The 55758-nt window shown below is 61.1% G+C and carries 59 protein-coding genes (2 of these 59 only partly in view); 10 read left to right on the forward strand and 49 right to left on the reverse strand.

The genetic code is table 11. The features are described from left to right. A protein-coding gene (locus HX801_RS12555) for an acetyl-CoA C-acetyltransferase (RefSeq protein ID WP_008434901.1) crosses the window boundary here: on the reverse strand, positions 1 to 282 show its start. Its footprint begins 924 nt before the window's first position; only the first 282 of its 1206 coding nucleotides appear in the window; its start codon is at positions 280 to 282; its stop codon lies beyond the left edge, outside the window. A 681-nt stretch (positions 283 to 963) separates the two neighbouring features. Between HX801_RS12555 and HX801_RS12560 the strand changes: the two genes are divergently transcribed. Next, positions 964 to 1767: a cytochrome c gene (locus tag HX801_RS12560; protein ID WP_177022184.1), complete on the forward strand. Its 804-nt coding sequence runs from the start codon at positions 964 to 966 to the stop codon at positions 1765 to 1767. A 206-nt stretch (positions 1768 to 1973) separates the two neighbouring features. Here HX801_RS12560 and HX801_RS12565 read toward each other — a convergent pair whose 3' ends face one another. The 14 genes from HX801_RS12565 to HX801_RS12630 form a co-directional block, all read right to left on the reverse strand. Next, positions 1974 to 2777, reverse strand: coding sequence for a transglutaminase family protein (locus HX801_RS12565; protein WP_004371203.1), 804 nt, complete (start codon positions 2775 to 2777; stop codon positions 1974 to 1976). Then, on the reverse strand, positions 2774 to 3724 hold the full coding sequence (locus HX801_RS12570; protein ID WP_004371204.1) for an alpha-E domain-containing protein: 951 nt from the start codon (positions 3722 to 3724) through the stop codon (positions 2774 to 2776). Before HX801_RS12570 ends, HX801_RS12565 begins: the two co-directional genes overlap by 4 nt. A 3-nt stretch (positions 3725 to 3727) precedes the next feature. Further along, positions 3728 to 5137 carry a circularly permuted type 2 ATP-grasp protein gene (locus HX801_RS12575; protein WP_004371206.1) on the reverse strand — a complete coding sequence of 470 codons (1410 nt, stop codon included), beginning with the start codon at positions 5135 to 5137 and terminating at the stop codon, positions 3728 to 3730. A gap of 425 nt (positions 5138 to 5562) precedes the next feature. Beyond that, positions 5563 to 5904, reverse strand: coding sequence for a ribonuclease E inhibitor RraB (locus tag HX801_RS12580; protein WP_003193463.1), 342 nt, complete (start codon positions 5902 to 5904; stop codon positions 5563 to 5565). A gap of 213 nt (positions 5905 to 6117) precedes the next feature. Beyond that, positions 6118 to 6378, reverse strand: coding sequence for a hypothetical protein (locus tag HX801_RS12585; RefSeq protein ID WP_004371213.1), 261 nt, complete (start codon positions 6376 to 6378; stop codon positions 6118 to 6120). Between the two features lie 79 nt (positions 6379 to 6457). Continuing rightward, complete coding sequence (locus HX801_RS12590) at positions 6458 to 7063, reverse strand: START domain-containing protein (protein ID WP_004371215.1); 606 nt, start codon at positions 7061 to 7063, stop codon at positions 6458 to 6460. A 44-nt stretch (positions 7064 to 7107) separates the two neighbouring features. Then, positions 7108 to 7362: a YkgJ family cysteine cluster protein gene (locus tag HX801_RS12595; protein ID WP_004371217.1), complete on the reverse strand. Its 255-nt coding sequence runs from the start codon at positions 7360 to 7362 to the stop codon at positions 7108 to 7110. Between the two features lie 163 nt (positions 7363 to 7525). After that, on the reverse strand, positions 7526 to 8026 hold the full coding sequence (locus HX801_RS12600; RefSeq protein WP_004371218.1) for a hypothetical protein: 501 nt from the start codon (positions 8024 to 8026) through the stop codon (positions 7526 to 7528). Between the two features lie 104 nt (positions 8027 to 8130). Further along, the gene (locus HX801_RS12605; RefSeq protein WP_008434911.1) at positions 8131 to 9570 is read right to left on the reverse strand and encodes a PLP-dependent aminotransferase family protein; all 1440 of its coding nucleotides are present in this window, start codon (positions 9568 to 9570) and stop codon (positions 8131 to 8133) included. A 312-nt stretch (positions 9571 to 9882) separates the two neighbouring features. Beyond that, positions 9883 to 10695: an OmpA family protein gene (locus HX801_RS12610; RefSeq protein WP_004371220.1), complete on the reverse strand. Its 813-nt coding sequence runs from the start codon at positions 10693 to 10695 to the stop codon at positions 9883 to 9885. Next, a complete protein-coding gene (locus HX801_RS12615) occupies positions 10692 to 11054 on the reverse strand; it encodes a DUF4398 domain-containing protein (RefSeq protein ID WP_008434912.1) in 363 nt (120 codons plus the stop codon). The genes HX801_RS12610 and HX801_RS12615 overlap by 4 nt, the downstream gene beginning before the upstream one ends. Positions 11055 to 11063: 9 nt before the next feature. Next, positions 11064 to 11879: an ABC transporter substrate-binding protein gene (locus tag HX801_RS12620; RefSeq protein ID WP_177019573.1), complete on the reverse strand. Its 816-nt coding sequence runs from the start codon at positions 11877 to 11879 to the stop codon at positions 11064 to 11066. A gap of 83 nt (positions 11880 to 11962) precedes the next feature. Beyond that, positions 11963 to 12892, reverse strand: coding sequence for an electron transfer flavoprotein subunit alpha/FixB family protein (locus HX801_RS12625; RefSeq protein WP_004371223.1), 930 nt, complete (start codon positions 12890 to 12892; stop codon positions 11963 to 11965). 2 nt (positions 12893 to 12894) lie between these two features. Next, positions 12895 to 13644 carry an electron transfer flavoprotein subunit beta/FixA family protein gene (locus HX801_RS12630; protein ID WP_004371224.1) on the reverse strand — a complete coding sequence of 250 codons (750 nt, stop codon included), beginning with the start codon at positions 13642 to 13644 and terminating at the stop codon, positions 12895 to 12897. Positions 13645 to 14197: 553 nt separating this feature from the next. Between HX801_RS12630 and HX801_RS12635 the strand changes: the two genes are divergently transcribed. Continuing rightward, positions 14198 to 15862: an electron transfer flavoprotein-ubiquinone oxidoreductase gene (locus tag HX801_RS12635; protein WP_177022185.1), complete on the forward strand. Its 1665-nt coding sequence runs from the start codon at positions 14198 to 14200 to the stop codon at positions 15860 to 15862. A gap of 193 nt (positions 15863 to 16055) precedes the next feature. Here the strand turns inward: HX801_RS12635 and HX801_RS12640 are convergent, their stop codons facing one another. Next, complete coding sequence (locus HX801_RS12640) at positions 16056 to 16946, reverse strand: AraC family transcriptional regulator (RefSeq protein ID WP_004371227.1); 891 nt, start codon at positions 16944 to 16946, stop codon at positions 16056 to 16058. 181 nt (positions 16947 to 17127) lie between these two features. Here HX801_RS12640 and HX801_RS12645 point away from each other — a divergent pair, with 181 nt between their 5' ends. Next, a complete protein-coding gene (locus HX801_RS12645; protein ID WP_004371228.1) occupies positions 17128 to 18180 on the forward strand; it encodes an NAD(P)-dependent alcohol dehydrogenase in 1053 nt (350 codons plus the stop codon). Between the two features lie 136 nt (positions 18181 to 18316). Here HX801_RS12645 and HX801_RS12650 read toward each other — a convergent pair whose 3' ends face one another. The 6 genes from HX801_RS12650 to HX801_RS12675 form a co-directional block, all read right to left on the reverse strand. Next, a complete protein-coding gene (locus tag HX801_RS12650; protein WP_004371229.1) occupies positions 18317 to 19120 on the reverse strand; it encodes an IclR family transcriptional regulator in 804 nt (267 codons plus the stop codon). Between the two features lie 185 nt (positions 19121 to 19305). Continuing rightward, positions 19306 to 20271, reverse strand: a complete 966-nt coding sequence (araH, locus tag HX801_RS12655) for an L-arabinose ABC transporter permease AraH (protein WP_004371231.1) — start codon at positions 20269 to 20271, stop codon at positions 19306 to 19308. Positions 20272 to 20287: 16 nt separating this feature from the next. Then, positions 20288 to 21796 carry an L-arabinose ABC transporter ATP-binding protein AraG gene (gene araG / locus HX801_RS12660; RefSeq protein WP_004371233.1) on the reverse strand — a complete coding sequence of 503 codons (1509 nt, stop codon included), beginning with the start codon at positions 21794 to 21796 and terminating at the stop codon, positions 20288 to 20290. Further along, entirely contained in the window at positions 21793 to 22773 is a 981-nt protein-coding gene (locus HX801_RS12665) for a substrate-binding domain-containing protein (RefSeq protein WP_177022186.1), read from the reverse strand. Before HX801_RS12665 ends, araG begins: the two co-directional genes overlap by 4 nt. Positions 22774 to 22804: 31 nt before the next feature. After that, positions 22805 to 23626, reverse strand: a complete 822-nt coding sequence (locus tag HX801_RS12670; protein WP_177022187.1) for an SDR family oxidoreductase — start codon at positions 23624 to 23626, stop codon at positions 22805 to 22807. A gap of 149 nt (positions 23627 to 23775) precedes the next feature. Continuing rightward, positions 23776 to 24255: a GNAT family N-acetyltransferase gene (locus HX801_RS12675; protein WP_004371239.1), complete on the reverse strand. Its 480-nt coding sequence runs from the start codon at positions 24253 to 24255 to the stop codon at positions 23776 to 23778. Positions 24256 to 24367: 112 nt separating this feature from the next. Between HX801_RS12675 and HX801_RS12680 the strand changes: the two genes are divergently transcribed. The 5 genes from HX801_RS12680 (at position 24368) to HX801_RS12700 (ending at position 27493) form a co-directional block, all read left to right on the forward strand. Beyond that, positions 24368 to 25027: an HD domain-containing protein gene (locus HX801_RS12680; protein WP_177022188.1), complete on the forward strand. Its 660-nt coding sequence runs from the start codon at positions 24368 to 24370 to the stop codon at positions 25025 to 25027. An 86-nt stretch (positions 25028 to 25113) separates the two neighbouring features. Then, positions 25114 to 26307 carry an MFS transporter gene (locus HX801_RS12685; RefSeq protein ID WP_177022189.1) on the forward strand — a complete coding sequence of 398 codons (1194 nt, stop codon included), beginning with the start codon at positions 25114 to 25116 and terminating at the stop codon, positions 26305 to 26307. Positions 26308 to 26392: 85 nt separating this feature from the next. After that, positions 26393 to 26740 carry a hypothetical protein gene (locus HX801_RS12690; protein WP_177008408.1) on the forward strand — a complete coding sequence of 116 codons (348 nt, stop codon included), beginning with the start codon at positions 26393 to 26395 and terminating at the stop codon, positions 26738 to 26740. A gap of 48 nt (positions 26741 to 26788) precedes the next feature. Continuing rightward, entirely contained in the window at positions 26789 to 27055 is a 267-nt protein-coding gene (locus HX801_RS12695; RefSeq protein WP_087692767.1) for a hypothetical protein, read from the forward strand. A 57-nt stretch (positions 27056 to 27112) separates the two neighbouring features. Then, complete coding sequence (locus HX801_RS12700) at positions 27113 to 27493, forward strand: Rho termination factor N-terminal domain-containing protein (protein WP_087692768.1); 381 nt, start codon at positions 27113 to 27115, stop codon at positions 27491 to 27493. Positions 27494 to 27621: 128 nt separating this feature from the next. Here HX801_RS12700 and HX801_RS12705 read toward each other — a convergent pair whose 3' ends face one another. From HX801_RS12705 to HX801_RS12805, 21 genes are all read right to left on the reverse strand, one after another. Continuing rightward, positions 27622 to 28350, reverse strand: a complete 729-nt coding sequence (locus HX801_RS12705) for a bifunctional 2-polyprenyl-6-hydroxyphenol methylase/3-demethylubiquinol 3-O-methyltransferase UbiG (protein ID WP_177022190.1) — start codon at positions 28348 to 28350, stop codon at positions 27622 to 27624. Positions 28351 to 28388: 38 nt separating this feature from the next. Further along, positions 28389 to 29309, reverse strand: a complete 921-nt coding sequence (locus HX801_RS12710; RefSeq protein ID WP_177022191.1) for a PfkB family carbohydrate kinase — start codon at positions 29307 to 29309, stop codon at positions 28389 to 28391. Beyond that, positions 29302 to 30768, reverse strand: a complete 1467-nt coding sequence (locus HX801_RS12715) for a cytosine permease (protein WP_008434943.1) — start codon at positions 30766 to 30768, stop codon at positions 29302 to 29304. The genes HX801_RS12710 and HX801_RS12715 overlap by 8 nt, the downstream gene beginning before the upstream one ends. Before the next feature lie 198 nt (positions 30769 to 30966). Next, positions 30967 to 31968 carry an ADP-ribosylglycohydrolase family protein gene (locus HX801_RS12720; protein ID WP_004371263.1) on the reverse strand — a complete coding sequence of 334 codons (1002 nt, stop codon included), beginning with the start codon at positions 31966 to 31968 and terminating at the stop codon, positions 30967 to 30969. After that, positions 31965 to 32678 (reverse strand): GntR family transcriptional regulator, encoded by a 714-nt coding sequence (locus HX801_RS12725; protein WP_080673275.1) that lies wholly within the window; start codon positions 32676 to 32678, stop codon positions 31965 to 31967. Before HX801_RS12725 ends, HX801_RS12720 begins: the two co-directional genes overlap by 4 nt. A gap of 70 nt (positions 32679 to 32748) precedes the next feature. Next, positions 32749 to 33309, reverse strand: coding sequence for a DUF1285 domain-containing protein (locus tag HX801_RS12730; RefSeq protein WP_177022192.1), 561 nt, complete (start codon positions 33307 to 33309; stop codon positions 32749 to 32751). 17 nt (positions 33310 to 33326) lie between these two features. After that, entirely contained in the window at positions 33327 to 33932 is a 606-nt protein-coding gene (locus HX801_RS12735; RefSeq protein ID WP_177022193.1) for a DUF4823 domain-containing protein, read from the reverse strand. A gap of 75 nt (positions 33933 to 34007) precedes the next feature. Next, positions 34008 to 34976 (reverse strand): GTP 3',8-cyclase MoaA, encoded by a 969-nt coding sequence (locus HX801_RS12740; protein ID WP_004371275.1) that lies wholly within the window; start codon positions 34974 to 34976, stop codon positions 34008 to 34010. Between the two features lie 139 nt (positions 34977 to 35115). After that, on the reverse strand, positions 35116 to 35769 hold the full coding sequence (locus tag HX801_RS12745) for a TetR/AcrR family transcriptional regulator (RefSeq protein WP_004371278.1): 654 nt from the start codon (positions 35767 to 35769) through the stop codon (positions 35116 to 35118). Between the two features lie 438 nt (positions 35770 to 36207). Beyond that, entirely contained in the window at positions 36208 to 36993 is a 786-nt protein-coding gene (locus HX801_RS12750; protein WP_017475806.1) for a TatD family hydrolase, read from the reverse strand. Positions 36994 to 37056: 63 nt separating this feature from the next. Next, complete coding sequence (locus tag HX801_RS12755) at positions 37057 to 38046, reverse strand: DNA polymerase III subunit delta' (protein ID WP_004371282.1); 990 nt, start codon at positions 38044 to 38046, stop codon at positions 37057 to 37059. Next, complete coding sequence (tmk, locus tag HX801_RS12760) at positions 38039 to 38671, reverse strand: dTMP kinase (protein ID WP_008434959.1); 633 nt, start codon at positions 38669 to 38671, stop codon at positions 38039 to 38041. The genes HX801_RS12755 and tmk overlap by 8 nt, the downstream gene beginning before the upstream one ends. Before the next feature lie 19 nt (positions 38672 to 38690). After that, positions 38691 to 39809 carry an endolytic transglycosylase MltG gene (gene mltG / locus HX801_RS12765; RefSeq protein WP_177022194.1) on the reverse strand — a complete coding sequence of 373 codons (1119 nt, stop codon included), beginning with the start codon at positions 39807 to 39809 and terminating at the stop codon, positions 38691 to 38693. Between the two features lies 1 nt (position 39810). Beyond that, positions 39811 to 40626 (reverse strand): aminodeoxychorismate lyase, encoded by an 816-nt coding sequence (gene pabC, locus HX801_RS12770; protein WP_177022214.1) that lies wholly within the window; start codon positions 40624 to 40626, stop codon positions 39811 to 39813. Continuing rightward, positions 40626 to 41870: a beta-ketoacyl-ACP synthase II gene (fabF, locus tag HX801_RS12775; protein WP_004371291.1), complete on the reverse strand. Its 1245-nt coding sequence runs from the start codon at positions 41868 to 41870 to the stop codon at positions 40626 to 40628. The genes pabC and fabF overlap by 1 nt, the downstream gene beginning before the upstream one ends. Positions 41871 to 41980: 110 nt before the next feature. Then, positions 41981 to 42217, reverse strand: coding sequence for an acyl carrier protein (gene acpP / locus HX801_RS12780; RefSeq protein ID WP_004371293.1), 237 nt, complete (start codon positions 42215 to 42217; stop codon positions 41981 to 41983). A gap of 192 nt (positions 42218 to 42409) precedes the next feature. Then, complete coding sequence (gene fabG, locus HX801_RS12785; RefSeq protein ID WP_004371297.1) at positions 42410 to 43153, reverse strand: 3-oxoacyl-ACP reductase FabG; 744 nt, start codon at positions 43151 to 43153, stop codon at positions 42410 to 42412. 30 nt (positions 43154 to 43183) lie between these two features. Further along, positions 43184 to 44122 (reverse strand): ACP S-malonyltransferase, encoded by a 939-nt coding sequence (fabD, locus tag HX801_RS12790; RefSeq protein ID WP_023659248.1) that lies wholly within the window; start codon positions 44120 to 44122, stop codon positions 43184 to 43186. Positions 44123 to 44248: 126 nt separating this feature from the next. Next, a complete protein-coding gene (gene plsX / locus HX801_RS12795; RefSeq protein ID WP_080673274.1) occupies positions 44249 to 45259 on the reverse strand; it encodes a phosphate acyltransferase PlsX in 1011 nt (336 codons plus the stop codon). A gap of 4 nt (positions 45260 to 45263) precedes the next feature. Beyond that, positions 45264 to 45446, reverse strand: a complete 183-nt coding sequence (gene rpmF / locus HX801_RS12800; protein WP_004371305.1) for a 50S ribosomal protein L32 — start codon at positions 45444 to 45446, stop codon at positions 45264 to 45266. A 13-nt stretch (positions 45447 to 45459) separates the two neighbouring features. Then, positions 45460 to 45987 (reverse strand): YceD family protein, encoded by a 528-nt coding sequence (locus HX801_RS12805; protein WP_004371317.1) that lies wholly within the window; start codon positions 45985 to 45987, stop codon positions 45460 to 45462. A gap of 105 nt (positions 45988 to 46092) precedes the next feature. Here HX801_RS12805 and HX801_RS12810 point away from each other — a divergent pair, with 105 nt between their 5' ends. Continuing rightward, positions 46093 to 46671 (forward strand): nucleoside triphosphate pyrophosphatase, encoded by a 579-nt coding sequence (locus HX801_RS12810; RefSeq protein WP_004371319.1) that lies wholly within the window; start codon positions 46093 to 46095, stop codon positions 46669 to 46671. A 129-nt stretch (positions 46672 to 46800) separates the two neighbouring features. On the opposite strand, the gene HX801_RS12815 is transcribed toward HX801_RS12810, so the two are convergent. The 3 genes from HX801_RS12815 to rluC are packed head-to-tail and all read right to left on the reverse strand — an operon-like array spanning position 46801 to position 49423. Beyond that, positions 46801 to 47793, reverse strand: a complete 993-nt coding sequence (locus HX801_RS12815; protein WP_008434971.1) for a S49 family peptidase — start codon at positions 47791 to 47793, stop codon at positions 46801 to 46803. A gap of 21 nt (positions 47794 to 47814) precedes the next feature. After that, entirely contained in the window at positions 47815 to 48477 is a 663-nt protein-coding gene (locus HX801_RS12820; protein WP_004371323.1) for an HAD-IA family hydrolase, read from the reverse strand. Beyond that, complete coding sequence (gene rluC, locus HX801_RS12825) at positions 48464 to 49423, reverse strand: 23S rRNA pseudouridine(955/2504/2580) synthase RluC (protein WP_004371325.1); 960 nt, start codon at positions 49421 to 49423, stop codon at positions 48464 to 48466. The genes HX801_RS12820 and rluC overlap by 14 nt, the downstream gene beginning before the upstream one ends. Positions 49424 to 50161: 738 nt before the next feature. Here rluC and rne point away from each other — a divergent pair. Further along, a complete protein-coding gene (gene rne, locus HX801_RS12830; RefSeq protein WP_177022195.1) occupies positions 50162 to 53434 on the forward strand; it encodes a ribonuclease E in 3273 nt (1090 codons plus the stop codon). 67 nt (positions 53435 to 53501) lie between these two features. On the opposite strand, the gene HX801_RS12835 is transcribed toward rne, so the two are convergent. The 3 genes from HX801_RS12835 to murB all read right to left on the reverse strand — a co-directional run. After that, positions 53502 to 54089 (reverse strand): nucleotidyltransferase family protein, encoded by a 588-nt coding sequence (locus HX801_RS12835; protein ID WP_177022196.1) that lies wholly within the window; start codon positions 54087 to 54089, stop codon positions 53502 to 53504. Continuing rightward, positions 54086 to 55072 carry an XdhC family protein gene (locus HX801_RS12840; RefSeq protein ID WP_008434978.1) on the reverse strand — a complete coding sequence of 329 codons (987 nt, stop codon included), beginning with the start codon at positions 55070 to 55072 and terminating at the stop codon, positions 54086 to 54088. The genes HX801_RS12835 and HX801_RS12840 overlap by 4 nt, the downstream gene beginning before the upstream one ends. A 150-nt stretch (positions 55073 to 55222) precedes the next feature. Beyond that, on the reverse strand, positions 55223 to 55758 hold the 3' portion of the coding sequence (gene murB / locus HX801_RS12845; protein ID WP_177022197.1) for a UDP-N-acetylmuramate dehydrogenase. The gene runs 484 nt beyond the window's last position; 536 of the gene's 1020 nt are visible here — the last part of the coding sequence; the start codon falls outside the window, past its right edge — the gene reads right to left on this strand; the stop codon is at positions 55223 to 55225.

The following is a 55758-nucleotide window of genomic DNA, read 5'->3' on the forward strand; positions in this document are numbered from 1 at the left end:
GCCCGAGGCGCAAAACCGGTTGATCTGCACACCGGCGACGCTGATATCCCAGTCCGCCACCAACGCGGCGGTCTTGGCGATGTCGGCGCCCTGGTCGCCAATCGGTGTGACACAGCCCAGGACGATGTCATCCACTTGCCGGGTGTCGAGGTCGGTGCGCTGTTGCAGTGCCGTCAGCAAACCGGCCACCAGGTTCACCGGCTTGACGCTGTGCAGGGCGCCATCCGCCTTGCCTTTGCCCCGGGGCGTGCGTATCGCATCAAAGATCAAAGCTTGGGTCATGACGTCCTCGAATCACTATGCAACGAATCGTGCCCTTACCTTAGGCGCCGGGGCGCCGGATTCAATGACCGAACCGCTCATTGACCTTGACGCTCACGCTCAGACGAACGGTAGGAGGCTACGGGAATCGGCTGATTAATCGTTTTAGCTGTCTAGCCGTAGGGCTGGCGTCTGGCTGGCAATTGGCCTCATGCCTTTTTAATAATTTTTCTTCAGGTGATGAGACGAAATGGATCTAAGCCATGTAGAACGAGGGCTCTAAGGTTGAATCTGTAAGAGAAGTTAAAGGTTGCTGCCGGGTTTTGCTGGAGCACCTGTAGGAACTGTAAGAAAAGAGTCATGTAGCACCGTCATAGTTGAATCGACCGGCACGCATTTGACGCTCAGGAATAACAACAAAAGGCAGTCAGCCATGTTCAAGCATTCGAAAGTACGTCAGGCGGGACTTATTCTGTTCGCCACCACCCTGATTCTGATCTTGCCCAACCTCACCAAGGTCATTGGGTGACCTCTCACACCCCACATTCTGCGCAGACACAGCGCCAGGATCGCAGCCTTTGGCAGCGCCTTTCGGGATATTGCGTATAGCGATCCCGTCAGGGGCTGCCGTTTTGCGCGCCGAGATTTTTTGATTTTGCGGTATCGTGAGTTCCACCGCCTTTTCCGATATGTGGCCCTTCCTTGAAACAGATCATCGTCCTCCTGATCCTGCTGCTGGCCTTGCCGGCGCACGCCGCGAAATTGACCGTCGAGCTGGATCACGCCAGCAAAACCTGGGAAACCACCGAACTGCTCAAGCGTCCGGATGCGCAGACGGTGCAGATCGTTGATGACGTTTCCTACAAGCGCAACATGACGTATCGCGCAGTGCCGTTGGCAGCGCTGTTGCCAGGCATCATGCCGGATAACCATCTGCAGGCAGTGGCCCTCGACGGCTTTGCCGCGGAACTGACGGCGGCACCGCTGCTATCAAAAAGCGGCGCGCGGGCCTGGCTGGCGGTGGAAGATCCGGCGCATCCGTGGCCGCCACTGGCAGACGGCAAGCCCAGTGCCGGGCCGTTTTATCTGGTGTGGACCGATCCACAAGCCGGGCATATCAGCCCTGAGCAGTGGCCGTTTCAGATTTCCGGGATCAAGCAGTTGAAGACGGTGGCTGAGCGCTTCCCGGCGTTGTTGCCGGATCCGAAACTGGCGGCGAATGACCCGGTGAATCAGGGGTTCGCACTGTTCCAGAAGAACTGCCTGGCATGTCATCGCCTGAACGGGGCCGGCGATGCGCAGGTGGGGCCGGACCTGAATATTCCTTACAACCCCACTGAATATTTTGCCGGGGATTTCCTCAAGCGCTACATCCGCGATCCGCAAAGCATGCGGCACTGGCCACAGGCGAAGATGCCCGCGTTTGCCACCAGTGTATTGCCGGATGCGGACCTGGATCTGCTGGTGGGGTATTTGAAGCATATGGCAGGCAGAAAGCAGCCTTAAGGCTCGGGTAAACCTGTGGCGAGGGAGCTTGCTCCCGCTGGGCTGCGCAGCAGCCCCAATCAGGCAATCACATTTCTCCAGACAGAACTCGGGGGCATGCCTTGGGGCCGCTTCGCGGCCCAGCGGGAGCAAGCTCCCTCGCCACAAAAAACTGTCCTGGCACGGAGAGCTTTCCTGCTACACAGAGCTCCCTCTCTCCCGGGATCCTACTGCTGCTGCACCGAAATCACCGGTGTCGGCGCTACAAATACCTTCGCATGCATTTGCTCATGCCCTCCCCCACGACGCATGCCTCGTACCGGGCAGGCGTCCAGGTAATCCAGACCCACCGCCAGCTTCAAATGCCGCTCCGGCCGCGCCAGTTGATTGGTCACGTCAAAACTGTACCAGGCGTCATCCAGCCACGCTTCAGCCCAGGCATGGCTGGCGAGGTGCTCGCAGTCTTCGCTATACAAATACCCCGACACATAACGCGCCGGAATCCCCAGGCTGCGGGCACAGGCGAGGAAGGCGTGGGTGTGGTCCTGGCACACCCCGGCACGCCCGGCAAACGCCTTGGCCGCACAGGTGTCGACTTCGGTAGAACCCGGCGAATAGGTCATGTACTGGTTCAGCGCGTGCATCAGGTCGATCAATGCGCTGCGGTCGCGGCGTTGATGGCAATGCTTTTCGGCAAAGCTGCGCAGGGCCTCGTCCGGCTCGGTCAACCGAGTGCAGCGAAGGAACGGGAAGGCCGACTGGCTTTCATGCTCGGCCTCGCGCAATTCGTCGATATCCACCTGGCCACGGGCGCCAATGATGATGGCTTCATGGGGCTCGTCCAGGGTCAACACGTGCAGGATGTTGCCGAACGGGTCCAGTTGCGCCCGTACCGGCCGGGGCAAGTCCAACTGCCAACTGAGGACATGCTGGCGCTCGCTGTCGTGGGGCGTGAGCCGCAGGTACTGGATGCTGGCACGCACCTGGTCTTCGTAGTGGTAGGTGGTTTCGTGGCTGATGGAAAGTCTCATGCCGCCTCCAGGTAGGAACTGTAAATAGCATCGCCCAGCTCGCGCACGAGCGGGATGAAGTCGGTCAGCCAAGCGTGCAGGCCTTCCTCGAGAATTTCGTCGATGGCGGTATAGCGCAGGCGTGCGTCCATTTCCGCTGCCAGGCGTTGGGCCGGGCGACCGTTGATGCCGGGCAGGCTGCCAAGGATCTGGTCGATCTCTTCACTGCAGGCCCGCAGCGACCGCGGCACGTCGGCGCGCAGCAGCAACAGCTCGGCGACTTGTCGGGCGCCGGGGGCATCACGGTAGATTTCGGTGTAGGCCTCGAACGACGACAACGCCCGCAACAACGCACTCCATTGATAGTAGGCGTGGGCGGTACCATCGGTGACCGCTTCGGCCTGGTCGCCGGCCATTTCATAGCGGGCGTCGAGCAAGCGCAGGGTGTTGTCGGCGCGCTCGATAAAGGTGCCCAGGCGAATAAAACGAAAGGCGTCGTTACGCATGATGGTGCCGTAGGTGGCACCGCGGAACAGGTGGGACCGCTCCTTGACCCACTCGCAGAACCGGCTCATGCCGTAGCGACTCAGGCCTTGCTGGGCGATGTCGCGAATCTCCAGCCAGGTGGCGTTGATGTTTTCCCACATGTCGGCGGTGATTCGCCCACGCACGGCATGGGCACTGGCGCGTGCAGCGCCGAGGCAGCTGTAGATGCTGGCCGGGTTGGCAGCATCCAGGGCGAAGAAGTGCAGCAGCCGCTCGGCGTGCAGTTCACCGTGACGCTCGCGGTAATCGTCGAGGGTGCCAGTGATCAGCAGCGGCATCGCCAGTTCATGCAGGCCATCGCCGCGCCCGTCCTGGGGCATCAGCGACAGCGAATAACTGACATCGAGCATCCGCGCGAGGTTTTCCGCGCGCTCCAGGTAGCGTGACATCCAATACAAATCCGAGGCAGTTCTACTCAACATATTTCAATCCTCGACCACCCAGGTGTCTTTGGTGCCGCCGCCCTGGGACGAGTTGACTACCAGCGAGCCTTCCCGCAGCGCCACACGAGTCAGGCCGCCGGGCACCACACGGGTTTCCTTGCCTTGCAGCACAAACGGGCGCAGGTCGATATGCCGTGGGGCGATGCCGTTTTCGACGAAGGTCGGGCATGTCGACAGGCACAGGGTCGGTTGCGCGATATAGGCGTGGGGCTTGGCCTTGATACGTGCACGGAAGGCTTCGATTTCCGCCGCCGAGGCGGCCGGGCCGACCAACATGCCATAGCCACCGGAGCCCTGGGTTTCCTTCACCACCAGTTGCGGAAGGTTGGCCAGTACGTGGGACAGTTCACTGGGATTACGGCACTGGAACGTCGGAACATTCTTCAGGATCGGTTCTTCATCCAGGTAAAAACGGATCATCTCGGTGACGAAGGGGTACACCGACTTGTCATCCGCCACCCCGGTGCCGATGGCATTGGCCAACACCACGTTGCCCGAGCGATACGCCGCCAGCAGGCCCGGTACGCCGAGCATGGAGTCCGGGTTGAAGGCCAGCGGGTCGAGGAACGCGTCGTCGAGGCGACGGTAGATCACATCCACCGCCTTGGGACCATCGGTGGTGCGCATGAACACGCGGTCATCACGCACGAACAGGTCGGCGCCTTCCACCAGTTCCACGCCCATTTCCCGGGCCAGGAATGCATGCTCGAAGAACGCACTGTTGAAACGCCCAGGCGTCAGCACCACCACACTGGGATTATCCAGCGGGCTGGAGCTTTTCAGGGTGTCGAGCAACAGGTTGGGATAGTGGTCGATGGGCGCGATGCGCTGGGCCGCGAACAGTTCGGGGAACAGGCGCATCATCATCTTGCGGTCTTCGAGCATGTAGCTCACGCCGCTGGGGGTGCGCAGATTGTCTTCGAGGACGTAGTAAGTGCCGTCGCCATCGCGTACGAGGTCGACACCTGAGATGTGGGAATAGATATCCCGATGCAGGTCCAGGCCCTGCATCGCCAACTGGTACTGCTCGTTGGCCAGCACTTGCTCGGCGGGGATGATCCCAGCCTTGATAATGCGTTGTTCGTGGTAGAGGTCGGCGAGAAACATGTTCAGCGCCTTGACCCGCTGGATGCAGCCGCGCTCGACGATCCGCCATTCACTGGCCGGGATGCTGCGGGGGATCGTGTCGAAGGGGATCAGGCGCTCGGTACCTTGCTCATCGCCATACAAGGTGAAGGTGATACCGGCCCGGTGAAACAGCAAATCGGCTTCGCGCCGGCGCTGGGCCAGCAGTTCGGCCGGCGTGTCGGCCAACCAGCGGGCAAATTCGCGGTAATGGGGGCGCACCTGCCCTGCCCCGTCGTACATCTCATCATAATAAGTGCGGATCATGCCGTACTCCTTGTCACCCGGACGCCAGAACCATCGCAAGGCCCGTGCCAGCGGCATAAACACTTAAGTATCAATCAGTTGGATATAGACGCAGGTCTCATCGCACCGTCCCGGTGCAGCAAATGCCCGCTGTCATGGGCGGCGCCTCATTGCAATGCAGGCCATGACTATCACCAGCATAGTCAGAGTTGATTTCACTGCCCGGCAAACCCCGCGGATAATCACCTCCATCAGCTGAACAGGACGCGTCCTACAGCCTCATCCATTGCGCATTACCGCTTGTACCGAATCGCTCTCCTCCTTTGCGATCTTCCCTTTGGCCACCCTGCTCGGGTGGCTTTTTTTTGCGCAGGATTTTTCCCGCGCCAGAAACAAAAACGGCCGACCCAAAGGTCAGCCGATACGCTGTGTTGTTGATCATGTCGCTACATGGGTAACCCACGCACCTCCTGTTTCACGCCCCATCCCTCGATGATTCCGCCCAAGGGCTCGACCACCGCCTCAAAGTCCTGCTCGAAGTCTCCTATGCCGTCGTAGGTGGCGAACATGATTTTGCTCAATTCCAGGTACCAGGCGCCGTCATCCCGCGCGCTGACCTGGGCATTCAGGGATTCCCCACGAAACCGACCCGCAGCCCGCCGCGCACGTTCCTCATCCGGGAAAATGGCGTAGAACTCGATGGGGTGGAAACGCGAGAAGTCAAAGCCGCCCTCTTTCATGCGGCGCAACACGTTGGTGCTGATGTCTTCTTGATAGGCTGTGCTCATGAAACGTCCTCCTCAAACCGATGGATAGACTTTCCGTGCTTCCCAAGGCCCGCGCTGCAAGGACGCGGGTGTTACGGCAGTGACGTCGCCGCTGGGAGACAAGCATGTAGCTGACAAGGCCAGACCTTAGCGATTCATTCGCTGATCTCCATTGCAGAGTAGCGCGAAGCTATCACCTCCACCAGAGTCTGTTTAAAGGCGTACAGGGAATGTTCAGGCGGCGGGGTCGACCTTGAGGTCTTTGATGCTGTTTTGATCTTTCAGAATCTTGACCGTGGGTTCGGCAATACGCCCCTCCAGATCGTTGAGATCCAGTTCCTCCAGCACCGGTGATACGCGGGCGCGAACCAGGCGCGCGGCTTCTTCAAGCGTGGGTTTCTGCTCGCACTCGAATTGCTCGACTACCGACTCACCATGATCATTGGTGAAGGAAACGTTCCACTTTGGCATCAGAGCCTCCTCGATAAAACCCATGGGTGGGCTTACATCTATCTGGACCTTGAGGGCCTGGAAATCGTTCCACTCAAGGCAGGAGGCACCTGATCAACTGCAGTTATTTTTCAGCGTGTTCTTTCAGGGCTTTCAAGGTGTTGAACGGTGCGTCCACCACAAACTTGTTGGCCAGCCACGACGGCACGCTGCCACCTGGCTCGGTGTGCACCTGGTAGGTCACTTCGGTCAGGTTGTCGCCTTTAGGCACCAGCTTCCAGTAACCATCGACCTGGGCTACGCGCACATAGCCTTTGACTTCTGGCTGGTAGGTCGGCACTTCCAACAGCTTGCGGGTGACGGTGCCGTCGGCAGCCTTGGTGGTGGTGATTTCCAGGATCGAGTCACGATCGGTCACCGGGAACGGTGCCTTGAACTGGGTGTAGGTCCAGCTCTTGTCGCCTTCCTGCTTGAGCAGTTTCTGCGACTTGCATTCGTGGATCCAGGAACAGGCCCCCGCCACGTCTTCCTGCAGCGCCTGGATCTTGGCCAGCGGCGCCTTGATGGTCGTCACACCGCGATAAGCCTTGTACTTGGAACCGGCAATTTCACTCAAAGACACTTTGATGCCGTCTTCATCCTTGGCCGTCTGCCAGTCTTCAGCATGCGCTGCGGCAGCGAACAACGCGGTAAAACCGCACAACACAGCAATTCGTTTCAGTGAACCCATGGTCTTATTCCTTATTGTTGAAGTTCAGTACTTTGAACAGCCCACTAAGCCGCCGTCATCTGTTCCCACCAGCCGATCAACCTGATCGCTTCTGCCTGGCTACTGCCGCAGACCTCGATATCCGCCTGGAACGAACTACACACTGCCGGCCGCTCAGGCTGGCCAAACAACTGGCACAGTTGTTCGACCGAAAGATGCAGGCAGCGTTCGCCCGCCGGTTTGCCGGCAGGCATTCCCGGCAACGGAGAACTGATGGATGGGGCAATGCAGCAAGCGCCACAGCCTTCACGGCATTTCATGACGAACAGATCCTCGACAACTCAAGTGTTGATGGCCACGTAAGACTACGCCCTTAAACAGACGTTTTAAATTGGCTTAACAGGGGTTTTTCACCGAAAACAAAAGTGACTGACCAGTCTGCGACAGAAGGTCAGGGGTGCGCGTCACGTTTACTCGTCGGGTTTATTGCTTGAACTGGAAATCCAGCGCCGCACCTTCAACTTCGCGGCGTTCTTCGTTGCGCAGTTGCAGCTGCATTTCATTGCTGAGCAGGCGCCCGTTGATCTGGAAGGCACTGTTGTCAGTGGGCTTTTCGGCAAACATCGGCGGCAGCAGCGGCACGTTCTTCGGCTGCGGCATGGTGCCGAGGGGTTGCAGGTGGCGGACCATGTTCGACGGCAGGCTCAAATCCAGCTCTGCAGGCGGCAGCGGCGTCTTGGCGACTTCGTGGGCCGACTTTGACTTGCTGGCGATAGGCGCACGTTTTTTCACCGGCGTTGCTTTCTTTGCGGGGGCTTTCTTCGCGACCGGTGCCTTCTTGGCCGCAGCGGCTTTTTTCGCCGGCACCGTTTGCTGGGAGCTGGCAGCAGGTGCCGCTTCACCGGCGGGAGCCGCCAGGACAGCGCCAGCGTTACACAGGCTTAACACGCAGATCAGCAGGGCAGCAGGAAAGGTATAAGTCATATCGCCAGCAGCATTAACGGCAGAAGGCCATATGCTCGCTTGTTGAGGACGGTATGACAAGCATGGTAATTAGCCAGCTACCCGTCGTGTCCCCTTTCCATGCCTCAAAAACCCGCCGCAGTCTCCTGGCATAACTGGCTTGCCAGCATCCCGAGGGTCATCAAGGCGCGCTCCGCCTCGCGGTTCCACGGGGTGCCGCAGTTCAGGCGAATACAGTGGTTGAACTGTTCCGTATTACTGAAGATCAGCCCCGGTGCAATGCTGATGCCCTGCTGCAAGGCGCGCACGTGCAGTTCCTGGGTATTGACCCGTCCAGGCAAACTGACCCACAGGATAAAACCGCCGGTCGGGCGGGTCATCTGGGTGCCTTCGGGAAAATACTGCTGCACGGCCAGCTGGAACGCGCTGAGGTTCTTGCGGTACTCCTGGCGGATATAGCGCAGGTGGCGGTCGTAACCGCCATTCTCCAGGTACGCCGCCGTGCCCATCTGGGTCACGCTGCAGGCCGAATGGGTGCTGAACATTTGCAGGCGCTGGATTTCCTGCTGGTACTTGCCGGCAATCATCCAGCCAATGCGAATGCCCGGTGACAGGGTCTTCGAGAAACTCGAGCAATAGATGACCCGGTCCAGACGGTCGTAGGCTTTCAGGGCCTTGGTGCGGCCCAGTTCGAACATCAGTTCGCCATAGATATCGTCCTCGACCACCTGGATATCGAAATCCGAGGCCAGGCGCAGCAACTGTTTCTGCCGCTCTTCGGGCATGGTGCCGCCCAGGGGATTGCTCAGGCGCGTGGTCAGCACCAGGGCCTTGATCGACCATTGGTTGGCTGCCAGTTGCAGGGCTTCCAGGCTCATGCCGGTGGCCGGGTCGCTGGGGATTTCGATGACCTTCAGGCCCAGCAGATCGGCCAGTTGCAGCAAGCCGTAATAGGTCGGCGATTCGGCGGCGATCAGGTCGCCGGGGCGGGTCAGCACCCGCAGCGACATCTGCAATGCATCGACACACCCATGGGTGATCACCACTTCAGAGGGGTCGACCACCACCCCGGCATCGCGCATACGGATCGCCACCTGGCGCCGCAGCGGCTCGAAACCCGGGCTGAACATGTAGCTGAACGCCCGCGGGCTCTGGAAACGCGTGACCTTGGCCAGTTGCTGATGCAGCGCGCGCACAGGCAGGTAGTCGACACTCGGCACGGCGGCGCCGAGCGGGAACACGCCTTCGCGACGGGATTCCACCAACACCTGTTGAATGATGCTGCTGCGGGTGACCAACCCTGGACGCTCGACCCGGGCGATGTCCGGCGTGGGCGCAGTGAGCGCCGGCGTCTGGTGCACGTAATACCCGGACTGCGGCCGCGCGCGAATCAAACCCTGGTCTTCCAGGTTCGCGTAGGCCTGCAACACGGTGGCGTGGCTGACGTTGAGCTGGGAGCTCATTTTGCGTACCGAAGGCACGCGCTCGCCCGGTTGATAGACACCGCGGCGGATATCCTCAGCCAGCTGCTGGGCGATACGTTGGTAGAGCAACAGATTGGTCATGACGCAGCACTCGATTTCACGGGTATTTTATTTTTGTGTGAAACATACCGGCACAGTTTAGAAGTGTACGGGGACAGTTGCCACAATAGTCGAGCGCGGGCGGCAGTGATAGAAAAAACTGTAAGGGTTGCGAACTGAATCGCGGGCATAAAAAACCCGATCATTGATCGGGCTTATGTGGGAGCTGTCGAGCTTCAGCGAGGCTGCGATGCAGGCGCTGCGGTCTCGCAGGTCCACCGAGGCGATCCTGTCGCAGCCTCGCTGGGGCTCGACAGCTCCCACAGGAATCAGCTTTCACCTTGAGAATCAGGTTCAGCGAGCAGCGCCCAGCTGGCCTTTTTCGTCGGAGAACACAATTTCTACCCGACGGTTCTGCGCCCTGCCCCGCTCAGACGCGTTGGCTTCGACCGGATACTGATCGCCGTAGCCTTCGACCTGAATGCGTTTTTCGTCGATCCCCAGGTCGCTCAGTACATCCGCAACCGCTTGAGCGCGGTCCCGGGACAGTTTGATATTTTCCTGTTCGCCGCCGGTATTGTCGGTGTAACCCTCGATGCGCACCACACGCTTGGGGTTCAGTTGCAGGAACTGCACCACTTTGAGCACGGTGCGGTTGGCCGAGTTTTGCAGCTCTGCATCACCCGTATCGAACAGCACATCACCCAGGGTCATCACCAGCCCGCGATCAGGCTGGACGGTGGTCAGGCTGGATATCTGCGCCTCAATCCATTTGCCCTGTTGCTGAACGCTGGAGAGCTTGGCTTCACGCAGGGCCAGTTGCAGGCGCTGGCGTTCCAGCTCCAGCTTGACCCCACGCTCCTGATTGAGTGCCTGCTCGGTGTGTTCCCGGGCAATCGCGCTGTAGCGCTGGCTCAGGTAGGCGTAATGCGCCACATCGGCGCCGCTGCCCCAGAAGCTGGAGAAACGGTCGGCACGGGCCAGGGACTCACCGGCGCGAATCACGTCCTTGGGTGCGATACGCAGCACATTCGAATCTTCCTTGACCTTCTGGAAGTCAGTGCTGGCCTGTTGCAAGGCGAGGTTACTGTCGGGATGGGTCGCACAACCACCCAGCGCACTGCCCAGCAACACCACACAGCTCAACCCACGCATCAACGGGCTCATTGGGCGTCTCCCAACTGCAACTGCTTGCGCAGGCGGGTGATACGGGTGTTGAGCACGTTCAGTTGCTCCTGGCTTTTGCGGGTCAGCACCCGCGCCTCCGCCAGGCGGGCGTCCAGCTCGGCTTCTTCAGCCTGCATGCGGGCGTCCTTGTAGGATTCATCGGCCATGTCGGCACGGGCCTGGGTGAACTTGTCTTCCGCCAGCTTCAGCTCGGGCGAATCGCTGGCAACGGCGCCCACGGCGCTGGCTTGTTCCAGGGCTTGCTGGGTCAGGCGCATTTGTTCATTCGGCGCAGGATCGGCTGCACATCCCGCCAGAGCTACAACGGCGAGGGCCGCGAAAAGAGGTCGAATAGTCACTGAAAATCCCTACTTTGTTGGGGTGCCGACGGGTTGCTGCAACTGCGCTTTCCAGCGCTCAAGATTGCTCTGCAGCGCGGTTTCCGCCAGACCGGACGCGGGCAATTCTGTCATCTTTTTGGCGAGCTGTCCGCGCAACCACGGATCGTTGCAGGCGGAGTTGTGGGAAATGGCCAGGTACAGGCCCGGCTGGTCGATGGGGATTTCCCGCGCCACCAGGTCGTTGCTCATGCCCAACGTCTGGGCCATGGCCATGCCGGAATAACGTCCGGCGAGCACGTAGTCCACTTCTCCCAACAGCAATTTCTGGAACGCCGGGGTCAGGGTGGGCAGGCGCTGCAGGGTGAGTTGCTCACCGGCGAAGGTTTCAAAGTCGCGGCTCAGGCGTGCCCTTTCCGACACCGCACCCTTGTGGCCGTGCAGGTCGCCGGCCTGGCTGTAGGCCAGGGTCGAATCCTTGCGGGTCCAGACCAGATAATCGGTTTGCACCAATGCCGGGTGGATGTAGTCGAGGGAGTCCAGGGCGTCGAGGGTCAATGGCGCGTCGGCGAGGATGTCCATGCGCCCGCTGCGCACTTCTTCCAGCGCCAGGGAACGTTTGCCGCCGTACAGCAGGTCGATTTTCACCCCGAGGTCTTTGGCCACTTGCTGCAGCATGTCGGCGGTGGCGCCGATCAAGTGCGTAGGGTCCTGGGGATCACGCCACAGATAAGGCGGGGCGTCCGGGCTGCCGGTGATCACCAGCCGATCACATTTGCCCGCCGCCAGCGACACCGTCGGCAGCAGTGACAGGGCCAGCAGTACAGTCCAGGGACGCAATTCCATGGCAGGGTTCTCCAGTTGAAAAATTACCGGGCAAAAAAAAGCCCGGTCAAAAGACCGGGCTCTTTATAAGTGAAGCGGCTGGATTAGACCAGCTTCTCCAACTCGGGTACGGCTTCGAACAAGTCCGCCACCAGGCCGTAATCAGCCACCTGGAAGATCGGTGCTTCTTCGTCCTTGTTGATCGCAACGATCACCTTGGAGTCTTTCATACCGGCCAAGTGCTGGATCGCGCCGGAGATACCGACGGCGATGTACAGCTGTGGCGCAACGATCTTGCCGGTCTGGCCGACCTGCATGTCGTTCGGTACAAAACCTGCGTCGACGGCAGCGCGGGAAGCGCCGACCGCAGCGCCCAGCTTGTCGGCCAGGGCGTACAGGTGCTTGAAGTTGTCGCCGTTCTGCATGCCGCGGCCGCCGGAAACGACGATCTTGGCAGCGGTCAGTTCTGGACGATCGGACTTGGCCAGCTCTTCGCCAACGAAGCTGGAAGTGCCAGCGTCGTGGGCAGCAGCCACAGCTTCAACCGCAGCCGAACCACCTTCAGCTGCAACCGGGTCGAAACCGGTGGCACGCACGGTGATGACTTTTACCGACGCAGTGGACTGCACGGTAGCGATGGCGTTACCGGCATAGATCGGACGCTTGAAGGTGTCGGCGCTTTCTACCGAAACGATCTCGGAGATCTGGTCAACGTCCAGTTGCGCAGCAACGCGCGGCAGGATGTTTTTGCCGTTGGAGGTGGCGGCAGCCAGGATGTGGCTGTAGCCAGCGCCCAGCTCTGCTACCAGCGGCGCAACGTTTTCCGGCAATTGGTGAGCGTAGGCTGCGTTATCGGCAACCAGTACTTTGCTCACGCCAGCGATTTTGGCAGCGGCCTCAGCCACGGCACCAACGTTTTGGCCAGCGACCAGGACGTGGATATCACCACCGATTTTGGCGGCGGCGGCGACAGTGTTCAGGGTGGCCGGAGCCACGACCTTGTTGTCGTGTTCTGCGATTACCAAGATAGTCATGGTTAGATTACCTTCGCTTCGTTTTTCAGTTTCTCGACCAGTTCAGCCACCGACTTGACCTTGATGCCCGCGCTGCGTGCAGCCGGCGCTTCGACTTTTACGGTCTTGTTGGTGGAGGCGGTGGAAACGCCCAAAGCATCCGGAGTCAGCACTTCGAGAGGCTTCTTCTTGGCTTTCATGATGTTTGGCAGGGACGCGTAGCGCGGCTCGTTCAAACGCAGGTCGGTGGTGACGATGGCCGGCAGTTTCAGGGAAACTGTCTGCGCGCCGCCGTCGATTTCGCGGGTCACGGCAACCTTGTCGCCGCTCACTTCGACTTTCGAGGCGAAGGTGCCCTGGCCGTAACCGGTCAGTGCAGCCAGCATCTGGCCAGTCTGGTTGTTGTCGCTGTCGATGGCTTGTTTGCCGAGGATCACCAGCGATGGCTGTTCCTTGTCGACAACGGCTTTCAACAACTTGGCAACGGCCAGGGAAGTCAGCTCTTCAGCGGATTCGACGAGGATGGCGCGATCGGCACCCAGCGCCAGGGCGGTACGCAGCTGCTCTTGAGCAGTGGTCGGACCGATGGAAACGACGACGATTTCAGTCGCAACGCCTTTCTCTTTCAGGCGTACGGCTTCTTCCACGGCGATTTCGCAGAAAGGGTTCATCGACATCTTGACGTTAGCGAGGTCGACGCCGGAATTGTCCGCCTTGACGCGAACTTTCACGTTGTAATCGACAACGCGTTTGACAGCTACAAGAACCTTCATGGATTCCTCGTTACTCTCCGGTGAAAAGAAAGTCGCCTAGGCGAACCTGGCGGTTTGATGCTCATCGGCACACAAGGGCACCTCCAAAAACACCGGCAATCGTCGGCGGGGGACCTTGCTCACGGGAGTGATGACCGTTCGTCAGCGGTGACTGAGAGGTCATTCATTATCGTGGCGTGTAAACTGCGCGCCATCGTGGCTCGCGCGTCACCCTTATTTGCCTTCAGCCTGTCTTTCGAGGTGGCCTTGAAACCCACAGTCTGCCTACGGGATGCGCAAAACCGACCGTATATTGACCGGAACGCCTATTCCGGTCAATACGCCAAAATGGTCAGTTATAAGCCGCGTTGCTTTGATTTACCTAGCTTGCGGGCAATTCAAACAAACGTTTGTATTGGACGCTGAGAGTGGTGTAGATATAATGCGCCACCTAGAGAGAAAGGTGGGTCGTCCCCTGCCCCTTGCATGAGATTGATGCAGGCATTGTGGGACGGATTACCGAACCTCCACCCATTAGAAAAAAAGCCGTTGAGCCTTGAGTAGGAGATAGCCTGTGGAACGCGAATACATGGAATTCGACGTGGTCATCGTCGGCGCTGGCCCGGCAGGCCTGTCTGCCGCCTGCCGATTGAAGCAGAAGGCCGCCGAAGCCGGTAAGGAAATCAGCGTCTGCGTGGTCGAAAAAGGCTCCGAAGTCGGCGCTCATATCCTGTCCGGTGCCGTGTTTGAACCCCGTGCCCTGAACGAACTGTTCCCGGACTGGAAAGAACTCGGTGCACCGCTCAACACCCCTGTTGTGCGTGATGACATCTATGTACTGCGCTCCAGCGAAGCTTCCACCAAGGTGCCTGACTTCTTTGTGCCCAAGACCATGCACAACGAAGGCAACTACATTATCTCCCTGGGCAACCTGTGCCGCTGGCTCGCCCAGCAGGCCGAGAACCTGGGGGTGGAAGTCTACCCGGGCTTCGCCGCCCAGGAAGCACTGTTCGACGAAAACGGCGTGGTGCGCGGGATCATCACCGGTGACCTCGGCGTCGACCGTGAAGGCAACCCGAAAGAAGGCGTCTACACCCCGGGCATGGAACTGCGTGGCAAGTACACGCTGTTCGCCGAAGGTTGCCGTGGCCACATCGGCAAGCAACTGATCCAGCGCTTCAACCTGGACGGCGACGCCGACGCCCAGCACTACGGCATCGGCCTGAAGGAAATCTGGGAAATCGACCCGGCCAAACACCAGCCAGGCCTGGTGGTGCACACCGCCGGCTGGCCGCTGGACATCATGAGCGCGGAGAACACCGGCGGTTCGTTTCTCTATCACCTGGAAAACAACCAGGTGGTCGTCGGCCTGATCGTCGACCTGTCCTACAGCAACACCTTCCTGTCGCCATTCGACGAGTTCCAGCGCCTCAAGCATCACCCCGTGCTGGCCCAGTACCTGGAAGGCGGCAAACGCATCAGCTACGGCGCCCGCGCCATCTGCAAAGGCGGCCTGAACTCGCTGCCGAAAATGGTGTTCAAGGGCGGCGCGCTGATCGGCTGCGACCTGGGCACCCTGAACTTCGCCAAGATCAAGGGCAGCCACACCGCGATGAAGTCCGGCATGCTCGCCGCTGACGCCGTGGCAGACCGCCTGTTCGCCGAATCCGAAGGCGGTGACGAACTGACCGCTTACGTCGACAGCTTCAAGAACAGCTGGCTCTACGAAGAACTGTTCGCCAGCCGTAACTTCGGCCCGGCGATGCACAAGTTCGGCCCGATCATTGGTGCCGGCTTCAACTGGTTCGACCAGAACATCCTCGGCGGCAAAATGCCGTTTACCCTGCACGATACCAAGCCGGACTACGCCTGCCTCAAGTTGGCCAAGGACAGCAAGAAAATCGACTACCCGAAACCCGACGGCAAGCTGAGCTTCGACAAGCTGAGTTCGGTGTTCATCTCCGGTACCAACCACGAAGAAGAACAACCGTGCCACCTGAAGCTGAAAGACCCGAGCATCCCGATCGGCACCAACCTGCCGCTCTACGATGAACCGGCGCAGCGCTACTGCCCGGCCGGCGTGTATGAAGTGATCACCAAGGAAGACGGCGAGAAGCGCTTCCAGATCAACGCCCAGAACTGCGTGCACTGCAAGACCTGTGACATCAAGGACCCTTCGCAGAACATTACGTGGGTGACGCCGGAAGGTGCGGGTGGGCCGACTTACCCGAATATGTAATCCGCTGCTTGAACAGAAGGCTCCCAAATGGGGGCCTTTTTTTGTAGCCCGGAAAAAGACCCATCGACTCGGTCAAATGTGGGAGCGGGCTTGCTCGCGAAAGCGGTGTATCAGTCACAGATGTTTTGGCTGAACCACCGCTTTCGCGAGCAAGCCCGCTCCCACATTTTTGACCGAATTGTGCCCGGGAGAGTTACGCCGCCCGCTCATCCCCAGGGCTGCGCTCGAAGTAGCGCTTGTATTCCCGGCTGAACTGCGACGTGCTCTGATAGCCCACACTGTGGGCCGCCTGCGCCACGCCCATGCCTTCCACCAGCAGCAACTGCTGTGCCTTGAGCAACCGCAGACGCTTGAGGTACTGCACCGGCGACAACAGCGTGCAGCGCTTGAAGTGTTCGTGGAAGGTCGACGCGCTCATGTGCGCATAACCCGCCAACGTCTCGATATTCAGCGGCTCGGCGTAATGGGCATGCAGGTGATTCAACGAAGTCGCCACCCGCGAAAACTGCCCCTGCTGCTCCACCAACGCCCGCAACACATCCGCCTGTGGCCCGCGCAATGCGGTGAACAATAATTCCCGCACCCGCGCTGGGCCCATGATCCGGCTCTCCAGCGGATCGTGCAGGCACTGCAACAGGCGTTCGACACAGCCGCGCATGGCGTCGTCCAGCACCACCGAACTCATCGACTCCAACGTCTGCGCCGCTGGCGGTGGCCCGCTCTGGATCCCCATCGCCATCACCAACTCACCCAGCACCACCCGATCAATGCCCACCGTCACCCCCAACAGCGGTGCATTCGGCATGGCAAAAGTCTCGCATTCGAACGGCACCGGCATCGCCTGGATCAGGTAATGCCCCGCGCCGTACTCCAGGGTACGCGGGCCCAGGTACGCGACCTTGCTGCCCTGGGCGACGATCATCAGGCTCGGTTCATAAATCTGCGGGCCGCGCGCCACATCGCAACTGGCACGCAATACCTGCACGCCCGGCAGGTTCGTGGGCGAGAACCCATCACGGGGTGTCAGGGGTTCGATCAAGGCAACCAACGCGGCATTGGCATCGACATGGCGGGTCAACAACATGGCAAAAACTTCGCGAAAAAGGGGATGAGACCATCATCGCAGGTCTGGCGCCACAACGATCCAATCCAGGTGCACTCCCGGACGAATAGGCATGAGACTCGGAGCAATCGCCATGGCCGCACCCAGGCACGGCGCGGAGAATGCGCCACCTCACCTGTTACTGCACCTGCGAGGTTTCTCCATGTACACCGCCATCGGTTATGCCGCTCAATCGGCCACCACTCCCCTCGCCCCCATGTCCTTCGAACGCCGTAGCCCGCGCGCCGATGACGTGGCGATCGAAATTCTCTACTGCGGCGTCTGCCACTCCGACATCCACCAGGCACGCAACGAATGGGGCATCGCCGTGTACCCGCTGATGCCGGGCCACGAGATCGTCGGTAAAGTCACCGCCGTCGGCGCCAGCGTCACCGCGCACAAAGTCGGTGACCTGGTGGGTGTTGGCTGCATGGTCGACTCCTGCCGTCACTGCGACGCCTGCCACGCGGACCTCGAGCAATACTGCCTCGAAGGCCCGACCATGACCTACGCCACCCCGGACCGGGTCGACGGCAGCAACACCATGGGCGGCTACTCCGACAGCATCGTGGTCAGCGAGCACTTCGTGGTGAAGATCCCGGCCAAGCTCGACCTGGCCAGCGCCGCGCCGATCCTCTGCGCCGGCATCACCACTTACTCGCCGCTCAAGCATTACGGCGTGAAGGCTGGCGACAAGGTTGGCGTTCTGGGCATGGGCGGTTTGGGCCATATGGGCATCAAGTTCGCCAAGGCCATGGGCGCGGAAGTGACGCTGTTCACCCGCTCCGCGAGCAAGGCTGAAGAAGGCCGTCGCCAGGGCGCCGACCACGTGATCGTGTCCACCGACGAAGCCCAGATGAAAGCCGCTGCCGGGCATTTCGACTTCCTGCTGGACACCATCCCGGTGCAGCACGACTTGAATCCCTACCTCGACGTACTGCGCTTTGACGGCGTGCACATCCTGGTAGGTTTGATCGAGCCGGTCGACCCGCCCGTCAACGCTGCCAAGCTGGTGCTGGGCCGCAAAGTGCTGGCCGGTTCGTTGATCGGTGGGATTGCCGAAACCCAGGAAGTCCTGGATTTCTGCGCCGAGCACGGCATCACCTGCGACATCGAGATGCTCGACATCCGCCAGATCAACGAAGCCTACACCCGCATGATTGCCGGTGATGTGAAGTACCGCTTCGTGATCGACATGGCGACCCTCAAGGCCTGACCAAGATCGTTCCCACGCTCTGCGTGGGAACGCATGCCGTGACGCTCTGCGTCACCGTTGCGCAGGGCTCAAGTGCTGGACGCGGAGCGTCCGAAGCGGCATTCCCACGCGGAGCATGGGAACGATCACGGCCTGATCAGGCCTTCGCGCCCAACTCCGCTGACAGCCGTGCTGCGACCTGTTTGATCACGGGGATCAGCTCGGCCATTTTCTCCAGCGGCATGTAGGGCACGGTACTGGCGATGCTGATGCCGGCGACGATTCGCCGGCTGGCATCGCGCACCGGTGCAGCAACACAACGGATCGACGGTTCGTTGTCTTCCAGGTCGAACGCATAACCGCCCGCCACGTATTCCTGCATGCGCTGTTCAAACTGCGCCCAGGATTGCTCGGGGTGCTGCGGCCACTGCAGATTCTTCCCGCCCGTCGGCAAGCTGACCTGATACAGGCGCTGCCACTCTTCCACGCTGTCATCCAGCAACAACGCCTTGCCGATCCCGGTGCGCGCCAGCGGCATGCGATGGCCGACGCGCGAGCGCATTTCCGGGCCGTTGCGGCCAGGGTTCTTGTGCAGGTACAGCACGTCGTCGTATTCGCGGATAGCCAGGTGGATGGTATCGCCGGTCAACGCCGACAACTCGTCCAGATACGGCACTGCCAGGCTGACCAAAGGCAGTTCTTCACGGGCCTGGAAACCCAGCTCGATCAATTTGGGGCCCAGCAGATAACCGACTTGCGGCACTACGCGCAGGTAGCGTTCTTCCACCAGGCAACTGGCCAGGCGGTGAGTGGTGCTGCGGGTGGTGCCGATGCGCTTGGCGATTTCCTTCAGATCCCGCGCACCGGCCGCCACTGCCTGCACCACGCCCAGGCCACGAAGCAGGGTTTGAGTGCCGGTGGGCGCGGCTTCTTTGACGGGAGTTTGGGCGTTTTCCTGCATATCGGGCCTATTGGGAAGTACGAAAACGGCGAGCATTATGGCAAATGCGGACCAGCAAAACAGAGGAGATCAAAATGTGGGAGCGGGCTTGCTCGCGAAGGCGGTTTTCCAGTTAATGCATACGCTGACTGACACACCGTTTTCGCGAGCAAGCCCGCTCCCACATTGGTCGTGTGGCGCCCTTTTTATCGCTGTTTCATGCGGTCGATAATCACCGCCAGCAACAGGATCGAGCCGCGAATCACGTATTGGTAGAAGGTGTCGATATTCTTCAGGTTCATCGCGTTTTCGATGATCGCCAGAATCAGCACCCCGGCAATCACATGCCGGATCATCCCGATTCCGCCGCTCAGCGACACCCCGCCCAGCACGCACGCCGAGATCACCGTCAGCTCGAACCCCTGGCCAATCATCGGTTGCCCCGAGGTCATCCGCGACGCCAGGATCACCCCGGCCAACGCGCCGATCACGCCGTGCACGGCAAAGATGATGATCTTGGTGCGATCGACATTCACCCCGGCCAACAGCGCCGCTTCCTGGTTGCCGCCGATGGCCATGGTGTTGCGCCCGTAGGTGGTGTAGTTCAGCAACCAGCCAAAAAACACAAAGCACAGCACGGTGATGACGATTGGCACCGGCACGCCAAACAGCTGGCCGTTACCAAAGACGAAGAAGTTTTCGTCCATCACGCCGACCGCCTTGCCGTTGGAAAAGATATACGCCAGCCCACGCACGATCTGCATCGTCGCCAGCGTCGTGATCAACGCGTTGATCCGCAGCTTGGCGATCACGATGCCGTTGATCAGTCCCACCACCAGGCCCATGGCCAACGCCGCCGACACGCCGAAGAACACGCTGTCGGTGTCGCGAATCACGATCCCCGCCACCACGCCCGAACAGGCGATCACCGAACCCACCGACAAGTCGAAGTGCCCCGACGCCAGGCAAAACAGCATGGTGCAGGCCGCAATCCCCACAGTGGAAATCGCCAGCCCCAGGCCACGCATGTTCAGCGGCGAGAGGAAGTTGTCGATGAAGATGGCGCTGAGCACAAAGATGCTCAAGGCCGCCAGCAGCATGACCCAATCATCGAGAAACTTGCGCTGGTTGAACCCCGGCCAGAAGCTTCTTGCGGTTTTTACCTGTGACATACCCACCTCGTATTCTTCAGTCCCGCGTACGCGGAAGAGCCAGTTGCAGCAGCCGTGCTTCGTCCGCTTGATCGCGGGTCAATTCGCCGGTCAGGGCGCCTTCGCTCATCACCAGGATGCGGTCGGAGATGCCCATCACTTCCATCAGGTCGCTGGACACCACGATCACCGCGATGCCACTGGCCGCCAGGTTGTGAATGATCTGGTAGATCTCCGACTTGGCACCGATATCGATGCCGCGGGTCGGCTCGTCCAGCAGCAACACTTTCATCGGCATCGACAACCAGCGGCCGAGAATCGCCTTCTGCTGATTGCCGCCCGACAGGAACAGAATCGGCTGGTCCGCCGACGGCGTGCGCACGTTCAGCGCGCTGATCTGCCGCTGGGCGTTGGTGCGTTCCCAGCCGCCCTGGATCAGCCAGCCGAAGCGCGCATGGTCACGCCGCGCACTGATATTGATGTTCTCCGCAACACTCGCGCGGGGCACTATGCCTTCCTTCTTGCGGTCCTCGGGGCAGAGCAACACCCCCGCCGCAATCGCATCCCGTGGTGTCTTGAACGTCTGCGCCTGGCCATGCAGCACCAGGGTCCCCTGGGTGCTGCGGGACAGCCCGGCGAGCAGGCGCAACAACTCTGTGCGCCCGGCCCCCACCAGGCCGAACAGCCCGAGAATCTCGCCCTTGTTCACCTGCAGGCTCACCGGTTCCTGCAACCCCGGCCCGAGCAAACCCTCGACTCGCAGCGCTTCACCGCAGTGCTCGCGCGGCCTGTAGTCGTAGATATCCTGGATATCGCGCCCGACCATGCAGTTGACCAACTGGTCGACGTTCAACTGCGTCATGTCCTCGAACGTGCGCACGAAGCGCCCGTCCTTGAACACCGTCACCGCATCGCAGATACGGAACACTTCTTCCATGCGGTGCGACACGTAGAGGATCACCCGGCCTTCATCCCGCAGTCGGGCGATGATCACCATCAGCCGCTCGATCTCACGGGCCGAGAGGCTGCTGGTGGGTTCGTCAAACGCAATCACATGGGCGTTGCGCGACATGGCCTTGGCGATTTCCACCAGTTGCCGCTGGCCGAGGGACAGGCTGCCCAGGCGCATGTTCGGATCGATTTCATCCGCCAGGCCCTTGAGCAGTTCCCGTGCCTTGCGCACCATCGCCCCGCGATTGACCACGCCAAAGCGCGACGGCATATGCCCCAGCAGCAGGTTCTCGGCGACGGTCATTTCCGGCACCAGTTGCAGCTCCTGGTGAATCACTGCGATGCCGCTGGCGATGCTGTCGGCCGCCGACTTGAAACTCACGCTGCGTTCGCCCAACTGCAAGCTGCCGCTGTTGGGCGGATAAAAACCGCCGAGGATTTTCAGCAAGGTCGACTTGCCCGCGCCGTTCTCGCCCATCAGCGCATGCACCGAATGGGGCCGCGCTTCGAAGCTGATCTGCGCCAGGGCCTTCACCCCGGGAAACTCCTTGCCGATGCCGTTGAAGCGCAGGCTCTCTGCAGCGGCGCTGTTCATTTCCACAGACCGATCTTGCTCAACTCTTCCTTGAAGTTGGCGCGGGTGATCAGGGTCACGTTATCCAGTGCGGTGAACTTGGCAGGCTCAGTGCCTTTGGTCACCCACTCGAACATCGAGGTCGCAGTTTTATAGCCGGACGCATCGGGGCTGAGCAGCATCGAGCCGTAGAAACCGGTGTCGGATTTTTTCAGCTCTTCGATGGCGTCGGTGCCGTTGATGCCCACGCCGATGACATTCGGCGCCTTGAAGCCGGCGCTTTCGGTGGCGCGTACGCCGCCCAGTACGGTGCTGTCGTTCATGCCGCCAATCAGCAGGTTTTTCGCGCCACTGGGCAGTTTCACCAGGGCCGAGTTGGTGGAGTCCATGGCGCCCGGCACGTCGAGGGTTTTCTGTGCGGTAAACAGGATGTGGTCAACCGGCAGGCCGGCGGCCTTGAGGCCTTCTACCGAACCGTCGGTGCGCTTCTTGCCGGTTTCCAGCTCGTCGAAGGTATTGATGACGGCGTAGGTGTCCTTCCAGTCCCAGTTGCGATGCTTGGCTTCGGTGGCCATGGCTTCGCCTTGTTTCTGGCCGATTTTGTAGGCGTCCAGGCCGACGTAAGGCACGTCTTCCATGGGCTTGCCCTTGGCGTCGACGAAGCGGTCGTCCACCGCCAGCACTTTGAGGTTATTCAGCTTGGCCTTGGCCATGATCGCAGGGCCCAGGGACACGTCCGGCGGGCAGATCACGAAACCCTTGGCGCCGTTGGCGGCCAGGGTGTCGATGGCGGACAGGGTCTTCTCGCCGTCGGGCACGGCGATCTTGATCACGGTGAAACCATGGTCCTTGCCGGCTTTTTCAGCGAAGGCCCATTCGGTCTGGAACCAGGGCTCTTCCGCCTGCTTGACCAGGAAGCCGATCTTTACTTCTTCGGCAGAGGCCAGGCCGCTGAGCGCCATCGTGAGGGCAAGGGTACCTAGTGTTTTCTTGAGCATGAACCACCTCTTCTTGTTATTTGGAAAAGTTTTAATCGTGGTACATCACCGACCGCCCACCATCGATCATCAGGCAGGTGGCATTGATAAAGGGCGCCTCATCGGTCGCAAGAAACAGTGCCGTCATCGCCACTTCAATCGGCTGGCCGATGCGCTTGGGCGGGTGCAGGTCGAAGGCACGCTGGCGCTCGGCGTGCGGGTCGGCAAAGCCGTTCCAGTAATCGACGTTGAGTTGGGTTTCGATATAGCCCGGCGCGATGGCATTTACGCGGATGCCCTTGGGCGCGTATTCGATGCCCAGCGCGCGGGTCAGCCCGAGCAGGCCGTGCTTGGCCACCGGGTACGGGAAGCAGCCGGGAATGATGTGGCTGGAGTGGGTGGAGGCGATATTGATGATGTTGCCGATGCCTTGCTCGATCATGTGCGGCAACACGGTACGGCAGCCGTACCAGGCGCCGTCGAGGTCGATGGCGAAGCAGCGGCGCCAGTCTTCGTCGGTCATTTCCAGCGGGTCGCGGAACACGTTGACGCCGGCGCAATTGACCAGCACATCGACGCGGCCAAAGCGTTCGATAGCTACGTCCACCAGGGCGCGCCATTGATCCTTGGAAGTGATGTCGACAGGTTGTGCGTAGATCTCGGCGCCGCGTTCGCGCCAGTGGGCGGCAACTTGCTCGACCTTCTCGCCCTGGATATCACCGATCACCAGGCGCGCCTGCTGAGCCTGGAAGCAGGCGACGATAGCCTCGCCAATGCCTTGGGCGGCACCGGTGATGACCACGACTTTGTTCTTCAGTCGCTCGCCGTACGTCGGCTCGGGCACCGGAGGTAACGACAACGGTTGTGCCTGCATCGCTTCACCTGTTTTGTTTTTGGTAGTGAGTGCTGATGCGCAAGACTATAAACCCAGAAACCGGAACATCTCAATATATAAATTATCATCCCATATAGTGAGCAAATATATAAAAAAACCGGCTTTAAAAGCCGGTCCTTTATGCACACTTAACCCTGTGCGAAATCCCTCAGGGCGTCGCCTTCCATGCGGTAGCGTACCCACTCTTCCTGGGGCTGGGCACCGATGGATTTGTAGAACGCGATGGCCGGCTCGTTCCAGTCCAGCACGCTCCACTCGAAACGCCCGCAGCCGTTGTCACAGGCGATTTTCGCCAGGTGGCGCAGCAACTTCTTGCCCGCCCCGCCACCGCGTTGCTCGGGGTTGATGTACAGGTCTTCGAGGTACAGGCAGTTGCTGCCCAGCCACGTGGAATAGCTGAAAAAGAACACCGCAAAGCCGATCGGCAAACCGTCGCGCAGGCAGATCAGGCCGTGGGCGGTGGCACCTTCACTGAACAGGCTGCGCTCGATGTCCACCACGCTGGCGATCACTTCGTGCCGGGCTTTTTCATAGTCGGCAAGCTCGGTGATGAAGGTCAGGATCTGCGCAGCATCGCTGGGCACGGCGGGGCGAATCTCGATGGTCATGGGCAGGCCTTGTCAGGGAAAGAGAGCACACATACTAAGGCGCTTTAATGACCGATTGCAGTGCAATTTGATTCGCGGCTAACCTGCAGGCCATCGACCTTTGAGAATCCCCATGCCCTTCACGCCCTTGACCGACCTCGCCGCGACGTTATTGCCTCACGCCCTTGAGCCTTCCGAAGACGGCGTCCACGACCTGTCCCACTTGCAGCGGGTATGGCACAACGTGCGCTTGATCCAGGCTGAAGAAGGTGGCGATCCCGAGGTACTGCTGGCAGCCGTGTTGCTGCACGACTGCGTGGCAGTGGAGAAGAATTCGCCGTTGCGGTCCAAGGCTTCGAAACTGGCGGCAGACAAGGCCGGGGAGATTTTGCAGGGGCTGGCGTGGCAGCCCGGGAAGATTGCAGCGGTGACCCACGCCATCGAGACCCACAGCTTTTCGGCGGGCCTTATTCCGGTGACGCTCGAGGCAAAAATCATGCAGGATGCCGACCGTTTGGACTCCCTGGGCATGATCGGCGTGGCCCGCACATTTTACATCGCCGGGCGCATGGGCAGCGGGCTGTATGACCCGGCTGACCCAACGGCGCAGCATCGCGAGTACGACGACAAGCGCTTTTGCCTCGACCATTTCCAGACCAAGCTGCTGCATCTGGCGGGCGGATTTCAGACGCCGACGGGGCAACGCATGGCCCTGGCGCGCCATGAGCGGTTGAAGGGTTTCATGAACCTGTTCATCGAAGAAATAGGCACGCCATACTCCGCTGCGGGCTAACGCAAGCGCCGCGAACCACAGAACAATCCCACGTGCCGTGCATGGTAAAAAGTTGGGCATAAATCCAACAGACGCAAGGCTCCCCCATGCACGCCTCACCTGCGGTCGGCGGAAAACTGTTCGCCCTTTTCTGCCTCGCCAGCTACCTGCTTTCCCTGTCCTATGGCTCGACATTCTTGCTGTCGCTGCTGATCCATTCGCGCGGCGGCAACGAACACGACGCCGGCAGCGTGATCTCCATGGCGATGCTCAGCACCTTTGTGGCGGTGCTGGTTTCCGGGCATCTGGCCGACCTGCTGGGGGCTGCCAGGTCGATCGCCCTGCTCGGCGTATTGCTGGTGGTGGCGTGCCTGGGCTTTGCGCTGGCGCCGGGGGTCGGCGAGGGCTTGATGTTCTTTGGCTTGTCGTTGGGATTGGGCTGGGGCGTGTTCTACACGTTGGGGCCGATCATCGTCGCGATGCTGGTGGAACCGGCGCAACGGGCCAAGTATTTTGCCCTGCTGTCGGGCAGCATGATGACCGGAATCGGCTCCGGGCCACTGCTGGGGCGGGCGGCAAGTGCCCTGGATTTTTCGCTGACGGCGGCCTTTCATATAGCAGCGCTGGCGAGCTTGGTAGGTGTGCTGATTTTCTGGCGACTGGGTCGCGCGCTGAGTCAACACACCGCGCCGGCGGCGAAGATTTCCTGGTCGGCGACACGCAAGGTGCTGTCGTCCCGGGCGGTGTTCGCGATCATCATGGTGGGCCTCGGCGGTTGCGTGTTTGGCGGGCTGTCGAGTTTCCAGACCAGCTACGCGGCGTTGCACGGGCTGGACTATTCGCTGTTCTTCCTGGGCTTCATGAGTGCGGCGATTACCAGCCGCCTGCTGATCGCCGGCATCGTGGTCAAGCGTGATCCGTATTGGGCGGCGTGTGTGTTGTCCGGGTTGATGCTGGGGTCGATTTTCCTGTTCGGGTTCAGGGTCAGTGGCAACTACAGCTACCTGCTGGCGGCCGTCACCCTGGGCGTGGGTTATGGCCTGACGTATTCGGTGATCAATGGTTTGGCTGCGAACGAGGCACCTGCGGGCACCACGTCCCAGGCGTTGCTGCTGTTCAGCCTGGCGTACTTTATCGGGGTGTTCGGTTTCCCGTTGCTGGCGGGCAAGCTCATCGTCGAATACGGCATGCCGACCCTGTTGATGAGTGTACTGGCGGTGGCGCTGCTCAATTGGCTGATCACGGTGGCGCGGTTGATCTGGCGCCGAATCTCGTCACACAAAATCTTACAAGCGACCTAAGACCGTTCGTCGGTATCGAGGCACGAATCACAAACGGGGGCGGACCAATATCAGGTAAGGACATTAATCATATGGAGACACCATCATGACGACTTCCAAATTTGCCGCCCTCGCCCTCACCGGTTTGCTGTCTGCTGTTTCGCTGAGCAGCTTTGCCGCCACCACAGGTTCCAGCACCGGCCCGACCGACCCTGTCGGCAGCCCGCCCAACCCGGCCGCCCAAGAGTCGAAGGACTCGATGGGTACCGGCATGGACACCAACGGCGGCGCCATCATCGACAACAGCAGGGACCCACGCACCCAGGGCGACGACACCAATCGCAACAGCGGTGCGGTGCCCAACGGCAAAATGGGCCCAGGTGCCACTTCGCCCTCGATCAACAAGGGTGACGACTCCAACATCCCCGGCGCGCCAAAACAGCCAGCGCCTTAATGCGCAAGAAAGACGAACACCCAACCATTTCCCAGTGAAGAGGTATGCATGAACGTCGATCACAACCTTGAAAAAGAAGTCCTCACCCGTCTGCTCCACGCTCATCCCAGTGGGTTGGGCAAAGAAGTGCTGGACAACTACCGAGGTGAAAAAGTGGTGGCCAGCGCCTTGGCCACCTTGCAGGACCGCGGGTGGATCAAGGAAGGCCATGTGACCTGCAACGATGCCGGTGAACATTCGCTGAACCTGCCGATCAAGCTCACCGCGTCCGGCGTGGAAGCGGCTCGCAAGCTTGAAAGCGAAGCGAGCCAATAACACACCTTGCCTGGTCTGGCCCTTGTATCTTGTATGAGGGCCAGAAGGAGTATCGCAATGCCTCGTGGAAGCAAAGCCAAATACACCACCGAACAGAAGCGCAAGGCCGCCCATATCGAAGAGAGTTATGAGCACCAGGGCTTGTCGAAAGAAGAAGCCGAGGCGCGGGCCTGGGCCACCGTCAACAAGCAGTCTGGCGGCGGCGAAAAGGCCGGCGGTTCAGGCCAGCGCAAGGCGCCGGCGAAGAAGTCCCAGGACCGGCATGAGTCGGCCAAGCGGGCTGCGGCCAGTCGTGAGGGGCATCCGCGTAACAGCCGGGTTTCGCTGGGTACGCAGACCAAGGAAAGCTTGCTGAGAGAAGCGCGTGCCAAGGACATTCCCGGGCGCTCGACCATGCGCAAGGATGAGTTGATTGAGGCGCTGAAAAAGGCCGGTTAACGCGGAACAAAATGTGGGAGCGGGCTTGCTCGCGAAAGCGGTGTATCAGTGCCAGATTCATTGGCTGAGCCACCGCATTCGCGAGCAAGCCCGCTCCCACATTTTTGGTCGGGTTTTCACCCAAGGAATCAGCGGTGGGCGGCCACCAGTAGCATCATTGGGCGTTCAAGCTCTTCTGCCAGTGCGGGACGGGCTTTCAGGTCCGCTTCGCTCGGGCCCCACTCGTCGACATGAGTCAGGGTAAACCCCGCCTGGATCAACAGCGTCAGCAACGTGCCCACGGTGCGATGCTGCTTGATCACGCCATCCGCCAGCCAGTTTGTCACCCGTGGTCCTTGCAACTGGTAGCTGTCCACCGGCCAGCTCTTTCGCCCTTGCTCATCAACCAGCCAGCCCGGCTGCCGGGGCGCCATGAAGATCGGATGCTCGATGGAAAATACCAACCGCCCGCCCGGCACCAACGCTTGATGGATACGCGCGAACAGGCCTTTCAGATCGACGATGTAATGAAACGCCAATGAGCTGTAGGCCAGGTCGAAAGTGGCGTCAGGCAGCTCGAGTTTTTCCAGGTCGGCAATGGCGTAGGTGATGGCCGAAGAGGACGTCATCTCCCTTGCCCGCGCCAGCATCTTTTGCGAGACATCCAGCCCCAGCACCTGTTCGGCGCCCTGCTCCTGCGCCCAGCGACTGAACCAGCCGTAGCCGCAACCCAGGTCTACGACTTTCAATCCCGACATGGGCGGCAGCATGGATTGCAACGCCGGCCACTCCGGCGCGCCGGCGAGGCCTTCTACCGAGCGGCCCATTTTGCTGTAGCCCTCGAAGAAAACCTCGGTGTCGTAGATGTTCTGGGTCATGACGCTGCTCCGTGCTGAATGGCGACTATTCTGCCGAATCAGCCCTCGCTCAACAACGCATCCACTTCAGCCGTGCCCGGTGACGTGGCCGGCCCCCAGCGCGTGACCGCCAAGGCCGCCGCCGCGTTCGCGCGACGTGCCGCGACAGCTGGCGCCAAACCATTGGCCAGGCCAGCGATAAACACCCCGGCGTGAGCATCGCCGGCACCGTTGCTGTCCACCGCCTTGACCTTGAATCCCGGCACATGCTCGGCCTGGCCATTACGGCTGATCCAGCAGCCATTCGGTCCATCGCGCACCACCAGCAAGGTGTCGGCGGGCAAGTGCTCGTTGAGCTTGAGCAATGCCCCCGCCAGATCGCTCGCGCCGGTAAAGGCCAGCGCTTCCGGACCGTTGCTGGTCCAGATATCGATACGCGGCAACAGGGCGACCATCAAGGCCGAGTCCGGTGCCTTCACCAGCGGGCCCGGATCGAACACCACCGTGATCTGGCGCGGCAATTCCAATAGCCAATCGAGCAACGCCTGGGCCTTGCCTTCCAGCAGCAGGCTGTAGCCGCTGACGTACACGTAGTCGTCGTCGCGTGGTACCGCATTGGCCAGGTCTTGCGCCAGCAAGTCACCCTCAGCGCCGATATGGGAAATGAAGGTACGCTCGGTGGTGGCTTCGGTCAGGGACACACACAGGCCGGTGTCCTTGTCGTCGCTGGCGGCCAAGGCCATTTCAATGCCCTCGGCCTGCATCGCCGCGCGCGCCAGGTCGCCGAAGCGGCCGGTGCCATGGCGGCCCAGGTAGACCACCGGCAAGCCATTGCGTCGGGCCGCGGCCATCACGTTGAAGCCACCGCCGGCTTCGAAGCTGGCGGAGTTGGCCAATACATCGCCGCCGGTGGCGGGCAATGTGTCGAGGGACATGACCAGGTCGACGATGACCTGGCCGCTGTGCAGCAATCTAGACATTAGCGCTCTCTACCAAAGCCGGACGACGATCAGCCGCGCCACCCAGTACCGCATAAATCCCGCCGGCCACCAGGAAGGTGACGATCCAGCCCAGGCCGTTGTGGCCCAGCCACGAATCGGACAGCGGACCGGCGAACCAGATGTTCTCGGCCGTGGTGCCGATGGTGGTGAAGCTGAAGCCCAGCACGATCGCAATCGCCCAGGCGCCGAACGCACGCCATTCAACTCCGCCACGGTACCAGTAGGCGCTGCTTGGCGTTACGTCCAGCAGGTCTTTGGGGCTGTAGTAGTGGCGATGAATCAGGTCGACGACAAAGATCCCGACCCAGGCGGTGATCGGTACCGCCAGCAGCGAGATGAAGGTGATGAACGGGCCGTAGAAACTGTCGGCGATCAGCATGAAGTAGATCGAACCGGCGAAGATCGCGACGATGTCGACGATCACCGCGTGTACGCGCTTGACCTTCAAACCGAGGGTCAAGGTAGTGAGGCCCGCCGAGTACACCGACAGGTTATTCGACAGCAACAGCCCGCCAAACGCGGTGATCAGGTACGGCACCGCCATCCAGGTCGGCAGCATGTCGCGAATCGCGATGATCGGGTCAGTGGCCGACGCCAGGTCGTTGTTGCCCACCGACAGCAAACCGCCGAGGGTGATCAACAGCACCAGCGGAATCCCCGCACCGAATGCCGCGGAGGCCACCAGGCGCACGGCCTTGACGCTGCGGTGCTGGTAGCGCGACATGTCGGCACCGGCGTTGGCCCAGCCGATACCGGTACCGGCGGCCATGGTGCCGACGCCGATGATCATCGCGCTCAACGGCGCAGGCGTGGCGTTGAATACCGCGCTCCAGTCGATGGTGGCGCAGAGGAAGCCGCCCACCAGGATATTCAGTGCGCCGAACACGTAGGTGGCCCACTTCTGGATCACCAGCAAGGTGGCATGGCCCAGGCCCGACACGGCGAGGGTCAGCAGCACGAAGATGCCGATGAACAGCAGGGTCAGTACCGGAGCGCTTTTGGCGGCAACCGGCGAATTGAACAGGATCGAGCACAACGACAACAGCACGAACGCAGCCGTAGTGGTGTTGACGGTTTCCCAGCCGAGGCGCGACATCAGCGACACCAGCGTCGGGCCGATATTGCCGCGTACGCCAAAGATCGCCCGGGACAGGGTCAGGCTCGGTGCACGGCCACGACGGCCGGCGATGGAGATGATGCCCACCACCGCAAACGAGCCGGCGGCGCCGAGGATCGCCACGATGATTGCCTGCCAGATCGCCAGGCCGCGAAACGCTACGAGGGTCGCGCCCAGGGGCAAGCCGAGGATGCTGATGTTGGCCGCAAACCAGACCCAGAACAGTTGCAGCGGATGGCCGTTGCACTCGCCTTCCGGGACCGGCTCGATGCCGCGTGTTTCCAATTGCCCGGCGCTTTGGCCGGAAGAGGACGTACTCATGGTGGGGTGCTCCTGATGCCTGTTTTTTTGTGGTTGTGGCAGGTTGGCAAGTTGAATCTGTGTTTCGGTCTTCCTGACTCGACTGGATCAATGTGGGAGCTGGCTTGCCTGCGATAGCGTGGTGTCAGTCGATGATTCACCAACTGATCGACCGCTATCGCAGGCAAGCCAGCTCCCACATGTTTCGATCTGCGGTGCTCAGCGCAGCTCGAGCAGGCCTTGGACCAAGGGTTCCAGGTCCAGGCGGTTAACCTGCTTGACCTGTTCGATCATCGCCTCAGGCCAGCACTGCATCCCCAGGCACGCACCGAGCATCGCGCCGAGAATCGCGGCGATGGTGTCGGTGTCGCCGCCGAGGCTGGCGGCCATGCACAGGGCTTCGATGGCGTTCATTTCACCCACCGCGACTTGCTGCGCGAGGGCAAACGACACCACCACCGATTCCTGGGACGCCACGGAGGTGCCGATCAATTCGTAAAGCAGGTCGGTAAACAGCGCCTTGTCGCCGCTGTCGACGCTCAAGGTGCGCGCCCAACTGATGCGGGTGGCGATGCGCCCGCCGGCAATCCAGTGGCCGTGGTTTTCCGCCTGCTGGGCGATCTGCGTGCCGATGTTCAGCGCTTCGCCCAGATCGACGCCGTTGATCCCGGCGGAAACCACCGCCGCCACCGCCGCCGCGCTGGAGATGCCCAGGTTGGTGTTATGGGTGACCTGGCACGCCTGGATCACCGCCTGGATAAACTGCGCCGGGTCGTTGACGTCCGCCGCGATGCCCACCGGGGTGATACGCATGGCGGCGCCGTTGGTGGTGCCGTAGCGCCCGGACTCTTCCGGGGTATGGCCCGCCAGGATCATGTCGATCGCACGCTTGGTCGAGGGGCCCAGCAAATCCTGGGAGCCCTTGGCGCGCATCACCGCTTCCCAGTCGATCAAACGTTGGGCGAGTTCGGTGGGTTCAATCCTGCCCTGCCCGTCCACCAGCAACTGGCCGACGAGGATCGCCTGTTCGGTGTCATCGGTGATCGAGCCCTTGGGCATGTTCGGCGCGATCGGCTGATCGGCGTCGGCATCTTCCAGGCCGGTGATCGCGCCGAAACGCGCCTTGACCTGCTCGCGGCTCAGGGACTGGGTGGGCATGCCCAACGCATCGCCCAGGGCCAGGCCGTAGAAGGCGCCGAGGGCGCGGGTGGTGGCGGTCATGTCGGTGTTCCAAATTGAAGGTGCAAGCGGAAATGCAGAGGGTCGAGCAAGCTTTCGACGGACTCCATGAAGCGGTCCTGGCGGTCGTAGGTGGTGCGCAGGGCCTTGAGGAACACCGTGCCCACCGGGCGCCCCAGGAGCTGGGCGTCTTCTTCGTTCAGAGGCTCGGCACCGATCCATTGGTTGCCGGTGGCGCCGACATAGCCATAGGCCGCCAGGGTGATGGTCAGGGAATTATCGATCAAGCCGACTTGCGGCAGGCTTTCGAGGCCACCCGAGGCCGGCATCAGCGAGCGCTCCAGGGACACGAACGTGCCGTCGGCAGCGCGACGGCGGCGGTCGAGGGCGATGAATTGGTCGCTGCCGTGACGGCTGAGCAGGTCCGGGCGGGTGACGGCTTCCAGGCGCAGGATTTCGGAGGTCACCACCGCGCCGGTGTCGGCCAGGGCTTGGGCCCAGCCGCTGCGCTGGTCGAGCACCATGCCGTCGAAGGTGACGATGGAGCCGACACCGCTTTGGGTGGCGATGTAGCTGCGGCGCTTGAGTTCGGCCAGGGCTTCACGCAGGGTGCCGCGGCTGACGGAAAACTCTTCGGCCAGTTGGTGCTCGCCCGGCAGCAGGACACCGTCAGCCATCACTCCACCCTCGATACGGCGGATCAGCTCGTCGACGACGCGTTTTTTCTTATCAAATCGGACATGTCTAATCATGTACAAATTGATAACCGAAAGCGCCCGGCTACAGCAAGCGAATTATTTCAGGGAGAGCGAGAAATCAGCCTCAGGGCTCCAGGCCGATGGGGAAAAATACCCCGCCGCTCCAGACGCCAAGCCAGTTCTTACCGTTGATCGGACGGGTCACCGCCAGCTCCACCAGCTGGTAGAACGCATTGCGGTGAACCAGGGCTTCGAGGTTGGTGCGCACCCGCAGGTATGGCGAGGGTTCCTGGGTGTCCGGGTCGATCACCACCCGCAGCGGATGCTCGGTACCGGCCTCGACCTGCTCATCCACGTTGGTGGTAAAGCGCAGGACCTGGCTTTCGCCCTGCCCTTCGACTTCCAGGGTCACGGCGACGAAGGGCGCGTCATCGACCTTGATCCCGACCTTTTCCACCGGGGTGATCAGGAAATAATCATCGCCATCGCGGCGGATGATAGTGGAGAACAGCTTGACCATCGGCTTGCGGCCAATCGGCGTGCCCATGTAGAACCAGGTGCCGTCGCGGGCGATGCGCATGTCGATATCGCCGCAAAACGCCGGGTTCCACAGATGCACCGGTGCGGGCCCCTTGCCCTTGGGCAATTGCGCCAACAGGTCATTGGCCTTGGCCGAATCGGTCATGCTGCTCTCCTTGTGTCTTACTGATCGCTCATGCCCAACAGGCTGCGCGCGTAGTGCGCCAGGGGCTTGCCGATCAGGTCATCAGGCTTGTTGTCGTGGAACGTCAGTAAACCGCCACGGCTGTGAATCCGCACAGTATCAATCAAATACTGGGTGCTGGTCTCAATCAACATGACCTGAATGGTGCCGGTGTCGATACCCAGGCGATCCACCGCCTCCTGGTCAGACCATTCATCGGCGTTGCCGATACGGTCATCCGCCTGGGCGAAGCGGCAGTACAGCAGGTAATGCGCACCCGCCGCGCGGGCTTCCGACATCGCCTGCTCGAGGCCTTCCGGCTTGCGGGCGCGGCGGACCATCGGGAAATATTCGACAAAGCCGTTGAAGGCTTCCTCGGCCACCACGTTAGGCCGTGGATAAGCACTGCCCGGCGGGGTGAAGGCGCCCTGGGCGATGAAGACGAAGGAGTCCGGCTGTATGCGGACCGAATTGACGCGGCGAGTATCGCTGTGGTCCAGCAGCCCGGCATCGCTCATCTGATAGCGCGTGCCTTCGGCCATATCACTGACGGTCATGCAGCCACCCAGCGCGAGTGACGCCAGCATCAAAACCAGACTACGCATCCTAATTCTCCAAAGGCCGGTGACGGAAAACCGGCGAATGGGCACGAGATGCAGATTTTGCGCCAGCTTGCGAGACTAGCCGCCGATGATCTTCATGATGGTGGCGCCGCCGGAGAAGGCCACTTCCTGCTTGTCACCCAAGGCCTTGACCAACAAGCGCTGCAAGGCCGGCAGGGCCTGGTGGCGGGGTTTGTCCAGCAGGTCGCCGACGTAGTGGCGGTTGCTCGACGACAGGCAGCCATGCAGCCAGCCGGTGGACGACAGGCGCAAACGCGAACAGGTCCGGCAGAACGGCACGCTTTCGTTGGCGATGACACCGAAGAAACCTTTGCCGGGCACTTCGTAGCGCACGGCAGTGGCGTCCACCGGGGCGTTGGCTTGCAGGTATTCGTACTGTTCGCCGATCAGGCTGAGCAATTGCTGAAGGCTGACGAATTGCTGCAGGAACGCGTTGGAATCGTTGGCGAGGTGGCCCATGCGCATCAATTCGATAAAGCGCAACTCGTAGCCACGCTCCAGGCAGTAGTCGAGCAGCGGCATCACCTGGTCGAGGTTCTGGCCGCGCAGCGGCACCATGTTGACCTTGATCTTGATTCCGGCGGCGCTCGCCTGGTCCATGCCATCGAGCACGGTGGCCAGGTCGCCACCGCGAGCGATGCTGCGGAAGGCGTCGGCGTCCAGGGTGTCGAGGGACACGTTGATCCGGCGAATCCCGGCGTCCACCAGCAGCGGCAGTTTGCGCGCCAGCAGTTGGCCGTTGGTGGTCAGGCTGATATCACTGAGCCCCATCTGCCCCACCGCGCCCATGAAGGCTTCCAGCTTGGGGCTGACCAACGGTTCACCGCCGGTAATCCGCAGGCGCTCGATGCCGGCGGCCTCGATCAGGTACTCGACACCCCGCGCCATCGCCTCGGCCGACAGTTCGTCCTGCGCAGCCACCAGCCGCTTGCCGTTGGGCACGCAGTAGGTACAGGCGTAATTGCAGGCTGAGGTCAGGCTGATCCGCAAATTGCGGAATCGCCTGCCTTGACGATCAACGATCATGGATCACTCCGGCAGAGGATAATTCGGGCGCACTAAAACCTGACTGAAAAATCAAGTTTTAGCAAGGTCCTTGCCTGAGTATATTCCTGGGTTACTGCGCTGGGCAGGAAATCATATCGCCATCACGCTGGCGAATGATTCAAGTGGCCGGCGTTTCGGCGTTCGGCAAATCAGTGCTGTGCTTGCGCTTGTTGCCCATGCGCACGCCGATGTCCATCAGGAACTGGAAGAAACCTTCCTGGTCTTCCAGCACATTGCTCCAGAACGGCGAGTGGTACAACGCCACGGCGCCGTGCACCAACGCCCAGGCGGCGCAGTAGTGGAAATACGGTGGCACGTCTTCGAGCTTGCCTTCGCTGATACGGCCCTTGATCAGCAGGGTCAGGCGTTCGAAGTTCGAGGCACGGATCTTGTGCAGCTCCTCGACCATTTCCGGCACCTGATGGCCCTTCACCACTTTTTCTTCCAGGCGATCAAACAAGCGGTAGCGCTGCGGGTCACGCATGCGGAACTCGAAGTAGGCGCGGGACAGCGCTTCCTTGTCCTTGTCGACATCGGCCGAGTGCAGCAGCTCGTTCAGGTCGCGCTCGTAGTCGAGCATCAGGCGCAGGTAGATCTCGGCCTTGGACTTGAAGTGCTTGTAGATGGTGCCTTTGCCGATACCCACGGCATCCGCAATCATCTCGACGGTGACGCTGTCTTCACCCTGGTCGAGGAACAGCTTGAGTGCGGTGTCGAGAATTTCCTGCTCGCGGCGGCGAAACTCACGGACCTTGCGGGGTTCTTTGTGCATAAGAAAAAGGTCTGCAGAGATGGATATTGGAAGGGCGTTCGCTCCCCAAGCCGTGCTTGTCGGAACGTTTTACCCGGTGCGCGGGATTATCCCGACTGAACGGTCGTTGGGCAACGCCTATATGAACAACCTTTGCACTTAACTTACAGCACGCCAACGAATGTGCCGATTCGAGTCAGAAATAAAACAGGTGATTGGCGCGTGTGCATCGCATCCAATGAGAACTCAACCGAAGCGGGCGTATTCCAAATCTGTTTAAAAAACGATCAGATGTGGCTGGACTGAATCGGATACTGATCAATACTTGAAATGTCGGCGTGGCATCTCCCCCAAGTGACGCGTCGACCTGGGTACCGACGGACTGCGTACCCTTGTTTTACTCCTAATGGTCTTAGCCCGGATTCACCCCCCAGAACCCGGGTTTTTTTTGCCTGCGATTCAGTGGCCGACGTGGGCCAGCGGGAACAGGCGCTTGAAGTTCTCGGTGGTCTGCTCGGCAAAGCGCTCGTAGGACTCGCCCCGCAGCATCGCCAGGTAATCCGCCACATCCCGTACATATTCCGGCAGGTTGGGTTTGCCGCGATGAGGAATTGGCGCCAGGTACGGCGAATCGGTTTCCACCAGCAGGCGGTCTGCCGGGACCTGGCGTGCAACATCGCGCAGGGCATCGGCGTTGCGGAAGGTCACGATGCCCGACAAGGAAATGTAGAAACCAAGGTCCAGCGCGGCCTTGGCCATGTCCCAGTCTTCAGTGAAGCAATGCAGCACACCAGCCTGGGGCAGCGCGGCTTCGCGCAGCAGGGTCAGGGTGTCGGCACGGGCGCCACGGGTGTGGACGATCACCGGCTTGCCAGTCTGCTGGGCGGCTTGCAGGTGCAGACGGAACGACGCCTGCTGCAACTCGGCAGCTTCCGGTTCGTAGTGGTAATCCAGGCCGGTCTCACCGATGGCCACCACGCGCGGGTGATTGAGTTCGCCGAGCAGCCAGTCGAGGGCCGGGGCTTCGCCGGGCTTGAGGTCCAGCGGGTGAATGCCCACCGAGCAGTCGACGTCGGCATAACGATCGGCCAGGGCTTTGACGTCGGCGGCGTTTTCCGCGCTGACGCCGATGCACAGGAAGTGCCCTACCCCGCGCTGGCGCGCAGCTTCAAGGGCGGCGTCGAGGGAGCCGCCGTGCTGGGCCAGGTCGAGGCGATCAAGGTGGCAATGGGAATCTACGAGCATAGGGATCTACAACTTGAGTCACGGAAAGTGTCTGGCCAACGATACACCCGTCGGCCACTGAAATTAACGGCGGCCGAGCAAACCGACCCACTGCACCAGCAAGGCCTCAAGCAACAGCACGCGATTGAGGTTGGCCTTGCCGAGGACCTTCTGGCGTTGGGCGAGGATCCAGTCCTGGATGTTCAGCACCTTGTCCTGGGCGCTCTTCTGCGCCAGGTATTGCACGACTTTGCGCATGTCCGGCAGCCCAAGGCCGTTTTCGTCCTGGGTCAGCTGGTAGCGCAGGATCAGGCTCGACCAGTCGCAAAACCAGTCGAACAGCAGCAGCAAGGGAATGTCTTTCCAGGCGCTTTCGGCCAGTTGCGTGGCCGACACTTCCTGCTTGAGCAGTTTCTTCACCCCGTCCACCACCAGCGCACGCTGTTCACGCACGCCCTGGGCCTGGAGCTTGACCGCCGCCAGAGGCGAACCGGCCGCCAGGGTCAGCAACTCGACGCGCTCCGCCTCGCCGCAGTCCGGCAACGCCTGGGCCAGCCACTGCAGGCTCATGGCTTCGCTCGGCAACGGGCATGCCTGCTGCACGCAGCGGCTGCGAATGGTCGGCAGCAGGCGGCTGGACTGGTGGCTGACCAGCAGCAGCACGGTATCGCCGGACGGTTCTTCCAGGCTCTTGAGCAAGGCATTGGCGGCGTTGATGTTCATCGACTCCACCGGTTCGATCAGCACCACCTTGCGCCCGCCCATCTGCGCGGTCTGCACCACGAAGCTGACCAGATCACGCACCTGGTCGACCTTGATCGCCTTGTCGGCCTCTTCCGGTTCCAGCAGATAGTTGTCCGGGTGGCTGCCGGCCTTGAGCAGCATGCAGGATTTACATTCGCCGCAGGCTTCCAGGCCGTTGGGCCGCTGGCACAACAAGCTTGCCATCAGCCGCTCGGCCAGGGCGCGCTTGCCGATGCCCACCGGGCCGTGGAGCAGGTAGGCGTGGGCGTGCTGGGCACGGCCCGCCAGTTGCTGCCAGAGGCTGTCCTGCCATGGATAGGCTTCAGCCACGGACACGCTCCACAAGCTTCGGCAACAGGGCGTCAATGCACTGCTGAACCTGAGTCAACGGTTGTGCGGCGTCCAACAGGTAGTAACGAGCGGGGTCGGCTTCGGCGCGCTTGAGAAACGCGCCGCGCACAGCTTCAAAAAAGACTCGGGTTTCCAGTTCGAAACGATCGAGGCGACCCCGGGCGGTGGCACGGGCCATGCCGACTTCCACCGGGAGATCGAACACCAGGGTCAGGTCGGGCCGCAAATCGCCCTGGACGAAGGTCTCCAAGGCCGCAATGCGCTCCAGGGACAAGCCACGACCGCCGCCCTGATAGGCATAGGTGGAATCGGTAAACCGGTCACAAATCACCACGGCGCCCCGGGCCAGTGCCGGGCGAATGACTTCGGCCAGGTGCTGGGCGCGGGCGGCGAACACCAGCAACAGCTCGGTGTCGGGGTTCATCTGTTCGTCGCCCGGGGTCAGCAGCACTTCACGGATACGCTCGGCCAGTGGCGTGCCGCCAGGCTCACGGGTCAGCAGCACCTCGATACCTTCGGCGCGCAGGCGCTCGGCCAGGTATTCACGGTTGGTGCTCTTGCCGGCGCCTTCCGGGCCTTCCAGGGTAATAAACAAGCCAGTCACAGGCAGTCCTTAGTCAGAGTCATTGCGGGCTTTGCGGCGCGGCGTCATCGGGTGCCGGAGCCGGCTCGGCGGGCGTATCCAGCGGCGCGTCCGCAGGCTTTACCGCCGGCGCCGGGCTGGAACGGTAATCGGCGCGACGCTTCATCTGGAACTCACGCACTGCTGCGTTATGCGCATCCAGGTTATCCGAGAAAATATGGCTGCCATCGCCTCGGGCAACGAAATACAGGCTGCTGCCCGCCACCGGGTTCAGCGCAGCATGAATCGCCTCCCGCCCGACCATGGCGATCGGCGTCGGCGGCAGGCCGGCGATCACGTAGGTGTTGTAGGGCGTGGCTTCCTTGAGGTGTGCGCGGGTCAGCTTGCCGGTGTAGCGCTCACCGAGGCCGTAGATCACCGTCGGGTCGGTTTGCAGCAGCATGCCGATCTGCATGCGCCGCACGAATACCCCGGCGATCTGGCCGCGCTCTTCCGGCACGCCGGTTTCTTTCTCCACCAGCGAGGCCATGATCAGCGCTTGATAGGGGTCGGTGTACGGCGCATCGGCCGCGCGCTTGCTCCACTCCTGGGCGAGGACATCGTCCAGACGGTTGTAGGATTTTTTCAGCAGTTCGACGTCGCTCATGCCGCGCACGAAGCGGTAGGTGTCCGGGAAGAAGCGCCCTTCAGGGAATACGCCCGGGTGGCCGAGTTTTTCCATCACCTCGCTGTCACTCAGGCCGGACAGGGTCTGCTCGATCTTTTCATGCTTGGCCAGGGCCGCGCGCACCTGGCGGAAGTTCCAGCCTTCCACCAGCGTAATGCTGTACTGCACCACTTCGCCACGCTGCCACAGGCCGATCAGGCCCTCGGCGGTGAGGCCCGGGGTCATGCGGTATTCGCCGCTGTGCAGCGGCTGGCCGTCGAGGTTGAAGCGCCAGTAGAGACGCAACCAGAACGCATCCTTGAGCACGCCGTCGTTTTCCAGGCGATTGAAGGTGCCGGTGGGCGTCGCGCCGGCCGGTACGTCCAGCAATTGCTCCTGGGTCAGATTCAGGGGCTGCTCAAGGGCCGAGTTCAGCTTCCAGGCCGAAGCGCCCAGCAGCAAACCCGCCAGGACCAGACCGATCTCCAGCAACAATACAAATTTACGTCTCAAATCAAATATCCAATAGTGCGCGAACAATGCCCTGCAGTTTACGGGTGAGCGGCCCAACCGGCCAGCTCATCGCAGCACATCCGCGCACCGGCCAAATGCCATATACGCTGTTGCACACCAAGACTTCATCGGCCTGTTGCAGCTGCTCAAGGCTGATATCGGCCACGCTCGTCGGGATGCCCAACGCCTGCGCCTGGGCCAACAGCTCGGCCCGCATGACGCCGGCGACGCCACAGCGATTCAGATCAGCGGTCAGCAACACGCCGTTACGCACCAGAAACAGGTTGCTGAAGACGCCTTCGATGACTCGACCGGACATATCCAGCATCAAACCTTCGGCGTGTTCGGCATCCTGCCACTCGGCGCGGGCGAACACCTGTTCCAGTCGATTGAGATGCTTGAGGCCGGCGAGCAACGGTTGCTCGGACAAACGCGTGGTACACGCAAACAGGCGGATGCCTGACGCTGCATGTTCCGGGGGATAAGTGGCAGGTGGACTGCCTTGCAGAATGCGCCGCGCCGGAGCGCCAGCACTGATGCCATAACCGCGCTGGCTGTCGCCACGGGTCAGGATCAACTTGAGTACACCGTCACCGAGGGCGGCGGCGTAGGACAGCAATTCGCTGCGGATCAGGGGTTGATCCGCAACAATCGCCAGCCGCCTGCAACCTTCTTCAAGGCGCTGCAGGTGGCGGTCAAGCAGCACGGGCTGCCCGGCCTTGACGGCAATGGTCTCGAACAGCCCATCACCGTATGCCAGGCCACGGTCTTTCAGGGGCACTGCGCCCGCCGGCTGACCGTCGACCCAGCTCTCCATCACTCGGCGAACCGGCGGAACACCAGGGAACCGTTGGTACCACCAAAACCGAACGAGTTGGACAGCACCACGTCGATCGGCATCTTCTGCGGCTCGTGAGGCACGAAGTTCAGGTCGCAGCCCTCATCCGGTTCATCGAGGTTGATGGTCGGCGGAGCGACCTGATCCTTGATGGCCAGCACGCTGAAGATTGCCTCGACCGCGCCCGCCGCACCCAACAGGTGCCCGGTCATGGACTTGGTGGAACTGACCGCCAGCTTGTAGGCATGCTCGCCGAACACCGACTTGATGGCCTCGGCTTCCGCCAGGTCGCCGGTCGGGGTCGAAGTGCCATGGGCATTGATGTACTGCACCTGGTCAACGTTGACCTTGGCATCACGCAACGCATTGGTGATGCAGCGTGCAGCACCCGCGCCGTCCGACGGAGGCGAGGTCATGTGGTACGCATCACCGCTCATGCCGAAACCAATCAGCTCGGCGTAGATGGTGGCGCCACGGGCCTTCGCGTGCTCCAGCTCTTCGAGTACCAGCGCACCGGCACCGTCGGCCAGAACAAAACCGTCACGGCCCTTGTCCCACGGACGGCTGGCACGGGTCGGCTCGTCATTGCGGGTCGACAACGCACGGGACGCGCCGAAGCCGCCCATGCCCAAACCGCAGGCAGCCATCTCGGCACCGCCGGCGATCATCACGTCGGCCTCGTCATAGGCGATATTGCGCGCCGCCATGCCGATGCAGTGAGTGCCCGTGGTGCACGCCGTGGAAATGGCGTAGTTAGGCCCCTGGGCACCCAAGTGGATGGACAGGAAACCGGAAATCATGTTGATGATCGAGCCAGGCACGAAGAACGGTGAAATTCTGCGAGGGCCGGACTCATGCAGGGTGCGGCTGGTTTCTTCGATATTGGTCAGACCGCCAATACCCGAACCCATGGCCACGCCGATGCGCTCACGGTTGGCGTCGGTGACTTCCAGGCCGGCATTACGCACCGCCTGAAATCCGGCTGCCAGGCCGTATTGAATGAACAGGTCGAGTTTGCGGGACTCTTTGACCGAGAGATATTCCTCGACATTGAAGTCCTTTACCGAGCCGCCAAAACGGGTGGAATAGGCAGAAAGGTCCGTGTGTTCGATCAGACCAATACCACTGCGGCCAGCCAGAATGCCCTGCCAACTGCTCGGCACATCCGTACCCAGTGGCGACAACATACCCATACCGGTGACTACGACGCGTCTACGCGACACAGCACTCTCCTTTTTCTAATGACGACACTTTGCATCAGGCTTAAAGGAAAAAACCGCACGCCATAGGGCAGTGCGGTTTTTCCATCACAGCAAGCGACGATTACAAACTATTACGCCTGGTGGCTAGTAACGTAGTCGATAGCAGCTTGAACGGTAGTGATTTTTTCAGCTTCTTCGTCCGGGATTTCGGTCTCGAATTCCTCTTCCAGAGCCATCACCAGCTCAACGGTGTCAAGGGAGTCGGCACCCAGGTCTTCAACGAAGGAAGCGCTGTTGGTCACTTCTTCTTCTTTAACGCCCAGTTGCTCGGCAACGATTTTCTTGACGCGCTCTTCGATGGTGCTCATACCTTGTTTTCACTCCTAATGGACAAATTCAGGCAGCTGGCCAGTGGGTAAGTGTATAGAAAGACTTTTCAGCTTTTCAACTGAAAGCTTCACCCTCGTACCCTATTGGCCATCTGCCTATAAATAGATTGCAGCTTTATAACGGATTTTAGACAGCTCGTATGACATTTTTTTGAAGCGATCCGTCACAATTTAACTCATGTACATCCCGCCGTTCACCGGGATTGTAGCCCCAGTCACGTATGCCGCACCGTCGGATGCCAAGAAAGCGACCACATTCGCGATCTCTTGGGCCTGGCCCAGACGGCCCAGCGGAATCTGCGTCAGCAACGCTTCACGCTGCGCTTCAGGCAATTCGCGGGTCATATCGGTGTCGATGAACCCTGGGGCCACCGAGTTGACCGTAATCGACCGCGAGCCTACTTCACGCGCCAATGCACGGCTGAAACCTTCCAGACCGGCCTTGGCGGCTGCGTAGTTTACTTGGCCTGCGTTGCCCATGGCACCCACAACAGAGCCAATATTGATAATTCGACCCCAACGAGCCTTGGTCATGCCGCGCAAAACACCCTTGGACAGGCGAAACAGACTGTTCAGGTTGGTATCAACGACGTCATGCCACTCGTCGTCTTTCATACGCATCATCAGGTTATCGCGGGTAATACCGGCATTGTTCACCAGAATAGCCGGTGCACCGAATTGCGCCGTGATTTCAGCCAATACGGCCGCCACGGACTCATCGCTGGTCACGTTAAGCTCAAGACCGGTGCCCTGGACGCCGTTTTCCTTCAGCGTCGCGGCAATACGTTCAGCGCCGGCGGCGGAGGTTGCGGTACCGATGACCACAGCGCCCAGACGGCCCAGCTCCAGGGCGATCGCCTGGCCAATGCCACGGCTTGCGCCGGTGACCAGTGCAACTTTACCTTGCAGACTCATGCAGGCTTCTCCTAGGTTCGGAAATTAACGTCAGGCCAGGGCTGCGCGAGCGGCAGCGAAGGCATCCGGGGTATTGAGGTTGGAAGTCGACACGCCTTCGGCGCAACGCTTGTTCAGGCCGGCGAGGACTTTGCCCGGGCCGCACTCTACCAATTGGGTGGCGCCGTTGGCGGCCAGGGTCTGCACCGACTCAACCCAGCGAACCGGCTTGTACAGCTGTTCCAGCAGATCGCGCTTGAGGGTTTCCAGGTCAGAGGCCACGGCGGCACTGACGTTCTGCACCAACGGAATCTGCGGCGCCTGCCAGTTGATCGCAGCGATCGACTCGGCGAAACGCTCGGCAGCCGGGCGCATCAGTTCGCAGTGGGACGGCACGCTGACCGGCAACGGCAACGCACGCTTGGCGCCACGGGCCTTGCAGCCTTCGATGGCGCGCTCTACCGCCGCCTTGGCGCCGGCGATCACCACCTGGCCAGGGGAGTTGAAGTTCACGGCGCTGACCACTTCGCCCTGGGCCGCTTCGGCGCAGGCGGCAATCACGTCAGCATCTTCCAGGCCGAGAATGGCAGCCATGCCGCCCTGCCCGGCAGGAACCGCTTCCTGCATCAACTGGCCACGACGCTCCACCAGCTTGACCGCTTCACCGAGGGTCAGGCTGCCAGCGGCCACCAGGGCGCTGTATTCGCCCAGGCTATGACCGGCAACGTAGGCCGGACGTGCGCCGCCTTCAGCCAGCCACAGACGCCACAGGGCGATGGAGGCGGTGAGGATGGCGGGTTGGGTCTTGTCGGTTTGATTGAGCAGCTCTTCCGGCCCTTGCTGGGTCAGTGCCCACAGGTCGTAACCCAAGGCATCGGAGGCTTCCTTGAAAGTGTCCAGGACCAACTGATGTTCCGCGCCCAGCTCGGCCAACATGCCGAGGGACTGCGAACCCTGCCCTGGAAAGACGAATGCGAGGGATGTAGACATGTAACAAGCCCCTAATGATCTGGTCGTCGGAAATTGGCGCCCCACACGTGGGAGCGCAAGAAACTGACAGATTGGATGGTCAATTGAACTGGCCGGTCACATTTAAGCATTTCCGGCCCGATTCGCCTAAGGCAACAGATCCTCAAGGCGGCCGTGCAAGCGTTGCGGCAGGTTTTCCTGGATCTCGATCAAGGCGCGCTGGATGGCACTTTGAAAACCCTGCACCCCCGCCGAACCATGACTTTTCACCACGATGCCCTGCAACCCGAGGAAACTCGCACCATTGTGCCGCGCCGGAGCCAGGTCAGCCTGCAAGCGCCGCATCAAGGGCAGCGCCAGGGCGCCCACCAGGCGTGACGCCAGGTTGCGCTTGAACAAGGCCTCGATGCGCGCAGCAATCATCGTCGCCAGGCCCTCGCTGGACTTGAGCAGGATATTGCCGACAAAACCGTCGCACACCACCACGTCGGCTTCGCCGCGGTACAGACCGTCACCCTCGACAAAGCCGATGTAGTTCAGGCCTCGCGCGCTTTGCAACAGCGTCGCCGCCAGCTTGACCTGCTGGTTGCCCTTGATGTCTTCGGTGCCGATATTCAGCAGCGCCACCCGAGGCCGGGCCACGCCCAGCGCTTCGGCCGCCACCGAGCCCATCAGGGCAAAGTGCAGCAGATGCTCGGCACTGCAATCGACGTTCGCCCCCAGGTCCAGCAACTGGCAATAGCCCTGCTGGGTCGGAATAGCCGCAACCATCGCCGGCCGGTCAATGCCCGGCAGGGTTTTCAGCACATGCCGGGACAACGCCATCAACGCCCCGGTATTGCCGGCACTGACACAGGCCTGGGCCTTGCCGTCGCGTACCAGCTCAAGCGCCACCCGCATCGAAGAATCAGGCTTGCCGCGCAAGGCCTGCGCAGGCTTTTCATCCATGGTGATGGTTTCGCTGGCCGGTGTAATAGTCAGGCGCGCGCGATCCACCGCCGGATGGCTGGCAATCAGTTCTTCAAGTAAGGAGGGTTGACCGACGAGGGTCAGGTGCAGCGAGGGCGTGGCAGACAGGCAAGCAATGCAGGCCTGAACAATGCTGCGGGGACCGAAGTCCCCGCCCATTGCGTCAATCGCGATGACTTGAGCAGACAAGTGATTACTCGTCAGCGCCCTTGTCGATCACTTTACGGCCACGGTATACGCCTTCTGGCGATACGTGGTGACGCAGGTGAACTTCACCGGTGGTTTTTTCTACAGACAGAGTGCTTGCCGTCAGGGCGTCGTGCGAACGACGCATGTCACGGGCAGAGCGGGATTTTTTGTTCTGCTGAACAGCCATAATTGATTAACTCCTAAACGTTTGGGTCACGCTTTAACTGCGCCAATACACTGAACGGGTTGGACCGCGTTACCTCGTCCTCGCTCGGTTCGGGCTCATCGAGACCCGCCGGCTGCTGGCATTCTTCCGGATGATGAGCAGGCACAATGGGCAAGGCGAGCAAAAGCTCCTCCTCGATCAGTGACTGCAGATCCAAAGGATCTTCGCCCAGTTCCAGCACGTCATAACCTTTCGGCAACGACTGGGTATTCGCACCCTCTTTCACCACAGCATAACTGCATTCGCTGTGGATCGGCAGGGTGACCAGCTCAAGACAACGCTGGCAAACCATTTTGACTTCGGTGTCGATAAAGCTGTGGATTACCACAGACTTACGTTCATCTCGTTCAAAAACGAATTTAGCCTGCACCGTACCGACAGTGTCGGAAAGCGGGTCGCAGAGTCTCTCCAAATCGGCCAGGAGCAGCTCACCTTGAAGGGTGGTGCCACGATCAGCCAATTTGCGCGGGTCAACGTGAGGTGGAATCGGGTCATTCAACATAGGCGCAGCATTATAGGGATGCACCCGGCCATGTCAAAGGAAATTCAGCCCTGTCCGTCACCGGGCCTCCCCGCTAGAATCCGCGACTGCCTTGAGGAGACGCCCATGCTGCCTTTATTACTCGCTTCCAGCTCGGTTTATCGCCGGGAATTGTTGAACCGCCTGCACCTGCCGTTCATCTGCAGCTCGCCGGATATCGACGAAAGCCACCGTCCGGACGAGTCCGCCGTGGAGCTGGTCAAGCGCCTGGCCGAGGAAAAGGCCCGCGCCCTGGCTGACAGCCATCCGGGCCACCTGATCATCGGCTCGGACCAGGTCGCCGCGCTCGACGGCCAGATCATCGGCAAGCCCCACACTTTCGAGAAGGCCCGTGAGCAACTGCTGGCGGCCAGTGGCAAGCGCGTCAGCTTCCTGACCGGCCTGGCTGTACTGAACAGCGCCACCGGCCATTGCCAGGTCGACTGCATCCCCTTCACCGTACACATGCGCACGCTGGACGCCGCACGCATCGAACGCTACCTGCGCATCGAGCAGCCCTACGACTGCGCTGGCAGCTTCAAGGCCGAAGGCCTGGGGGTGAGCCTGTTTCAAAGCACCGAAGGTCCAGACGCCACCAGCCTGGTCGGACTGCCGCTGATCCGACTGGTGGACATGCTACTGGCCGAAGGCGTACAGATTCCCTGAGAACATCACAAACAAATGTGGGAGCTGGCTTGCCTGCGATGCAGACACCTCGGTACATCAGTTGCACCGAGGTGATGCTATCGCAGGCAAGCCAGCTCCCACATTTCGAGCCATGTCGCGCTCAAGCTCTCAGCGCAGGGTCGGACCCTGGAAGCCCATGTATAGCGCCAGCTTCTCAGCCACGCTGGCACCCAGCTTCTTGGAGAAACGGTCAAACGGCGACTCCTGAACAGTGAAGTCCACCAGTTCTTTCTCGCCAATCACGTCCCGCGCCACCGAACTGGCACTGCCCAGGCCATCGATCAAGCCCAATGGCAGCGCTTGCTCGCCAGACCAGACCAGACCGGAGAACAGCTCCGGATGCTCCTTATCCTTGAGCCGGTCACCGCGCCCCTGCTTCACACTGGCAATGAACTGCCGATGAGTGGTATCCAGCACACCCTGCCAGAACTGGGTTTCATCCGCCTTTTGCGGCTGGAACGGGTCCAGGAACGACTTGTGCTCACCTGACGTGTAGGTACGACGCTCAACCCCGAGCTTCTCCATGGTGCCGACAAAGCCATAACCGGCCGCCGTCACACCAATCGAACCCACCAGGCTGGCCTTGTCGGCGTAGATCTGGTCGGCGGCACTGGCGATGTAATAGGCACCCGAAGCACCCAGGTCGGAAATCACTGCATACAGCTTGATGTCCGGGTGCAAGGCGCGCAGGCGACGAATCTCGTCGTACACGTAACCCGATTGCACCGGACTGCCGCCCGGGCTGTTGATGCGCAGGATCACAGCCTTGACCTTGGAGTCCTCGAAGGCCGCCCGCAGGCTGCTGACGATGTTGTCTGCACTGGCAGACTCCTTGTCGGCAATCACTCCGCGCACTTCGATCAACGCCGTGTAATTACCGCTTCGGGTGGCGCTCTTCTCCATGTCCATCAGCGGACTGAACAGCACCAGCATGCCCAACAGATAAATAAAGGTCAGAAGCTTGAAAAAGATCCCCCAACGCCGGGAGCGACGCTGCTCCTGGACACTGGCCAGCAGGGTCTTCTCCAGCAACTTCCAGCTTCTGTCATCGCCATTGTTATCGGCATTGGCCTTCTCAGGCGCTTTCCACTCATCGGTCATGCCATCCACCCCAGCAAAGACTTAATGGGCCCGGCTGAGCCAGGCCTGCAATTCAGAAAAACGGTCAATTGTCAGGCGCGGCTCGTAGGCCTGCAACGCCTGGGCAGATTGGGCGCCGTAGCTGACCGCCACGGAGTCCATGCCAGCATTACGCGCCATCATCAGGTCGAACGACGCATCACCCACCATCAACGCCTGCCGAGGCGACACGCCACATTGAGCGAGGATCTGCTCGAGCATCAGAGGGTGGGGCTTGCTGGCGGTTTCATCCGCCGCACGGGTGGCGTCGAAATAATCTTCCCAGCCATGGGCCTTGAGCACCCGGTCCAGGCCGCGACGGGCCTTGCCGGTCGCGACCGCAAGGTGATAACCGTCGGCGCGAAATGCTTCCATGGCCTGCGCCACGCCTTCAAACAGCGGCGAAGGCTGGGCATCGAGCGCCATGTAGTGATCGGCGTAGTGCTGACGAAACGCTATCAGCTCGTCATCACCAATCTCCGGGTACAGGGTGCGGATCGCTTCCGGCAGGCCCAGGCCAATAATGCCCTTGACCGCCAGGTCGTCGCACAATGCATAACCGGAACGGGTCGACGCAGCGTGCATCGACTCGACAATCCGACCAATGGAATTACACAGCGTGCCATCCCAGTCAAAGATCAACAGCTTGTAGTCAGGGTGCGACACTCAGGCGCTCCACGGTCTTGGCCCACATTTCATCGACAGGCGCTTGCAGCTTCAATTCGCCACCATCGGGCAGCGGCACGGTCAGCATGTAGGCGTGCAGGAACAGGCGTTTGCCACCCAGGTCGCGGATTTCCTTGGAGAAATCTTCATCGCCGTATTTGGTATCGCCGGCAATGCAGTGCCCCGCATGCAGGGTGTGCACACGAATCTGGTGGGTACGGCCAGTGACCGGCTTGGCCTCGACCATGGTGGCAAAGTCACCAAAGCGGCGCAGCACCTTGAACAGGGTCAGCGCCTCCTTGCCCTCCTCGTCCACCTCGACCATGCGCTCGCCGGAACGCAGGTTGCTCTTCTGCAACGGCGCGCGCACGCTCTTGATCGAAGTGGCCCAGTTGCCACGCACCAGCGCCATGTAGCGCTTGTCCACGCCATCACCGCGCAGGGCGGCATGCAGGTGGCGCAACATGCTGCGTTTCTTGGCGATCATCAACAGGCCGGAGGTGTCACGGTCCAGACGGTGGACCAGCTCCAGCTCCTTGGCATCCGGGCGCAACTGACGAAAGGCTTCGATCACCCCGTAGTTGAGGCCACTGCCACCGTGAACCGCGATGCCACACGGCTTGTTGATCACGATCAGTGCCTTGTCTTCGAAGACAATCGACGCTTCAAGGCGCTGCAACAAGCCCTGGGCCAGTGGGACCGGTTCGTCCCGCTCAGGCACCCGCACCGGCGGCACGCGGACGATGTCGCCCGCCTGCAGCTTGTACTCGGGCTTGATCCGGCCTTTGTTCACGCGCACTTCGCCTTTACGCAAAATGCGGTAAATCAAGGTCTTGGGCACGCCTTTGAGCCTGGCAAGAAGAAAGTTGTCGATGCGTTGGCCGGCATATTCCGGCGAGACCTCGAGCAGCTGGACGCTGGGGGTCTGGGGGGCGGTAGTCGTCATGGCGGCGATGATAACAATTTTTTATGGAATTGAAGCACTTAATCATTGCTGCTATAGTCGCGAACGCCGCCAAAAGCGGCCTGGACAGAGGACTAGCGGCAAACTGCCGGCCCTGACCATCGCAATTCATCAGGACGCGAGGCCGTCCTACGGGGCTTTCGCCACCCTGGAAGGCTCGAGATTGTAACAAGCGCAGGTGACATGAGGCCTGAAGCGAGTGCAAAAAGCAGAGTGATTACTCGCCTTTTGCGCCGATATTTACGGCCAGTTCACAAAGTGCAGTCAGTCTGGAGCCAGACCACGGCGAATGCTTCGGAAACAACGCCTGTTACGAGCTGAGTGAGAGCACAATCGCCCACACCCGGTCTTGTTTAGCCATGAGCGTGGACTCCCCATTGGAGAACACGGTAAATGCCAACCCGCTGCGGATTCTGCGCGCGGCAGCACCCGAATTATCAGGGATACGTGTAGGGTGGAGATGCACAACCGTCGGACTGTGTAGCACTAGGCTTATATTTAGACGCTTCATCTCGTCCACAGTCGCCGGTTGATTCCTCCTCCTGACTGAGTGCTTAAGTCACCACAGCAAGCAGGAAGCGTACGTCGCGATACCGCCCATTTTGGCGGGTATTGCTGGACACTGGAGTGGCCAACCACTCTTGACGCACCTGACACCGACCGTGAGAAGTCGTGTGTGCCGAACGCCGTTTCCGGCAGCCCGGAAACCGACGGTACAACATGAAAAGAATGCTGATTAACGCAACTCAACCCGAAGAGTTGCGTGTTGCACTGGTAGACGGCCAACGCCTCTACGACCTGGACATCGAGTCCGGTGCACGCGAGCAAAAGAAGGCCAACATCTATAAAGGCCGGATTACTCGCATCGAACCAAGCCTTGAGGCTGCCTTTGTCGATTTCGGCTCCGAGCGCCATGGTTTCCTGCCCCTCAAAGAAATCTCCCGCGAATACTTCAAGAAATCCCCTGAAGGCCGCGTGAACATCAAGGACGTCCTGAGCGAAGGCCAGGAAGTCATCGTTCAGGTAGAAAAAGAAGAACGTGGCAACAAGGGCGCCGCCCTGACCACCTTCATCAGCCTGGCGGGCCGTTATCTGGTCCTGATGCCGAACAACCCGCGTGCCGGCGGTATCTCCCGTCGCATCGAAGGCGAAGAGCGCAACGAACTGCGTGAAGCGCTGAACGGCTTGATCGCTCCGGCCGACATGGGCCTGATCGTGCGCACTGCCGGCCTGGGCCGCAGCAGCGAAGAAATGCAGTGGGACCTCGACTACCTGCTGCAGCTGTGGACCGCTATCAAGGAAGCGTCCCTGGATCGTTCCGCGCCATTCCTGATCTACCAGGAAAGCAACGTGATCATCCGCGCCATCCGCGATTACCTGCGCCAGGACATCGGCGAAGTGCTGATCGACAGCGTCGAAGCCCAGGACGAAGCCCTGACCTTCATCCGCCAGGTGATGCCGCAGTACGCCAGCAAGATCAAGCTGTACGAAGACAGCGTTCCGCTGTTCAACCGTTTCCAGATCGAAAGCCAGATCGAAACCGCTTTCCAGCGCGTCGTCGAACTGCCTTCCGGCGGCTCCATCGTGATCGACCCGACCGAAGCCCTGGTGTCCATCGATATCAACTCGGCGCGTGCCACCAAGGGTAGCGACATCGAAGAAACCGCCCTGCAGACCAACCTGGAAGCGGCTGAAGAAATCGCCCGCCAGCTGCGCCTGCGTGACATCGGCGGCCTGATCGTGATCGACTTCATCGACATGACCCCAGCCAAGAACCAGCGCGCCGTGGAAGAGAAAGTCCGCGAATGCCTGGAAGCTGACCGTGCCCGCGTACAGGTCGGCCGCATTTCGCGCTTCGGCCTGCTGGAAATGTCCCGTCAGCGCCTGCGTCCATCCCTGGGTGAAAGCAGCGGCATCGTCTGCCCGCGTTGCAACGGCACCGGCATCATCCGTGACGTTGAATCGCTGTCGCTGGCGATCCTGCGCCTGATCGAAGAAGAAGCCCTGAAAGACCGCACTGCCGAAGTGCGCGCCCAGGTGCCGATCCCGGTCGCTGCGTTCCTGCTCAACGAAAAACGCAACTCGATCACCAAGATCGAACTGCGCACCCGTGCCCGCATCGTCATCCTGCCGAACGATCACCTCGAGACACCGCACTTCGAAGTGCAGCGCCTGCGTGATGACAGCCCGGAAGCCCACGTCAACCAGTCCAGCTACGAAATCGCTGCTGCCGCTGCCGAAGTGGAAGAAGTCCAGCCAGCCGCTGCGACCCGCACCCTGGTTCGCCAGGAAGCCGCCGTCAAGACCGCGCCAGCCCGTGCCAACGCACCGGTTCCGGTCGAGGCAGCTGCGCCGGTTGCCGCACCAGCTGCCCTGCCTGAGCCAAGCCTGTTCAAGGGCCTGGTGAAGTCGCTGGTCAGCCTGTTCGCCACCAAGGAAGAGCCAGTGGCTCCAGTTGTGGTCGAGAAGCCTGTGACTGAACGCCCTGCACGCAATGAAGAGCGTCGCAACGGTCGCCAGCAGAGCCGCAATCGCAACGGTCGCCGTGACGAAGAGCGCAAGCCTCGTGAAGAACGTGCACCCCGCGAAGAACGCGCCCCACGTGAAGAGCGCCAACCGCGCGAAGCCCGTGAAGAAACACCAACCGTAGCCCGTGAAGAGCGTGCACCACGCGAAGAACGTGCACCGCGTGCTCCACGCGCTCCACGTGAAGACCGCAAGCCACGTGGCGAGCGTGAAGAACGCGTGCGTGAATTGCGCGAGCCGTTGGATGCCGCTCCAGCCGTAGCCGCTGCTGCTGCCACCGCTGCCACTGCTGAAGAGCGTCCAGCTCGTCAGCCGCGTGAAGAACGTGCGCCACGCCCTCCTCGTGAAGAGCGTCAACCACGTGCCGAGCAAGCGGCTCCAGCCGGTGAAGAAGAAGAGCTGCTGTCCAACGAAGACCAGCAACAGGAAGACGGCCAGGACAACGCCGAAGGCGATCGTCCACGCCGCCGCTCCCGTGGCCAGCGTCGTCGCAGCAACCGTCGTGAGCGTCAACGTGATGCCAACGGCAACGAAATCGAAGGCTCGGAAGAGACCGGCGAAGCCAACGCAGCCGCTACCGGCGAACCGACTGGCGCCGAACTGGCTGCCGGCCTGGCCGTTACCGCTGCTGTCGCCAGCTCGGTCATCAGCGCACCTGCTGAAGCCCAGGCCAACGAGCAAGCTGAAGCAGCCACCGCTGCCATCCAGGAAAACACTGTTGTAGAGACGCCAGCCGTCGAAGCGCCAGTGGTTGAAGCAACGACCCCGGTCGAAGCCCCGGTTGTTCCGGAAGTGGAAGTAGCGCCGGCTCGTCACGTTCGTGAAGTTCGCGAAGTTCGCGAAGTTCGCGAGCCTCAGCCTGAAGCTGAAGTGGTTGCCGAGCCTGCCGCTGTTGTTGAACAACAGCCCGTGGTTGAAGCCGCCGTTGAAGCACCGGTTGCCGAGCCAACCCCTGAAGTGCGTGAAGTTCGCGAAGAACAGACCGCCTTCCAGTGGTCTGCCGAACCTGCCCCGGTGGTTGAAGCGGTTGAAGCTCCAGCGCCTGCGCCAGTGGTCGAAGAAGCTCCAGTGCCAGTCGCTGAAGTGGTGGTCGCTGCTGAACCTGTTGCCGTTGTTGCCGAGCCTGCGCCAGTGGTTGAAGCGCCAGTGGTTGCCGAAGTGGCAGCCCCGGTGGTTGAAGCCGCTCCGGCCAGCGCCCTGACCGAAAATGGCCGTGCGCCGAACGACCCACGCGAAGTGCGTCGTCGTCGCAAGGAAGCTGAAGCGGCCGCCGCTGCTGCCAAGGCCGCTGCCGAAGCTGCTCCAGCCGTCGCTGAAGTTGCCCAAGCAACCCCTGCTCCGGTCACCGAAGCCGTGGTTGAGCACACTGCCCCTGCCATCGACGAGAACGTACGTTCCGTTGAAGAAGTGGTAGAGCACCACCCTAAGGCGCTGGAAGAAGAGCACGAGCCTAAACCCCTCGTCTGATTCCATCGGCCACTAAAAAGCCCCGCCTGAGTGATCAGGCGGGGCTTTTTTATGCCCGCTACATCAGTTAGCGGTAGTCCAACAACCCTGGCACATCGACGTCCCACAACACACCGGGATCATCGACTACGACTTCCTGCACCGAAGCCTTGGCAAATAACGGTTTTGCCCCGCGGTCTCCGGTCAGCGCGATCAAGGCCGGGCCGAATGAACGGCCAAACCCCACGGGGTGCCCGTACTGACCTGCATGCACCGGGGCGCTGATACCGTCTTCCTCCAGGCCTGCCATCACTTGCTCGATACTTGCCGGCAGGATAAACGGCATATCCCCCAACACCACCAGCCAACCAGCCGACGGCCCACTGGCCGCCACCGCTGCGGCGATGCTGTCACCCATGCCCGGCGAGCGCAAAAGCAATACTTCGCAACCGTGCACCTTAGCCAACCGAATCACTTCGGTGCGATCCGGTGACGTCACCAGCCAACGTCTCGTAGCCACAGGCGGCAGATTCACCAATACCTGCTCGATCACCGGCCGCGTGATGCCATCCCGGCCCACGCAGGGCGCCAGCAACTTGTCCTGATCGGCACCCGCCTCGGCCCGAAAACGACTGCCCTGCCCCGCTGCCAGGATGATTACGGCGATGCCCGTCAACTGACCGCTGCCTGCAACGGCTTTTTCTGCAGCAGATCGATCCCGTTCTTGATGGCGACGATTTCCGCCATCAACGACAAGGCGATTTCCGCCGGCGTATGGCTGCCGATATGCAGACCAATCGGCCCATGCAGCCGCGCAATGGCGTCCGCACTGAGCCCCAGTGCCGCGAGGTTTTCCCGGCGCTTCTGGCTGTTGACCCGCGAACCCAGCGCGCCTATGTAGAACGCCCGGGAATTGAGGGCCGTCAGCAACGCCATGTCATCCAGGCGCGGGTCATGGGTGAGCGCGACAATGGCAGTGCGTTCATCGGTCTGGATATTCAACACCGCTTCATCCGGCATACCCGGCACAAAGCGCCCGTGCTGCTCCTCCCAGCCATAAACAAACTCCTGGCGCGGGTCGCAGATCAGCACTTCGAAATCCAGCAACCGAGCCATTTCCGCCACATAACGTGACAGCTGGCCCGCGCCGATCAGCAGCAGGCGCCAGCGCGGACCGTAGATCGCGCGCAAACGCTCGCCGTTGAAGCTGACCACATCGGTCTTGCTCGCACCGCTCAACACCACCTCGCCGGTGGCCAGGTCCAACTCACGGGCGACAATCTCGTGGGCCTCACAGCGCGCCAGCAGTTCAGCTACCCAACCCGGATCACTCACCCGCTCTTCGGTGAGACGCAGGGTGCCGCCACACGGCAGGCCAAAACGCGCCGCTTCGTCCCGGGTGACACCGTAGGTGACAAGCTGCACCGGCGGCCCGTCGTCAGGCAGCCGACCGTCCTGCAACCGGGCGATCAAGTCGTCCTCGATGCAGCCGCCGGACACCGAGCCAATCACCACCCCGTCGCCGCGCAAGGCCAGCATCGCCCCCGGCGGACGCGGGGCGCTGCCCCAGGTCTGGACCACGCTGTACAGCACCACTCGCTGCCCGGCGAGACGCCATTCCAGCACGCTGCGTAATACATTCAGATCAACACTGTCCATCAGGCTTTCGCCTCCCGCCAACCTTGCAACTGATTTTGATAAACAGCATCTATGGGTTGATCAAAAATATCGGTAGTCAGCTAAGTTAACTCACCGGCAATAAAAAAGCCCTGCAATGCAGGGCTTGGTGCGTCAAAAAACAAGCTTAGTTCAATAGCGATTCGGCTCCATTTCCAGCACCACCTTGAAGCGCTTTTCGATGTCCTGCTGGATACGCAGCGCGAGCCCGGCAATGTCCTGGCCGCTGGCCGCGCCGTAGTTCACCAATACCAGTGCCTGCAAGCGATGCACGCCGGCATCGCCATCGCGAAAGCCTTTCCAGCCGGCCTTGTCGATCAGCCAGCCGGCGGCCAGTTTCATCTGCCCGTCGGCCTGGGGGTAAGCCACCAGGTCCGGGTATTGACGCTGCAACTCGGCAGCCAGTGCCTGGGACACCAGCGGGTTCTTGAAGAAACTCCCCGCATTGCCGAGCACCGCCGGGTCGGGCAGTTTCTCGCTACGAATGCTGCAAATCGCGCGGCTGACATCGCTGGGCGTGGCCTGCGCGATGCCTTGCTCGGTCAGGCGCTGTCGCACCGGCCCGTATTCAAGTTTCAGATGCACGGCGCGGCTCAGGGCAAAACGCACCCGCAGGATCAGCCAGCGCCCCACTTCGTGCTTGAACAGGCTGTCGCGGTAGGCAAAGT

The organism is Pseudomonas sp. G1002 (assembly GCF_013385455.1).
In the GTDB taxonomy this organism is placed as follows: Bacteria; Pseudomonadota; Gammaproteobacteria; order Pseudomonadales; family Pseudomonadaceae; genus Aquipseudomonas.

Excerpts from the sequence above, each read along its gene's own strand:
- HX801_RS12565 (WP_004371203.1), bottom strand. The coding sequence starts at position 2,777 with ATGAGACTTTCCATCAGCCACGAAACCACCTACCACTACGAAGACCAG.
- HX801_RS12570 (WP_004371204.1), bottom strand. The coding sequence starts at position 3,724 with ATGTTGAGTAGAACTGCCTCGGATTTGTATTGGATGTCACGCTACCTG.
- HX801_RS12575 (WP_004371206.1), bottom strand. The coding sequence starts at position 5,137 with ATGATCCGCACTTATTATGATGAGATGTACGACGGGGCAGGGCAGGTG.
- HX801_RS12580 (WP_003193463.1), bottom strand. The coding sequence starts at position 5,904 with ATGAGCACAGCCTATCAAGAAGACATCAGCACCAACGTGTTGCGCCGC.
- HX801_RS12585 (WP_004371213.1), bottom strand. The coding sequence starts at position 6,378 with ATGGGTTTTATCGAGGAGGCTCTGATGCCAAAGTGGAACGTTTCCTTC.
- HX801_RS12590 (WP_004371215.1), bottom strand. The coding sequence starts at position 7,063 with ATGGGTTCACTGAAACGAATTGCTGTGTTGTGCGGTTTTACCGCGTTG.
- HX801_RS12595 (WP_004371217.1), bottom strand. The coding sequence starts at position 7,362 with ATGAAATGCCGTGAAGGCTGTGGCGCTTGCTGCATTGCCCCATCCATC.
- HX801_RS12600 (WP_004371218.1), bottom strand. The coding sequence starts at position 8,026 with ATGACTTATACCTTTCCTGCTGCCCTGCTGATCTGCGTGTTAAGCCTG.
- HX801_RS12605 (WP_008434911.1), bottom strand. The coding sequence starts at position 9,570 with ATGACCAATCTGTTGCTCTACCAACGTATCGCCCAGCAGCTGGCTGAG.
- HX801_RS12610 (WP_004371220.1), bottom strand. The coding sequence starts at position 10,695 with ATGAGCCCGTTGATGCGTGGGTTGAGCTGTGTGGTGTTGCTGGGCAGT.
- HX801_RS12620 (WP_177019573.1), bottom strand. The coding sequence starts at position 11,879 with ATGGAATTGCGTCCCTGGACTGTACTGCTGGCCCTGTCACTGCTGCCG.
- HX801_RS12625 (WP_004371223.1), bottom strand. The coding sequence starts at position 12,892 with ATGACTATCTTGGTAATCGCAGAACACGACAACAAGGTCGTGGCTCCG.
- HX801_RS12630 (WP_004371224.1), bottom strand. The coding sequence starts at position 13,644 with ATGAAGGTTCTTGTAGCTGTCAAACGCGTTGTCGATTACAACGTGAAA.
- HX801_RS12640 (WP_004371227.1), bottom strand. The coding sequence starts at position 16,946 with ATGTTGTTGACCCGCCATGTCGATGCCAATGCCGCGTTGGTTGCCTTG.
- HX801_RS12645 (WP_004371228.1), top strand. The coding sequence starts at position 17,128 with ATGTACACCGCCATCGGTTATGCCGCTCAATCGGCCACCACTCCCCTC.
- HX801_RS12650 (WP_004371229.1), bottom strand. The coding sequence starts at position 19,120 with ATGCAGGAAAACGCCCAAACTCCCGTCAAAGAAGCCGCGCCCACCGGC.
- araH (WP_004371231.1), bottom strand. The coding sequence starts at position 20,271 with ATGTCACAGGTAAAAACCGCAAGAAGCTTCTGGCCGGGGTTCAACCAG.
- araG (WP_004371233.1), bottom strand. The coding sequence starts at position 21,796 with ATGAACAGCGCCGCTGCAGAGAGCCTGCGCTTCAACGGCATCGGCAAG.
- HX801_RS12665 (WP_177022186.1), bottom strand. The coding sequence starts at position 22,773 with ATGCTCAAGAAAACACTAGGTACCCTTGCCCTCACGATGGCGCTCAGC.
- HX801_RS12670 (WP_177022187.1), bottom strand. The coding sequence starts at position 23,626 with ATGCAGGCACAACCGTTGTCGTTACCTCCGGTGCCCGAGCCGACGTAC.
- HX801_RS12675 (WP_004371239.1), bottom strand. The coding sequence starts at position 24,255 with ATGACCATCGAGATTCGCCCCGCCGTGCCCAGCGATGCTGCGCAGATC.
- HX801_RS12680 (WP_177022188.1), top strand. The coding sequence starts at position 24,368 with ATGCCCTTCACGCCCTTGACCGACCTCGCCGCGACGTTATTGCCTCAC.
- HX801_RS12685 (WP_177022189.1), top strand. The coding sequence starts at position 25,114 with ATGCACGCCTCACCTGCGGTCGGCGGAAAACTGTTCGCCCTTTTCTGC.
- HX801_RS12690 (WP_177008408.1), top strand. The coding sequence starts at position 26,393 with ATGACGACTTCCAAATTTGCCGCCCTCGCCCTCACCGGTTTGCTGTCT.
- HX801_RS12695 (WP_087692767.1), top strand. The coding sequence starts at position 26,789 with ATGAACGTCGATCACAACCTTGAAAAAGAAGTCCTCACCCGTCTGCTC.
- HX801_RS12700 (WP_087692768.1), top strand. The coding sequence starts at position 27,113 with ATGCCTCGTGGAAGCAAAGCCAAATACACCACCGAACAGAAGCGCAAG.
- HX801_RS12705 (WP_177022190.1), bottom strand. The coding sequence starts at position 28,350 with ATGACCCAGAACATCTACGACACCGAGGTTTTCTTCGAGGGCTACAGC.
- HX801_RS12710 (WP_177022191.1), bottom strand. The coding sequence starts at position 29,309 with ATGTCTAGATTGCTGCACAGCGGCCAGGTCATCGTCGACCTGGTCATG.
- HX801_RS12715 (WP_008434943.1), bottom strand. The coding sequence starts at position 30,768 with ATGAGTACGTCCTCTTCCGGCCAAAGCGCCGGGCAATTGGAAACACGC.
- HX801_RS12720 (WP_004371263.1), bottom strand. The coding sequence starts at position 31,968 with ATGACCGCCACCACCCGCGCCCTCGGCGCCTTCTACGGCCTGGCCCTG.
- HX801_RS12725 (WP_080673275.1), bottom strand. The coding sequence starts at position 32,678 with ATGATTAGACATGTCCGATTTGATAAGAAAAAACGCGTCGTCGACGAG.
- HX801_RS12730 (WP_177022192.1), bottom strand. The coding sequence starts at position 33,309 with ATGACCGATTCGGCCAAGGCCAATGACCTGTTGGCGCAATTGCCCAAG.
- HX801_RS12735 (WP_177022193.1), bottom strand. The coding sequence starts at position 33,932 with ATGCGTAGTCTGGTTTTGATGCTGGCGTCACTCGCGCTGGGTGGCTGC.
- HX801_RS12740 (WP_004371275.1), bottom strand. The coding sequence starts at position 34,976 with ATGATCGTTGATCGTCAAGGCAGGCGATTCCGCAATTTGCGGATCAGC.
- HX801_RS12745 (WP_004371278.1), bottom strand. The coding sequence starts at position 35,769 with ATGCACAAAGAACCCCGCAAGGTCCGTGAGTTTCGCCGCCGCGAGCAG.
- HX801_RS12750 (WP_017475806.1), bottom strand. The coding sequence starts at position 36,993 with ATGCTCGTAGATTCCCATTGCCACCTTGATCGCCTCGACCTGGCCCAG.
- pabC (WP_177022214.1), bottom strand. The coding sequence starts at position 40,626 with ATGGAGAGCTGGGTCGACGGTCAGCCGGCGGGCGCAGTGCCCCTGAAA.
- acpP (WP_004371293.1), bottom strand. The coding sequence starts at position 42,217 with ATGAGCACCATCGAAGAGCGCGTCAAGAAAATCGTTGCCGAGCAACTG.
- fabG (WP_004371297.1), bottom strand. The coding sequence starts at position 43,153 with ATGAGTCTGCAAGGTAAAGTTGCACTGGTCACCGGCGCAAGCCGTGGC.
- fabD (WP_023659248.1), bottom strand. The coding sequence starts at position 44,122 with ATGTCTACATCCCTCGCATTCGTCTTTCCAGGGCAGGGTTCGCAGTCC.
- rpmF (WP_004371305.1), bottom strand. The coding sequence starts at position 45,446 with ATGGCTGTTCAGCAGAACAAAAAATCCCGCTCTGCCCGTGACATGCGT.
- HX801_RS12805 (WP_004371317.1), bottom strand. The coding sequence starts at position 45,987 with ATGTTGAATGACCCGATTCCACCTCACGTTGACCCGCGCAAATTGGCT.
- HX801_RS12810 (WP_004371319.1), top strand. The coding sequence starts at position 46,093 with ATGCTGCCTTTATTACTCGCTTCCAGCTCGGTTTATCGCCGGGAATTG.
- HX801_RS12815 (WP_008434971.1), bottom strand. The coding sequence starts at position 47,793 with ATGACCGATGAGTGGAAAGCGCCTGAGAAGGCCAATGCCGATAACAAT.
- rluC (WP_004371325.1), bottom strand. The coding sequence starts at position 49,423 with ATGACGACTACCGCCCCCCAGACCCCCAGCGTCCAGCTGCTCGAGGTC.
- rne (WP_177022195.1), top strand. The coding sequence starts at position 50,162 with ATGAAAAGAATGCTGATTAACGCAACTCAACCCGAAGAGTTGCGTGTT.
- HX801_RS12840 (WP_008434978.1), bottom strand. The coding sequence starts at position 55,072 with ATGGACAGTGTTGATCTGAATGTATTACGCAGCGTGCTGGAATGGCGT.